The organism is Streptomyces sp. NPDC058864 (assembly GCF_042742985.1).
In the GTDB taxonomy this organism is placed as follows: domain Bacteria; phylum Actinomycetota; class Actinomycetes; order Streptomycetales; family Streptomycetaceae; genus Actinacidiphila.
In genome coordinates this window covers 1-43,110 of record NZ_JBHYMQ010000073.1, presented here as the reverse complement: position 1 = coordinate 43,110, position 43,110 = coordinate 1, and the positions used below count along the sequence as shown (strand labels likewise).

37 protein-coding genes and 1 pseudogene are annotated in these 43,110 nt (G+C 71.1%); 12 read left to right on the top strand and 26 right to left on the bottom strand.

The window, feature by feature from the left end; translation table 11 throughout:
* Nucleotides 1-39: 39 nt before the first annotated feature.
* The 3 genes from ACFW3D_RS35300 to mmsA all read right to left on the bottom strand — a co-directional run bounded on the left by ACFW3D_RS35300 (nt 40) and on the right by mmsA (nt 4,082).
* Nucleotides 40-1,158, bottom strand: a complete 1,119-nt coding sequence (locus ACFW3D_RS35300) for a substrate-binding domain-containing protein (protein ID WP_500511503.1) — start codon at nt 1,156-1,158, stop codon at nt 40-42.
* Between the two features lie 81 nt (nt 1,159-1,239).
* The gene (gene mmsB, locus ACFW3D_RS35295) at nt 1,240-2,538 is read right to left on the bottom strand and encodes a multiple monosaccharide ABC transporter permease (RefSeq protein WP_500511501.1); all 1,299 of its coding nucleotides are present in this window, start codon (nt 2,536-2,538) and stop codon (nt 1,240-1,242) included.
* Nucleotides 2,535-4,082 (bottom strand): multiple monosaccharide ABC transporter ATP-binding protein, encoded by a 1,548-nt coding sequence (gene mmsA, locus ACFW3D_RS35290; RefSeq protein ID WP_500511499.1) that lies wholly within the window; start codon nt 4,080-4,082, stop codon nt 2,535-2,537. Before mmsA ends, mmsB begins: the two co-directional genes overlap by 4 nt.
* Before the next feature lie 265 nt (nt 4,083-4,347).
* Here mmsA and ACFW3D_RS35285 point away from each other — a divergent pair, with 265 nt between their 5' ends.
* Nucleotides 4,348-5,538: an ROK family transcriptional regulator gene (locus ACFW3D_RS35285; protein ID WP_500511497.1), complete on the top strand. Its 1,191-nt coding sequence runs from the start codon at nt 4,348-4,350 to the stop codon at nt 5,536-5,538.
* 44 nt (nt 5,539-5,582) lie between these two features.
* Here the strand turns inward: ACFW3D_RS35285 and ACFW3D_RS35280 are convergent, their stop codons facing one another.
* The 5 genes from ACFW3D_RS35280 to ACFW3D_RS35260 form a co-directional block, all read right to left on the bottom strand.
* Nucleotides 5,583-6,275: a TetR/AcrR family transcriptional regulator gene (locus tag ACFW3D_RS35280; protein ID WP_500511495.1), complete on the bottom strand. Its 693-nt coding sequence runs from the start codon at nt 6,273-6,275 to the stop codon at nt 5,583-5,585.
* Nucleotides 6,275-7,159: a class I SAM-dependent methyltransferase gene (locus ACFW3D_RS35275; protein ID WP_500511493.1), complete on the bottom strand. Its 885-nt coding sequence runs from the start codon at nt 7,157-7,159 to the stop codon at nt 6,275-6,277. Before ACFW3D_RS35275 ends, ACFW3D_RS35280 begins: the two co-directional genes overlap by 1 nt.
* 69 nt (nt 7,160-7,228) lie before the next feature.
* On the bottom strand, nt 7,229-7,513 hold the full coding sequence (locus ACFW3D_RS35270) for a hypothetical protein (RefSeq protein ID WP_500511491.1): 285 nt from the start codon (nt 7,511-7,513) through the stop codon (nt 7,229-7,231).
* Nucleotides 7,514-7,617: 104 nt separating this feature from the next.
* Nucleotides 7,618-8,958: a sensor histidine kinase gene (locus ACFW3D_RS35265; protein ID WP_500511489.1), complete on the bottom strand. Its 1,341-nt coding sequence runs from the start codon at nt 8,956-8,958 to the stop codon at nt 7,618-7,620.
* Nucleotides 8,955-9,614: a response regulator transcription factor gene (locus ACFW3D_RS35260; RefSeq protein ID WP_500511487.1), complete on the bottom strand. Its 660-nt coding sequence runs from the start codon at nt 9,612-9,614 to the stop codon at nt 8,955-8,957. Before ACFW3D_RS35260 ends, ACFW3D_RS35265 begins: the two co-directional genes overlap by 4 nt.
* A gap of 110 nt (nt 9,615-9,724) precedes the next feature.
* Between ACFW3D_RS35260 and ACFW3D_RS35255 the strand changes: the two genes are divergently transcribed.
* On the top strand, nt 9,725-10,324 hold the full coding sequence (locus ACFW3D_RS35255) for a PepSY domain-containing protein (protein WP_500511485.1): 600 nt from the start codon (nt 9,725-9,727) through the stop codon (nt 10,322-10,324).
* A gap of 25 nt (nt 10,325-10,349) precedes the next feature.
* Here ACFW3D_RS35255 and ACFW3D_RS35250 read toward each other — a convergent pair whose 3' ends face one another.
* The 4 genes from ACFW3D_RS35250 to ACFW3D_RS35235 form a co-directional block, all read right to left on the bottom strand.
* Complete coding sequence (locus ACFW3D_RS35250) at nt 10,350-10,973, bottom strand: histidine phosphatase family protein (RefSeq protein WP_500511484.1); 624 nt, start codon at nt 10,971-10,973, stop codon at nt 10,350-10,352.
* 90 nt (nt 10,974-11,063) lie between these two features.
* Entirely contained in the window at nt 11,064-11,903 is an 840-nt protein-coding gene (locus ACFW3D_RS35245) for an MBL fold metallo-hydrolase (protein WP_500511482.1), read from the bottom strand.
* 5 nt (nt 11,904-11,908) lie between these two features.
* Entirely contained in the window at nt 11,909-12,424 is a 516-nt protein-coding gene (locus tag ACFW3D_RS35240; protein WP_500511480.1) for a DUF302 domain-containing protein, read from the bottom strand.
* Nucleotides 12,425-12,505: 81 nt separating this feature from the next.
* Nucleotides 12,506-13,507 carry a LuxR family transcriptional regulator gene (locus ACFW3D_RS35235; protein WP_500511478.1) on the bottom strand — a complete coding sequence of 334 codons (1,002 nt, stop codon included), beginning with the start codon at nt 13,505-13,507 and terminating at the stop codon, nt 12,506-12,508.
* Nucleotides 13,508-13,783: 276 nt separating this feature from the next.
* Here ACFW3D_RS35235 and ACFW3D_RS35230 point away from each other — a divergent pair, with 276 nt between their 5' ends.
* Complete coding sequence (locus tag ACFW3D_RS35230) at nt 13,784-17,515, top strand: S8 family serine peptidase (protein ID WP_500511476.1); 3,732 nt, start codon at nt 13,784-13,786, stop codon at nt 17,513-17,515.
* 149 nt (nt 17,516-17,664) lie between these two features.
* Here the strand turns inward: ACFW3D_RS35230 and ACFW3D_RS35225 are convergent, their stop codons facing one another.
* The 8 genes and pseudogenes from ACFW3D_RS35225 to ACFW3D_RS35190 form a co-directional block, all read right to left on the bottom strand.
* The gene (locus ACFW3D_RS35225) at nt 17,665-19,368 is read right to left on the bottom strand and encodes an ABC transporter family substrate-binding protein (RefSeq protein ID WP_500511474.1); all 1,704 of its coding nucleotides are present in this window, start codon (nt 19,366-19,368) and stop codon (nt 17,665-17,667) included.
* A 98-nt stretch (nt 19,369-19,466) separates the two neighbouring features.
* Complete coding sequence (locus ACFW3D_RS35220) at nt 19,467-21,581, bottom strand: ABC transporter ATP-binding protein (protein ID WP_500511472.1); 2,115 nt, start codon at nt 21,579-21,581, stop codon at nt 19,467-19,469.
* Nucleotides 21,578-22,597 carry an ABC transporter permease gene (locus ACFW3D_RS35215; RefSeq protein ID WP_500511470.1) on the bottom strand — a complete coding sequence of 340 codons (1,020 nt, stop codon included), beginning with the start codon at nt 22,595-22,597 and terminating at the stop codon, nt 21,578-21,580. Before ACFW3D_RS35215 ends, ACFW3D_RS35220 begins: the two co-directional genes overlap by 4 nt.
* Before the next feature lie 99 nt (nt 22,598-22,696).
* Nucleotides 22,697-23,665 (bottom strand): ABC transporter permease, encoded by a 969-nt coding sequence (locus ACFW3D_RS35210; protein WP_500511468.1) that lies wholly within the window; start codon nt 23,663-23,665, stop codon nt 22,697-22,699.
* Nucleotides 23,666-23,983: 318 nt separating this feature from the next.
* Nucleotides 23,984-27,262, bottom strand: a complete 3,279-nt coding sequence (locus ACFW3D_RS35205) for a GH92 family glycosyl hydrolase (protein WP_500511466.1) — start codon at nt 27,260-27,262, stop codon at nt 23,984-23,986.
* Between the two features lie 283 nt (nt 27,263-27,545).
* A complete protein-coding gene (locus ACFW3D_RS35200) occupies nt 27,546-28,019 on the bottom strand; it encodes a hypothetical protein (RefSeq protein ID WP_500511464.1) in 474 nt (157 codons plus the stop codon).
* A 136-nt stretch (nt 28,020-28,155) separates the two neighbouring features.
* A pseudogene (locus tag ACFW3D_RS35195) lies at nt 28,156-28,386 on the bottom strand (sterol carrier protein domain-containing protein); the annotation flags it as partial.
* Nucleotides 28,387-28,788: 402 nt separating this feature from the next.
* A complete protein-coding gene (locus ACFW3D_RS35190) occupies nt 28,789-29,520 on the bottom strand; it encodes a DUF7873 family protein (protein ID WP_500511462.1) in 732 nt (243 codons plus the stop codon).
* 97 nt (nt 29,521-29,617) lie between these two features.
* Between ACFW3D_RS35190 and ACFW3D_RS35185 the strand changes: the two genes are divergently transcribed.
* On the top strand, nt 29,618-30,142 hold the full coding sequence (locus tag ACFW3D_RS35185; protein ID WP_500511460.1) for a GNAT family N-acetyltransferase: 525 nt from the start codon (nt 29,618-29,620) through the stop codon (nt 30,140-30,142).
* Nucleotides 30,143-30,154: 12 nt separating this feature from the next.
* Here the strand turns inward: ACFW3D_RS35185 and ACFW3D_RS35180 are convergent, their stop codons facing one another.
* A complete protein-coding gene (locus tag ACFW3D_RS35180; protein WP_500511458.1) occupies nt 30,155-31,123 on the bottom strand; it encodes an alpha/beta hydrolase in 969 nt (322 codons plus the stop codon).
* Nucleotides 31,124-32,019: 896 nt separating this feature from the next.
* Here ACFW3D_RS35180 and ACFW3D_RS35175 point away from each other — a divergent pair.
* From ACFW3D_RS35175 to ACFW3D_RS35165, 3 genes are all read left to right on the top strand, one after another.
* Nucleotides 32,020-32,880 carry an SCO4651 family lipoprotein gene (locus ACFW3D_RS35175; protein WP_500511456.1) on the top strand — a complete coding sequence of 287 codons (861 nt, stop codon included), beginning with the start codon at nt 32,020-32,022 and terminating at the stop codon, nt 32,878-32,880.
* 233 nt (nt 32,881-33,113) lie between these two features.
* Entirely contained in the window at nt 33,114-34,265 is a 1,152-nt protein-coding gene (locus ACFW3D_RS35170; RefSeq protein WP_500511454.1) for a methyltransferase, read from the top strand.
* A gap of 64 nt (nt 34,266-34,329) precedes the next feature.
* Entirely contained in the window at nt 34,330-34,773 is a 444-nt protein-coding gene (locus ACFW3D_RS35165) for an archease (protein WP_500511452.1), read from the top strand.
* 109 nt (nt 34,774-34,882) lie between these two features.
* Here the strand turns inward: ACFW3D_RS35165 and ACFW3D_RS35160 are convergent, their stop codons facing one another.
* Genes ACFW3D_RS35160 through ACFW3D_RS35150 form a run of 3 tightly spaced genes read right to left on the bottom strand, consistent with a single transcriptional unit; the run spans nt 34,883 to nt 36,401 of the window.
* Nucleotides 34,883-35,146, bottom strand: coding sequence for a hypothetical protein (locus tag ACFW3D_RS35160; RefSeq protein ID WP_500511450.1), 264 nt, complete (start codon nt 35,144-35,146; stop codon nt 34,883-34,885).
* A gap of 15 nt (nt 35,147-35,161) precedes the next feature.
* Nucleotides 35,162-35,830 (bottom strand): Rossmann-fold NAD(P)-binding domain-containing protein, encoded by a 669-nt coding sequence (locus tag ACFW3D_RS35155; protein ID WP_500511448.1) that lies wholly within the window; start codon nt 35,828-35,830, stop codon nt 35,162-35,164.
* A 16-nt stretch (nt 35,831-35,846) separates the two neighbouring features.
* Nucleotides 35,847-36,401 carry a TetR/AcrR family transcriptional regulator gene (locus ACFW3D_RS35150; RefSeq protein WP_500511446.1) on the bottom strand — a complete coding sequence of 185 codons (555 nt, stop codon included), beginning with the start codon at nt 36,399-36,401 and terminating at the stop codon, nt 35,847-35,849.
* A 79-nt stretch (nt 36,402-36,480) separates the two neighbouring features.
* Here ACFW3D_RS35150 and ACFW3D_RS35145 point away from each other — a divergent pair, with 79 nt between their 5' ends.
* Nucleotides 36,481-36,636 (top strand): aldehyde dehydrogenase family protein, encoded by a 156-nt coding sequence (locus ACFW3D_RS35145; protein ID WP_500511505.1) that lies wholly within the window; start codon nt 36,481-36,483, stop codon nt 36,634-36,636.
* A gap of 727 nt (nt 36,637-37,363) precedes the next feature.
* Nucleotides 37,364-37,717, top strand: a complete 354-nt coding sequence (locus tag ACFW3D_RS35140; RefSeq protein WP_500511444.1) for a hypothetical protein — start codon at nt 37,364-37,366, stop codon at nt 37,715-37,717.
* Nucleotides 37,718-37,842: 125 nt separating this feature from the next.
* Here ACFW3D_RS35140 and ACFW3D_RS35135 read toward each other — a convergent pair whose 3' ends face one another.
* The gene (locus ACFW3D_RS35135) at nt 37,843-38,526 is read right to left on the bottom strand and encodes a hemerythrin domain-containing protein (protein ID WP_500511442.1); all 684 of its coding nucleotides are present in this window, start codon (nt 38,524-38,526) and stop codon (nt 37,843-37,845) included.
* A 420-nt stretch (nt 38,527-38,946) separates the two neighbouring features.
* Nucleotides 38,947-40,359, bottom strand: coding sequence for an RtcB family protein (locus ACFW3D_RS35130; RefSeq protein WP_500511440.1), 1,413 nt, complete (start codon nt 40,357-40,359; stop codon nt 38,947-38,949).
* 219 nt (nt 40,360-40,578) lie between these two features.
* Here ACFW3D_RS35130 and ACFW3D_RS35125 point away from each other — a divergent pair, with 219 nt between their 5' ends.
* The 3 genes from ACFW3D_RS35125 (at nt 40,579) to ACFW3D_RS35115 (ending at nt 43,103) form a co-directional block, all read left to right on the top strand.
* A complete protein-coding gene (locus ACFW3D_RS35125; RefSeq protein ID WP_500511438.1) occupies nt 40,579-40,935 on the top strand; it encodes a PRC-barrel domain-containing protein in 357 nt (118 codons plus the stop codon).
* A gap of 34 nt (nt 40,936-40,969) precedes the next feature.
* A complete protein-coding gene (locus ACFW3D_RS35120) occupies nt 40,970-41,137 on the top strand; it encodes a hypothetical protein (protein WP_500511436.1) in 168 nt (55 codons plus the stop codon).
* An 88-nt stretch (nt 41,138-41,225) separates the two neighbouring features.
* A complete protein-coding gene (locus ACFW3D_RS35115; RefSeq protein WP_500511434.1) occupies nt 41,226-43,103 on the top strand; it encodes a transketolase in 1,878 nt (625 codons plus the stop codon).
* Nucleotides 43,104-43,110: the final 7 nt, after the last annotated feature.

The following is a 43,110-nucleotide window of genomic DNA, read 5'->3' as shown; positions in this document are numbered from 1 at the left end:
GGCAGGGTCCGGGCGCCGGCGGCAGCGGTCTTGCGGGGACTACTTGGTGAGCGGGGAGAGCTTCGGGTCGTTGGCGTAGGCCTCGGCCGCGTTCTCCTTGGTCACGATGACCGGCGGGAGCAGGTACGACGGGACGACCTTGCTGCCGTTGTTGTACGACTTGGTGTCGTTGATCGTCGGCTTGCCGCCCTTCTGCAGGGACTGGACCATCTTGATGGTCTCGGCGACGAGCTTGCGGGTGTCCTTGTTGATGGTGGAGTACTGCTCACCCGCCATGATGGACTTGACCGACTCGACCTCGGAGTCCTGGCCGGTGACGACCGGGACCGGCTTGCCGGCGCCCTTCACCGAGGTGATGATCGCCCGGGCGAGGGTGTCGTTCGGCGAGAGCACGCCGTCGAGCGTCTTCTTGCCGTTGTAGGTGGAGTTCAGCAGCGAGTCCATGCGGCTCTGGGCGTTCTCCGCCTTCCAGCCCTGGGTCGCGGTCTGCTTGATGTCGGTCTGACCGGAACCGACAACGATGTCGCCCTTGTCGATGGCGGGCTTCAGCACCTCCATCGCGCCGTCGAAGAAGACCTTCGAGTTGTTGTCGTCCGGCGAACCGGAGAACAGCTCGATCGTGTAGGGGCCCTTGGCCTTCTTCGCCTTCATGCCGTCCAGCAGCGCCTGGCCCTGCAGCTGGCCGACCTTGAAGTTGTCGAACGCGATGTAGTAGTCGACGTCCTTCGTGTTGGTGATGAGCCGGTCGTAGGCGATGACGGTGGCGCCGGCCTGCTTGGCCTGCGCGACCTGGGTGGACAGCTGCGCGGCGTCGGTCGCGCCGATGACGATGACCTTCGCGCCCTTGGTGACCATGGAGGAGATCTGCGCCTGCTGGTCCGCGACGGTGGTCGAGGCGCCCGCGTACTGCACGTCGGCCTTGAAACCGGCGTCCTTCAGGCCGTTGGTGAACAGGTCACCGGCGAGCACCCAGTTCTCCGAGGTCTTCGCCGGGAGCGCGACACCGACCAGGGCGTCCTGCGCGAAGCCGCCCTTGGCGTCGCTGGTGTCCTTGCCGGTGGAGCCGGAGCCCTCGCGTTCGTTGGAGCACGCCGTGCCCAGGGCGAGCAGCGCGGCGGCGCCGATCACGGCGATGCCTCTGGTGATGGTTCTGCGCATGTGGGTTGTGCCCTTTCCTGGTGATGCGGGGAGAGACGAGCGCCGCCTGGTGCGGCACCCTGGGGGGGTACTGCCGGTCGGTCAGCCTGCGACCGGAGCCTTGTCTTGGTCGGAGGCCGGGTTCGGCGGGTCGACCGGTGTGGACGTCTCGTCCTGGCGGAACGGACGCATCAGGGTGCCGATGATCGAGAAGCGCCCCTGGCTCTTGCTGTAGACGTCGAACGCGACGGCGAGGAGGAGGACCAGGCCCTTGATGATCTGGACCATGTCCGAGCCCACGCCCTCCAGTTGGAGACCGTTGTTGAGCAGCGCCATGACGAGACCGCCGACGATGGAGCCGCTGATGGTGCCCAGACCACCGGAGACGGCGGCGCCGCCGATGAAGACGGCCGCGATGGCGTCGAGTTCCCAGCTCAGGCCGTCCTGCGGGCCGGAGGCCGCGGAGCGGGCCACGAAGATCATGCCGGCGAGCGCGGCCAGCACGGACATGTTCATCATGACCAGGAAGTTGACGCGCCGGAGCTTGACGCCGGACAGTTCGGCCGCGCGGGAGTTGCCTCCGACGGCGTAGATGTGCCGGCCCCCGATGGTGTTGCGGGTGTAGTACGAGTACGCCAGCACCAGGGCGATCAGGATGATGCCGGAGATCGGGAAGCTGGTGCCGATGCGTCCGCCGGCGAAGCGCAGCGTGGTGAAGACGATGATGCCCACCATCACCACGACGCGGATTCCGGTGACCCACAACGGCGCGGCGTCGGCGTGCATGACCCGCCGGGTCTGCCGGGCCCGCCACTCGCGCCAGACCACGCCCGCACAGGCGACCAGGCCGAGCAGCAGCGTCAGGTTGTTGTAGCCGGTGTCCGGTCCCACCTCGGGCAGGAAGCCGGCGCCGATGTCGCGGAACCCGGTGGGGACCGGCACGGTGTCGGCGTTGCCGATGTACTGGTTGCCGCCGCGGAACAGGAGCATGCCGGCCAGGGTGACGATGAACGCGGGCACCCCCACGTAGGCGACCCAGAAGCCCTGCCAGGCGCCGATCGCCGCGCCGACGAGCAGGCCGAGCAGGATGCCCAGCGGCCAGGGGAGCGAGTGCTCCTGCATCGTCTTGGCGACCACGATCCCGGTGAACGCGGCCACCGAGCCGACCGACAGGTCGATGTGTCCGGCGACGATCACCATCAGCATGCCGATGGCCAGGATCAGGATGTAGGAGTACTGGCTGACCACGGCGATGAGGTTGCCGGAGGTCAGGGTCAGGCCCCCCGTCCAGATCTGGAACAGGAGCACGATCGCGACGAGTGTGGCGATCATGCCGAACTGGCGGGCGTTGGAGGTCGTGCCCCCGAAGAGGTTCTTCTGCAGGTCTGAGATGCGGCTCATGGGCTCGGTGTCTTCTTCATAGAGGTCATCTGTTTCATGAGGAGTTCCGGGTTCGCGTCGCGGCGCGTCACCTCACCGGTGATGGCACCTTCGAACACCGTGTAGATGCGGTCGCACAGTCCGATGAGCTCGGGCAGCTCCGAGGAGATGACGATGACGCCCTTGCCCTGACCCACCAGCCGCTGGATGATCCCGTAGATCTCGTACTTGGCACCCACGTCGATGCCGCGGGTGGGCTCGTCGAGGATGAGCAGGTCGGGGTCGGTGAACATCCACTTGGCGAGGACGACCTTCTGCTGGTTGCCGCCGGAGAGCTTGACGACCTCCTCGTCCACACTGGGGGTCTTGATCCTCAGGTTCTGCCGGTACTCCTCGGCGATCGAGTGCTCGCGCACCGGGTCGATGACCTGGTGGCGGGAGATCTTCGACAGCTTGGCGGCGACCATCGAGGTCTTGATGTCGTCCAGCAGGTTGAGGCCGATCGACTTGCGGTCCTCGCTGACGTAGGCGAGGCCGTGCCGGATGGCCTCCGACACCGTCTTGAGGTGGATCTCCTCGCCGTCCTTGAAGACCCGTCCCGACAGGAAGGTGCCGTAGGAGCGGCCGAACAGGCTCATCGCGAGTTCGGTGCGCCCGGCGCCCATGAGGCCGGCGAAGCCGACGATCTCGCCGCGCCGCACCGTGAAGCTGGAGCCCTTGCACACCAGCCGTTCGTCGGAGGCGGGGTGCCGCACGGTCCAGTCGCGGACCTCGAAGAACACCTCGCCGATGTCGGGCGTGTGGTCGGGGAACCGGCTGTCGAGTTCCCGGCCGACCATGCCGCGCACGATGCGGTCCTCGTTCACGCCGTCGGCCTCGACGTCCAGGCTCTCGATCGTCCGGCCGTCGCGCAGGATGGTGATGGTGTCGGCGACCGCCTCGATCTCGTTCAGCTTGTGGGAGATCATGATCGACGTGATGCCGCGGTCCCGGAAGCCGCGCAGCAGGTCGAGCAGGTGCTGCGAGTCGGACTCGTTGAGGGCCGCGGTCGGCTCGTCGAGGATGAGCAGCTTCACGTCCTTGGCGAAGGCCTTGGCGATCTCGACGAGTTGCTGCTTGCCGACGCCGATGTCCTTGACGAGCGTGTCCGGGTCCTCCTTGAGGCCGACCTGCTCCATCAGCTCCAGCGCGCGGTGCTGTGCGGCCTTCCAGTCGATCCCGCCGCGTTTGCGCGGCTCGTTGCCGAGGAAGATGTTCTCCGTGATCGACATGCCGGGGACCAGCGCCAGTTCCTGGTGGATGATGACGATGCCGGCCTGCTCGCTGGCCCGGATGTCGTGGAACTTGACGGTGTCGCCCCGGTAGACGATCTCACCGGTGTAACTGCCGTGCGGGTGGACACCGCTCAGCACCTTCATGAGGGTCGACTTGCCTGCGCCGTTCTCGCCGCAGATCGCGTGGATCTCCCCCTCCTTCACCACCAGGTTGACGTCCGCGAGCGCCGTCACGCCCGGGAACGTCTTGGTGATGGACCGCATCTCCAGCAGCATCGGGGCGCGGCTCATGCGCGGAGCTCCACGCTGCGGACGCCGCGACGATCACGCGGGTCCGCCTCCCCTGGGATGCGACATTTCGTGGACATCAACTTGCCTCCGATGACACTGCGCCGTGCCTCCATGCCGGACCTGTTACGGCTTGGGCACCGGACTTTAAATCCATTTGTTTTACTAAGTCAACGCCCTTGAGCGGTATCGTCATTGCGGCAAGAGAGGAACGCGTGTGCGGCAAGCAGGAACAAACCTCCCCAAAGTCGGGCGGTACAACCGGGCGGTGGTCCTGGACCAGATCCAACTCGCGGACGGGATCAGCAGGGTCGAGATCGCCCAGAAGACGGGCCTGACCCCGCAGACCGTCTCGGGCATCGTGCGCCGTCTGCTGGACGAGGGGATCGTGCGCGAGGACGGCGCGAGCCGCGGCGCCGGCGGCGGCAAGCCCCGCACCACCCTGCGGGTGAACGCGGACGCGGGCAACGCCGTCGGCCTCGTCTTCGACCCGGTCGAACTCACCTGCTCCGTGGTCGACCTGCTGGGCCGGCCGCTGGTCGTCAAGCGGCGCCCCACTCCCCCCGGCACCGATCCGACGCACGTGGTGGCCGCCATGGCCGACCTGGTCGCCGAGGTGCTGACCGAGGCCGACGTACCGCGCGGCAACGTCCTGGGACTGGGCCTCGCCACCCCCGGCCCGATCGACCAGCGGAACGGCATGATCGTCGCCCCGCCCCAGCTCGCGCACTGGACCCGGGTGCCGCTGCAGCAGATGCTCAGCGATGCCACGGGGCTGCCGGTGACCCTCGACAACGACGCCACCGCCGCCGCGGTCGGCGAGCGCTGGTCCGGTGCGGGCCGGGGCGTGGCGAACTTCGCCTACCTGTTCTTCGGCACCGGCATCGGCGGCGGGCTGGTCCTCAACCACCAGGTCTACCGGGGCGGTTCGCTCAACGCCGGCGAGTTCGGCCACTCCACGGTGGTGTCGGACGGACCGGAGTGCTACTGCGGCAACCGGGGCTGCCTGGAAGGACTCGCCAACCCGTCCGCGATCGTGGCCGAGACGCACCGCCGTCTCGTCGACAAGCCCGGGGGCAGTACCCTGTCACCGGCGTTCGACCAGGACCCGGCCTCCGTCGACCACGCCGCGGTCCAGCGGGCGGCGGGAGCCGGCGACCCGATCGCGACCGCGGTCATCGACGAGGCAGCGCAGCACGTCGCCACCGTCGCCGTGTCGATCGCCAACTTCATCGACGTGGACCTCATCATCCTCGGCGGCCACGGCATCCAGCACGTGGAGTCCCGTTACGTCGACGCCGTCGCCACCGCGCTGGCCGGACGACCCCTGGCCCGGCACATCCGGGTGGTCCAGGTCGAGGCCTCCCCCCTCGGCTCCGACGCGGCCGTCGTGGGCAGCGCCGCGCTCGTGCTGCACGCCACCTACTCGCCGCAACTGTCGTCGCTCGTCCTGGACTGACGGACGGGCACGACGCGTGGCGGCGAGGATGGCGGACGACGAGGTCAGCGGGCAAGCGCCCCGATCAGGCGCTCGACCGCCGCCACGTACCCGGCGTTGTCCAGCCCGGGATCCCAGGCCGTCTGGAGCGCCAGCCCCTGGTAGATCGCGACGAACACCCTGGCCAGGCCGTCGGCCGGCCACGCGGCGTCCAGCTCGCCGCGCTCCTGCGCCGCCCGGACCAGCTCGGTGACGACGGCCCGGGGACGGTCCACGCCCTCGAGCGCGACGGCGTGCACCTGCGGCGCCCGCAGGGCCTCGGCCCAGATCTGGACGCCGAGTCGGACACGCACCCGCTCGTCGGGGGCGGCGAGCGAGCGCAGGAGTTCCAGGTAGCCTGCGGCGACGTCTCCGAAGGCGTCGGCGGTGTTCCCGTCGGAGTCACCGGCGGGGCTCTCCGCGGGGTTCCCGCTGGGGTTCCCGGCGGGGTTCCCAGCGGGGCTCTCCGCGGGGTTCCCGCTGGGTTCGTCCAGGCGCAGCCGGTGGGCCTGCTGATCGTGCCAGCGGTCCGCGATGGCCACGACCATGTCGTCCTTGTCGGCGAAGTAGCGGTAGACCAGGCCGGCGCTGAAGCCGGACTCGGCCGCGATGTCCTGGATGGTGGTGCGGTGGAAGCCCATGCGGGCGAAGCAGCGGGCGGCGGCGTCGAGGATCTGCGCGCGCCGTGCCCGCAGGTGCTCCTCACTGACCTTGGGCATCACTTCACCTCGGCCTGGGCGACGCGGTAGAAGGGAGCGGCCGGCTCGTGCCGCCCCAGGGGTTCCAGGTAACGCTCGGCGGCCTCCTTCGCCGACTCGTCCAGGGTGAGCTCCAGTCCGCGCTCGGCCAGGTACGCCGGGAGTTCGTCGGGGAGGAAGCCGAAGGTGAAGGGTTCCCCGGCCGCGCGCACGGTGTCCGCCCAGGCGGTGACGCCGTCGAAGCCGCCGCTGCCGTCCAGGGCCCGCCGGTCCATGTAGGTGAGGACGATCCGGCTCCCGGGCGCCAGCGTGGCGGCGAGCGCCGTGAGCGTGGTGTGCACCGAGTCCGCGTCGAGGTAGTTCGTCACGCCCTCCCAGACCACCACCACCCGGTCCGCGCCCAGTCCCGCGTCGCGCAGGGCGGCGCCGAGGTCCTGCCGCATCAGGTCCACCGGAACGAACCGCACGCCGTCCCCCCGCCGGCCCGCACGGGCGGACCACGCGCCGGCCAGTCCGCGCTTCACCGCCTGCGTCGCCGGGTGGTCGACCTCCAGGACGCCGGCCCCGCGCGCCGCTTCCAGCCGGAAGGCCCGGCTGTCGTACCCCGCGCCCAGCAGGACGAGTTGCCGGGCGCCGCGTTCCAGGGCGTCCACCACCAGGTCGTCGATCAGCCGGGTACGGACCACGGCCGAGGCGCGCGGACCGGCCGGCCAGCGCCGGTCGATCCAGCGCTCGAGGAACCCCGCCATCCCCGGGCAGCGGGCGATCGTCACGACCAGGCGGTAGCCGGGGCCGAGACAGGAGGCGGCGTAGGGGTCCGTGAACAGCCGTGGCCCGCGGCGCACCGACTCCAGTGCCCGGAAGAGCGCGACGTGCTGCGCGGTGCGGCTGGGTGTGCTCTGCATGACCCCATCATAATGAATGAGCGTCCATTTTTTTATCCGCGGTCGCGGAGGGCCTTCGTCGGCCAGGGGTCACTCCTCGCCGGACGAGGTCGTCCCGACCTCGATGACGCCGTCGTGCCGGAAGAGCTCCGAGACCAGTACGCCCGGGTCGGCGGCACCCTCGACCTCGAACAGGACCCGGGCGGCCGCGTCGGTCCGGCCCGGCAGCCGGTCCACCGTCACCGCCCTGAAACGGAATCCCAGCCGCGTGCAGGTCTCCATCAGCCGGGGCAGCAGGGCGGCCCCCGTGCGGTAGGTCAGGCGCAGCTCGGAGACCGTCGCCGTCGACCCGGGCAGCAGGCACGGCACCACCACGGGTAGCCCCGCACCACGGCGTCCGGGCGGGCGCCGCTCGCGGCGACTCCCGGCGACTCCCGTCGAGTGCGCCGGGTCGGGCCGGATCGGCACACGGCCTGCCCTCACCCCAAGGGGAGTCTGACCTCCAGCAGCGCTCCGCCCTGGGGGGCAACTCCGGCGTGGACGCGCCCGCCGTGCCGGTGGACGATGTCACGGACGATGGCCAGGCCGAGCCCGGCACCTCCCGCGTCGCGCGTACGGGACTCGTCCAGCCGGACGAAGCGGTCGAAGACGCGTTCCCGGTCGGCCGCCGGGATGCCCGGACCGTCGTCGGTCACCTCCAGCAGCGCCCACCGGCCGTCGCGGACGACACGCACCGCGACCGAAGCGGTCGTGTGACGCCGGGCGTTGTCCAGCAGGTTGTCCAGGACGCGCTCCAGTCCCCGCCGGTCGCCGAGGACCGTCACGGGCTCCGGAGTCCCGACGGTCACGGGTACCGCGCCCGAGCGCAACGCGGCCCTCTCGCGGGCCAGTTCGTCCAGGAGCACCGGCTCCACGGGGGTCTCCTCCCCCGCGTCGAAACGGGCGAGGAGGAGCAGGTCGGAGGCGAGCGTCTGGAGCCGCGCCACGTCGTCCACCGCGCTGTCGAGGTCCAGCAGGGCCGGGTGGGCTGCCGCCACCTCCAGTTCGGTGCGGAGCGCCGCGATCGGGCTGCGCAGTTCGTGGGACGCGTCGGCGACGAAGCGCCGTTGCCGTTCGACGGCGGCCTGCAGGGCCGTGAGCGTCTCGTTGGTGGCCCGGGCGAGCCGGGCCACCTCGTCGCGGGACGGCGGGACGGGCACCCTGCGGGACAGATCGGTGCTGGAGGTGATGGCCTCCAGCTCGGCGCGGATGGCGTCGACGGGGCGCAGCGCGCCGCGCGCGGCGAACCAGGTCACCGTCCACACCACGGCGAGCATGACGGGCAGGCCGGCCAGCAGGAAGACGACCGCCGTGCGGACGGCGTCCTGTTCGGCGGAGAGGGAGGCGCCCGCGGTGACGGTCCAGCGCTCGCCGTCCCGTTCCCCCGAGAGCACGGCGAACCGGTACGCGGCCTGCCGGCCGTCCACGGTCGCGGTGCCGGTGCCGTACTCCGCGTCCGTCTCGGTGCCGCCGTCGTCGTCGGTGTCCGGCACGGGCGCTCCGGTGATCCGCTGGACGTCCTCCCCCGCCGCGAGGAGGGCGCCACGGGCATCGGTGACCCGGACCGGGTACTCGTCGCCGTCCGGCAGGTCGAGCCGGTCGTACGGGGTCCCGGCGGCGATCTGGGCGGCCGCCTCTCGCGCCGCGACCTCGGCCCGCAGGCCGGCCTGCCCGGTGAGGTTGGCCCTCAGGGCGAGGACGAGGCCGAGGCCCGCCAGGACCAGGGCGATGCCCACCACCGCGGTCGCGGACAGGGCCGTGCGGGCGCGGACGGACCTCATCCGGCCTCCAGCACGTAGCCGGCGCCGCGGACGGTGCGGATCGTGGCGGCCCCGAGCTTGCGGCGCAGGGCGCTGACGTAGACCTCGACGATGTTGGGGTCGCCGCTGTAGGCGAAGTCCCACACGTGCTCGATGATGTCGGCCTTGGTGACCACCTCGCCGGCGTTCAGCACCAGGTGCTCCAGCACGGCGAACTCCCGCGCGGTGAGCGGGATCTCCGTCCCGTCGCGGGTGACCCTGCGACGGCCGGGCTCGACGGTCAGCCCGCCGATGACGACCACCGGTGAGCCGCCGCGGGAACGCCGCCGCAGCAGCGCGCGGACCCGCGCCAGCAGCACCACGTAGGCGAACGGCTTCGTCAGGTAGTCGTCGGCGCCGGTGTCCAGGCCCTCCGCCTCGTCGTACACCCCGTCCTTGGCGGTCAGCATCAGGATCGGCGTGTCGTCCCCGGCGGCCCGCAGGGCGGCACAGACGCGGTAGCCGTTCATGCCGGGCAGCATGATGTCCAGCAGGATCAGGTCGTAGGGCTGTTGCCCGGCCTGGTGCAGCGCTTCTCCGCCGTCGTGCACCACGTCGACGGCGAAGCCCTCGGCGGTCAGCCCCTTGGCCAGCGAGGCGGCGAGGCTGCGCTCGTCCTCCACGATCAGCAGGCGCATGGGTACAGGGTGCCAAAACGATCCTGAGGATTCCTTCAGGATGCTTCAGCGTGGCTTCAGGTGCGGCGGGCGACCGTGGTGGTCATCGGACCACGGAAGGACACACCATCATGAGGCGCAAGACCCTGATCGCCACCGCGGCCGCCGTTGCCGTCCTCGCCGGAGCGGGAGGTGTCGCGGCCGCCGCGATGGCCGACGACGACCGGCAGCGGCCGGCCGCCGTGGTCACCGACGACCGCCGCACGGACGACGGGCCCCATGACGACCACCGTGACGACGGCGACGCCGCCGGCCCGCACACCGGCTCGGGCACGGTGAGCCTCGCCGACGCCGTCGGCGCGGCACGCGCCGCGGCCCCCGGCACCGTGGTGTCGGCCGAACTGGACGACGACCGCGGACGCGTGGAATGGGAGGTCGAGACGCTCGCCGAGGACGGCACCTGGCACGAAGTGACCGTCGACGCCGCGAACGGCAGGGTCGTCACCACCCGCGAGGAGCAGGACCGGCAGGACGCCGACGAGGCCCGTGAGGCACTGCGCGGCTCCCGCACCGACCTCCTGGAGGCGGCGAAGGCGGCCTCCGGCGCCCGCCCCGGCACGGTCACCTCCGTCTCGCTCGACGACGACACCCGCGGCTGGGAGGTCGAACTCCACAAGGACGGCGCCGACCACGAGGTCCACGTCGACCCGGCCACCGGCGACACCACCTGACACCGGGCGCGCCCGGTGCGCGCGCTCAGATCCGCGGCCAGGACGGAAAGCCGGTCCAGCGCAGCTCCGCGGGCAGGTGACGCATGTCGTTCTGGACCAGGACCGAGACGGGCCGCCCCGGCATGTAGCGGATGACGGTGAGAGCCGCGTTGCCCTGGTTGACTCCGAGCCACCGCCACGCCGGGGCGTCCATGGCGTGCCTCACGAGCCAGCCGACCAGGAAGTTGTGGGTGACGACCAGTTCGTGCCGCTCCTGGTCGCCTTCGGCGGGGCCGGTGAACCGCTCCAGCGCGCGCAGCGCCAGCGCCGGACCGACCGCGCGCTCCTCCGCCGTGGCGCCCTCGAGGAAGCGCAGGAGGTGGTCGGCGCTGTCCGGGGGAAGTTCGTCCCGCCGCGGGAAGTACGGGACGTAGTCGCCGGCGGTCTCCGAGACGCACAGCACGGCACCGTCCAGGTGCTCCCCGATCAGGGCGGCGGTCTGCGCGGCCCTGGGCAGCGGGCCGTGGTGGACCACGGATATCGGGTGGTCCGCCAGCCGGCGGCCGAGCAGGGCCGCCTGGCGGCGCCCGTCGTCCGACAGCCCGCTCTCGTCCGGCAGGGCCTCCCCGTGCCGCACCAGATACAGGTAACGCGTTGCCTCTGCCGCCATGCCCGGGCTCCTTCGCGATGCTCCATGATCGTGTGGTCGTCCCTGGGCACGACGCCGCGTCCGCCGGCGCGGTTCCCCCGGCGGGCGGCGTCAGGACAGCAGGGCGAGGGCGCTGTACCAGACCGGGCCGGGGTTGAGGCGGTCCGGGTGGAGCTGCAGCATCCGGTCGTAGAACGCGCGGGGGCTCGGTTCCCCGGCCAGCAGGCCTTGCGCGTCGAGCAGGTAGTCGCGGGTCTGCTCCAGGATCACCGGGTCGTCGGGCAGTTCCCTGTTCTTGTGACCGGCCACGACCGCGCGCGGGTGCAACGCGAGGACGCTGCCGATGCCGGCGAGCCACTTGTCGATGCCACCGCGGGCGCTCTCCCGCAGGTACTGGTGGACCCCGTTGTAGGCCACGTCGCCGGCCACGACCAGGCCGATCGACGGGACGTGGAGCACGGTCGTGTCGTCGGTGTCGGTGTGGCCGGTCTCCACCACGCGCAGCGGGTGCCCTTCCAGCGCGAACCCGTCGTCGGGGACGACCCGGTAGACCACGGGGCTGTCGGGGATGAGCCCGGGGAAGTCCACGTCCCACCGGGTCCGGCGGCCCTCGCCGGCCTGCCGGTGCATCAGCCGGATGGTGCCCTCGGTCGCGTACGGCACCGCCCCGGGGAACCGGCGCAGCAGCAGGTCGGTGCCGAACCAGTGGTCACCGTGGCCGTGGGTGGCGTAGACGTGGGTGAGCCGCCGGCCGGAGCGCTCGATCCAGTCTCCGACGTCGCGCACCTGCTCGCGGGTGAACGGCGGGTCGACGAGGACCGCTTCGGCGGCGCCGAGGATCAGCGTCGACGTCAGCGGCGAGGAGTGGATGGCGCTGCCGTCGGGCAACCCGGGGCCCTGCGCGCGGCGCAACCCGTCGCACACGTGGGTGTCGTAGCGGAGCTCCGTCATGGCCGTCAGCCGAGCCCGTCGGGCACCGGCGCCTCCATGAGTGTCAGCAGGCGGGCGACCTTGTGGTCCAGTTCCAGGCCCACTTGAGCGATGTCCTCGCTTCCGTAGCTGCCGAAGTGGGAGCTCGGCCGGTCGATCACAAATCGCGGCGCGTCGTCTCCCTGGTAGATCTCGGTGCGCAGCGGCGCGTGCATCATGGCGGACGGGTCGTGGCGGAACATCCGCTCGGCGATGGCGTAGTTGCCCATGAGGTACATCACGAACGGCGTCGCGTCCCCGGCGAGGGTCATGAGCGCCGTTCCCACGTTCTTCCAGAAGATCATGAATCCGTGGGGCGCGTTGCCCGCGGCCAGCGCGAGTGCGGTCTCCCATGAGCCGCCGGAGCGGATGACGTCCTGGACCTCCGTCGCCCGGTAGTCCGGCACCAGGGACTCGTATCGCCGCACGGCCTCCTCGAACGTCCCCGGCAGGGGGACGTCGAACCTGGTGACGACGTAGTCGACCGTTCGTGCCTCGGGCATCCGGACCACCTCGGACGGCGCGGCACGCTGCCGCGCCCTCATCCCATCGTCCCTCCGCGGCACGTCCGCGCAACTCCGTGCTCACACCCAGTTGCGCCGGGCCGCCGCGACGCCGGCGCCGAACCGGTTGGTGGTGCCCAGTTCCGCGTAGAGGTCCTGGATCCGCCGGCGCAGGGTGCGGGTCGAGACGCCGAACTGGCGGGCGATGGCGTCGTCCTTGACCCCGGCGGCGAAGAGGGCGAGCAGGTTCCGCTCCTCGTCGGTGGGTTCGCGCACCCGGTCGCCCGGGGCGGACGGCTGCGGCGCCGGGGGCGGCTGCGAGCCCGGCCCGCTCAGCGAGGCGGCACCGGCCCAGTAGCGCTCGAAGAGCTCGGTCAGGGCTTCCAGCAAGGGGGGCGCCTCGGTGTAGAGGGTGTCGGTGCTGTCGGGGCCCAGGCTCAGCGACACCATGGCCGCCGAGCGGTCCGCCATGGTCAGCTTGATCGGCAGCGAGGACACGACCCTTGCCTCCTCGCCGCGCGACACGAGGCTGTCCAGCTCCTGTCCCCCGCCGTCCTCGTCGAAGCTGGCGGCCGCGTAGACGACCCGCACCCGTACGCCGCGCCGTACGGCGGCCTCGTCGAGCGGCCCGTTCGGAGCGAAGTGGAAGGGGGGCCGGGCCAGGCCGCAGATCTCGTACGTGGCGGTCTGGTTCAAACGGTAGTAGCAGTCCCCGACTTCCTCCGGGCCGCTGATCGTCCGTGTGGCGGGTTCGCCGGCGCTGGACCGCCTGGCCTCGTCGAACAGCGCACCGAGCGGCCCGGTGGCGTCGCGTATGGCGGCCAGCTGGCGTTCGCGGGACTCCACCAGTGCCCGCAGCGCGTGGCGCGGATCCAGGGTCAGGTACTCCCCCGAGGAGCGGCGGCTGAGCAGTCCGGAGTGGTGCAGGCGTTCCAGCAGGGCCACCGCCGCTCCGGTGCCCAGCCCGAACGCCGCGGTGACGTCGTCGGCCGTACCGCCACCGTGCGCGAGCAGTTCGCGGTAGACGGCCTCCGCCCCCGCGTCGAGTCCGACCAGCTCCAAGGGTGCGGCGCCTTCCGTCATCGTTCTCCACCTCTGGCCTTCGTGCACGCGTCCCAGCTGACGTCATGTCAGCAACGTGTGATAGGTGTGCCGCGGTGCGGCGGCCGCTCACACCGTGCAGTGTGTCTCGCTTGCCGATCATTGCGCCGCTTTGCGCCGTGTCCACTTGGTGACATGGCACAGAAGTGCCAAAGGGCCGCCTTTACAGGGATGCGAACGGATGGCTGACTGCGTTCAACCCCAGCCCATCGAGTCCATGAGGTTCCCTTGCGCATGCCTCCGTCCCGCAGACGCGGGTTGACATCCGCCGTCGCCGCCCTGGTGGTGCTGACGGCCACGGGTCCGGTCGCGTCGGCCGACCCCTCGGCGACGTCCCTCTCCCCCACCACGACCGGTGCCGCTCCCGCGGCCGTGCGCACCGTCACGCTGATCACCGGTGACAAGGTCACCGTGACCGGGAACGGCCGCGCCGAGTCCGTCACGTCGGTCACCGGCCCGAACGGCAGGACCGCCGGCGCCCACGTGATGTCGGTGGGCTCGGACACCTACGTGTATCCCGACGCCGCGGTGCCCTACATCGCGTCAGGAGCCCTGGACGAGGGGCTCTTCAACGTCACCGCGCTGCTGGCGGACGGCTACGACGACGCCCGCAGCGACCGGCTGCCGCTGATCGTCACGTACACCGACGCCGCCGCCCGCTCCCGCAGCGCGAAGACCCCTGAGGGCGCGCGCAGGACGCTGACCCTCAGCAGCATCCAGGGCGCGGCGATCTCCGCCGAGCACGACCGGGCGGCGGACTTCTGGTCCTCCCTGACCGATACCGGGGCGCAGGCCGCCGGGTCCGCCGCGAAGTCGGCGGACGGCGCGCGACTGGCCGGCGGCGTCGCCAAGGTGTGGCTGGACGGCAAGGTCAAGGCCACCCTGTCCGACACGACGGCGCAGATCGGCGCGCCGCAGGTCTGGGACGGCGGGGACACCGGGCAGGGCGTGGACGTCGCCGTGCTCGACACGGGCATCGACGCCGCGCACCCGGACTTCGCCGGCCGCATAGCGGCGACGCAGAGCTTCGTGCCCGACCAGGACGTCACCGACCGGCACGGCCACGGCACCCACGTGGCCTCCACCGTCGCCGGGACCGGCGCCGCCTCCGGCGGCACGGAGAAGGGTGTCGCCCCGGGCGCGTCCCTGCACATCGGAAAGGTCCTGGACAACTTCGGCAGCGGCCAGGACTCGTGGATCCTCGCCGGCATGGAATGGGCCGCCCGCGACCAGCACGCCAAGGTCATCAGCATGAGCCTGGGCGGCGGGGCCACCGACGGCACCGACCCGCTCAGCGAGGCCGTGAACCGGCTCAGCGAGGAGACCGGGGCGCTGTTCGTCATCGCGGCGGGCAACTCGGGCCCGGCGCCCTACACCGTGAGCACCCCGGGTGCCGCCGACGCCGCCCTGACGGTGGGCGCGGTCAACGGCCCCGGCAAGGGCGTGGACCAGCTTGCGGAGTTCTCCAGCCGCGGCCCTCGCGTGGGCGACAACGCCGTCAAGCCCGACCTGACCGGCCCCGGGGTGAACGTGCTGGCGGCGCGTTCGCAGTACGCGCCGGAGGGCGAGGGCGCGTACCAGACGATGAGCGGCACCTCGATGGCGACGCCGCACGTGGCGGGCGCCGCGGCCCTGCTGGCCGCGAAGCACCCGGACTGGACGGGGCAGCAGCTCAAGGACGCCCTGGTCAGCACCACCGCGAGCACCCAGCGGTTCAGCCCCTTCGAGGCCGGCAGCGGGCGCGTGGACGTCGCCGCCGCCGTGAAGGCCACGCTGGTCGCCTCCGGTGACGCGTACGCGCAGACCCACTACCCGTACGCGCCGGGTCAGACGGTCCGCAAGGACGTCACCTACACCAACTCCGGCGCCGAACCGCTCACCGTGGACCTGTCCCTGAGCCCGGGCCAGCTGCCCGAGGGCCTGTTCACCCTGACCGACTCGCGGCTGACCGTGCCCGCGCGCGGCACCGCCTCCGTCGGCGTGATCACCCACCTCGACGCCGCCGAGGACAACGGCGCCTACTCCACCCGCCTTGTCGCCACCGGTGCCGACGGCACCGCCCTGGCCCGCACCACGGTCGGGGTGAACAAGGAGGGCCGCCGGACCATGCTGACGGTCACGGCGAAGGACCGGCGCGGCAAGGCCCTGCCCGGCACCCTCATCCTCAAGGACGTGGAGCGCAACACGGCCCCCAAGGCGTTCGCCGTCGACGCCTCGGGCCGCCTCGACCTGCGCCTGTCCCCGAGCACCTATTCGGCGTGGATGAACGCTGACGTGCCCGGTGTCGACGGTACGCACACGCTGGGCTTCGCGATGTTCTCGGCGCCGCAGATCGACCTCGACGCCGACCGCACCGTGCGGTTCGACGCCGCGAACCTGCGCAAGGCGGCCGCCTTCACGCCGCAGACGACCGCCAACCAGTTCATGCGGGTGGACCAGTACCGCTCCAACGGCGAGCTGTTCCCCTTCATGGACAGCTACATGCCCCCGTACTGGCGCTACGACAGCCTCTGGGTGACGCCGACCCCGAAGGTGACGAAGGGCTCGTACCACTTCGCGACCCGCTGGCGGCAGATCCAGCCGCCGCTGACGTTCTCCTCCGGCTCGCAGGCCTACGGCGACGTCACCGTCCAGAGCCTGTCGCCCAAGCTGCCGGACGGCACGGGCACCTACCGGGCGGTCTGGGCCGGTGACGGCTCCGCCGCGGACTTCGGCAAGGTCAAGGTGCGCGGCCAGATCGCGGTCGTCCGTCGCAGCGACAGCGTCTCCGCCCCGGACCAGGCCGCCGCGGCGGCGAAGGCCGGCGCACGGCAGCTGCTGATCCTGAACGACGGCTACGGCAAGTACGACCCCTGGGCCGACCTCCCCGAAGGCGCCCCGCTGCCGGTGGCCTCGCTCGGCACCGACGACAGCGCGCGGCTGCTGAGCCGGCTCCGCAAGCCCGGCACCGCGATGCTGAAGGTGGTCTCGCACCCGTACCCGCGCTACGCCTACGACCTGATCCGCCACAACGACGGAGCGGTCCCGAAGGACCCGTCCTACCGGCCCGGCCCCGGCGAACTGGCGCGCATCGACGAGTCGTTCCGCAACACCGGGCAGGGCAGGGCCGTGGCGTACCGCGAGGACGTCTCGCTCATCTTCAACCGTCCCACGCTCATCGACGCGACGCAGGTCGCGGCCCAGGGCACCCTCACCTCGTGGGTCACGGCGGGCGACGGCGCCCGCTGGATCTCCTCGGCCGCCATGCCCGATCTCGGCCAGCGCGGCGTCGTCCGCACGTACAAGCCGCGCAGCACCGCCAGTGAGACCTGGTTCGCGCCGATCCAGCGCCCGCGGGCGCTCAACGACGGCATCAGCTGGACGGCCCCGTTCCGGGTCGGCGACATCATCAGCACGTCCAGCCTGCCGGCCTGGGGCGACTCCGGCGGTCACGCGGGCGTCACGTGGGCCGACGGCGACACGTCGAAGATCTCGCTGTACCAGGGCGACCAGTTGCTCGGTGAGGACTACAACGAGCGGATCGTCACCGTCGAGGAGCTGTCGCCCGACCCGCAGCCCTACCGGATCGTGCTGGAGGGCAAGCGCAGCCTGCCGGACCGCCCGTACTCGACCCGCACCCGCACCGAGTGGGGCTTCACCTCGGGCACGACGGACTACACGACCCTCACGCCCCTGCCGCTGCTGCAGCTCGACTACGCGGTGGCGTCCGACCTGTCCGGCAAGGCCACGCGGCGGACCGGGCTGACGGTCACCGCCTCGCACCTGAAGGGCGCGGCGGGCGCGGGAGCGATCCGCACGGTCACCCTCGAGGTGTCGTACGACGACGGCGCCACCTGGCGCAAGGCGACGCTGCGGCAGTCGGGCAGCGGTTGGAAGGCACAGCTCGACGCGCCGTCCCGGGCCCGCTTCGCGAGCCTGCGGACGACCGCCCGGGACTCGAAGGGGAACAGCGTCAACCAGACCCTGATCCGCGCGTTCGGTCTCAAGTAGGCCTGCGGCACGACGGACGAAGGGCCCTTGCCCCCCGGTGTGATGCCGGGGGCAGGGGCCCTTCTCGGGGTGTCGGCTCGGGTCGGGTGCCGACGCGACGCGGGAGGCGTTGAGGAGGGGGTCGTCCTCCCGCGCCGCGGATCAGGGGGTCACTTGGTGAATCCGATCCGGGTCCAGTCGGTGTCCTGGAACCCGAAGGCGCCGTAGTTGGCGACGTCGGACTTGGCCGCGACGATCTGCGGGCGCTGGTAGAGCGGCAGGTAGGTGGCGAGCTTCCACAGCGCGGTGTCGGCGGCGTCGAGGTCCGCGAGGTAGGCGGAGTGGTCGACCTCGGTGCCGGCCTTGTGCATGTCGGCGTCGATGGCGGCGGTGCCGATGCGCGCGTAGTTCTGGCCGACGTTCCCGTGCTTCGGGGAGACGAAGGAAGCGGCGCCGTTGGTCAACGGGAAGAACGGCACGGAGCCGATGCCGCTGAACAGCGTGAGGTCGAACTTCCCGGCGCTGACGTCGTCGAAGAAGTCGTCGCTCGGCCTGACCTTGGTGTCCAGCTTGATGCCCACGTTCTTGAGCATCGCCGTGAACAGCTGCGCCTCGTTCGCGGCGATGGGGGTACCCGAGGGGATGGTCAGTGTCAGCTCCAGCGGCCTGCCGTCCTTCTCGCGGACGCCGCCGTGCAGCTTCCAGCCCGCCGCGTCCAGTTGCCGTCCCGCCTCGGCGGGGTCGTAGTAGCCGAGGGAGCCGGCGTTGTCGCGGTAGGCGGCGTCGTTGTTGACCAGGAAGTGGTTGTCGAGGGGTTTGGCGGGGAAGGGCAGGCCGTTGAGGTCGGCCTTGCCGATGGCCTGGCGGTCCAGTGCCGTGAACAGGGCGCGGCGGACCCGGGCGTCCTTCAGCAGCGGGCTCTCGCCGTTGAGGACCATCTGGCGCAGGTTCGGGGCGCCCGCGACCCGGATGGAGGTGTGCGGCACCTTCCCAGCCTGTTTGTAGGCGGCCACGTCGGGCCCGATGTCCTCGACGTCGATCTCGCCCGAGGCGAAGGCTCCGGGGGTCGACGCGGCGTCCAGAGTACGGAAGTTGATCCCGTCGAGCACTGGCTTCTGGCCCCACCAGTGGGGGTCGCGGACCTCGGAGACGACCTTGGTCGTCGGGTCCATCCTGCTGACCTTGAAGGGGCCGGCGGTGACCGGGATGCGGTTCTTGTACCCGGTGTCGAACGTGTGGGGGGTGTCGATCTGCGACGCCGGGTACAGCGGCGAGAAGAGCGTCTGCCACTCGGAGAAGGGCGTGGCGTAGGTGACGACGACGTGCCGGGCGTCGCTGCCCTCGCCGACCGAGGAGATCTGCTCGTAGCCGGAGGTGCTGACGGGCGTGTACTTGGGGTTCCTCCCGTTCTGCGCCTGCCAGTCCGCGCGGAAGTCCTTCCAGGTGATGGGGGTGCCGTCGGACCACCGGGCCCTGGGGTTGATCGCGTAGGTCGTGACCTGCCTGCCGTGCACGACGGCAGTGCTCACCTTGCTGAGGTAGTCCGGGTTGGGAGTCCGCTTGTTGTCGGGGGTGCTGTGGAAGAGCGCCGGCAGCAGGGGGGCCATCGTCGTGGTGACGGCGACGGTGTTCTGCGAGGCCGCGTTGAGGCTGTTCCACTGGGTGGGGTACTCGTCGACGGGGAAGTTGAGGATGCCGCCCTGCCTGAGCTTCGCGGGGTCGACGGGGTTGACCTGGTTGAGCGTCGCCTTGGGCGGGGCCTTCGGCGCCGACGAGCTCGCGTCGCCCTTGCCGGTGCCGCACGCGGTGGCGCCGGCGAGGAGACCTGCGGACACCACGACTGCCGTGGCCAGCCTTGCGGACTTTCGGTTCAACTGGACTCTCCTTGTGGGTTCGCTGGGTCGGGTGTCCGCCGGGCGGGACGGCCGGGGGCGCGTCACGGGCCGGGGGCGCTTCACAGGCCGGGGGCGCTTCACAGGACCTCCAGGGCGGCCGCGAAGTGGCAGGCGGCGGTGTGGTCCGCTCCGACGGCCCCGGCGGCCGGGTCCTCGGTGTCGCACCGCCCGGCCTCGGCCGGCGCGAGGTGCCGGTACTTGGGGCAGCGGGTGCGGAACCGGCATCCCGAGGGGGTGTCCGCGGGGCTGGGGAGGTCGCCCTGGAGGATGATCCGCCGGCGCTGCCGCTCCCTGCCCGGGTCGGGCAGCGGTACGGCCGACAGCAGCGCCTGCGTGTAGGGGTGGGCCGGGCGGGCGAAGACCTCCTCGACGTCGCCGGCCTCGACGATGCGGCCGAGGTACATGACGGCCACCCGGTCGGCGATGTGCCGGATGACCGACAGGTCGTGCGCGATGAACAGGTAGCTCAGGCCGAGTTCGGCCTGCAGTTCGTCGAGCAGGTTGATCACTCCGGCCTGGATCGAGACGTCCAGCGCCGACACCGGCTCGTCCAGCACGACCAGTTTGGGGTCCAGGGCCAGCGCCCTGGCGATGCCGATCCGCTGCCGCTGTCCGCCGGAGAACTCGGCGGGGTAGCGCTCGGCGTGCTCGGGCAGCAGCCCGACGAGGCGGAGCAGTTCGGGTACGCGCTCGGCGATGCGTGCCCGGTTCCAGCCATGGGTCCGCAGCGGTTCCGCCAGGATGTCGCCGACCGGCATGCGGGAGTCCAGTGAGGCCATCGGGTCCTGGAACACCACCTGGAGGTCGCGGCGCAGCTCGCGCCGTCCCTTGCCGTCCAGTTGCCCGACGTCCCTGCCGAGGACGGCCACGCTGCCGGCTCCGCGGCCGGCGAGGTCGAGGATCTGCAGCATGGTGGTCGTCTTGCCGCAGCCGGACTCGCCGACCAGCGCGAGGGTCTCGCCGCGGCGGATGTCGAAGTCCACGCCGTCGACGGCGCGCACCGTGCCGACACGGTGCTTGAACACCGAGCCCTTCAGGAGCGGGAAGTGCTTGGTGAGGTTGGTGACCCGCAGGATCTCGGGCCGCTCGGCGCGCGGGAGTTCACCAGGTCGCCGCGGTGGCGCGGGGGTGGGGAACATGCCCGGGGACGGGATCCCGCCGGGCGTGTCGATCTCCCGCGCGCGGTGGCAGGCGGTGGCGTGCGCGGTCCCCGTCGTGACGGCGCGCAGACCGGGCTCCTCGGTACGGCAGCGGTCCACGGCCACCGGGCAGCGCTCCGCGAAGGGGCAGCCGGCCGGCAGGTCCACCATCGACGGCGGCGTGCCCTCGATGGGGGTCAGGGCCGTCCGGTCCCCGGCGTCCAGCCGTGGCACCGAGCCGAGCAGGCCGATGGTGTAGGGCATGCGGGGGGTGGTGAACAGTTCGTCGGCGGTGCCGGTCTCCACCGGCCTGCCGGCGTACATGACGACCACCCGGTCGGCCATCCCTGCGACCACCCCGAGATCGTGGGTGATCATGAGGATGGCCGCTCCGGTGACCTCCTGGGCCTTCTTCAGGACCTCCAGCACCTGCGCCTGGATGGTGACGTCCAGGGCGGTGGTGGGCTCGTCGGCGATGATCACCTCGGGGTCGTTGGCGATGGCCATGGCGATCACCGCCCGCTGGCGCATGCCCCCGGAGAACTCGTGCGGGAAGGCGTCGACGCGCCGCCTCGGGTCGGGGATGCCCACCAGGTCCAGCAGTTCCAGGGCCCGTTCGCGGGCCTGGGCGGCCGTCAGGTCCTGGTGGATCCGCAGGGCCTCCACCAGCTGGGTGCCGATGGAGAAGACGGGGGTGAGCGCGGAGAGCGGGTCCTGGAAGACCATGCCGATGTCACGACCGCGGATGCCGGACATCTGGCGGTCCGACAGCCCGAGCAGCTCGCGTTCCCCGAGCCGTACGGAGCCGGTGACCTCGGCGTCGTCCGGGAGCAGTCCGAGCACGGCGGTGGCGGTCACCGACTTGCCGGAGCCGGACTCACCGACGACGGCGAGGGTCTCGCCGGCCCGGAGCGTGAAGTCCACGCCGCGGACCGCGTGCACCCGTCCGGCCTCGCCGGGGAAGGACACCCGCAGGTCGCGCACGGTCAGGGCGGGGCTGCCGGCGGCCGGGCGCGGGAAGGGAAGGCCGGGGACGGCGGTGGGGTCGGTCACGACGTGACTCCTTCCTCGGAAGGTGCGGCCGCGATCACCGCGGCTGAGGGCTTGCGGCGCGGGACCCGGGTGGTCCGCGCGTGGCGGGAGCGGGGCGCGGCCGGCCGGGCGCGTCCCCGGGACTTCGCTCCGCGTGCCGTCGGGTCGAAGGCGTCCCGCAGCCCGTCGCCGATGAACGCGACGGCGAGGCCGATCAGGACGAGGAAGGCGGCGGGGAAGAAGAACAGCCACGGGGAGGTGTTGGCGTCCGGCGTCCCGGCGGCGATCAGGGTGCCGAGGGACACGTCGGGAGCCTGGATGCCGAATCCGAAGTAGGACAGCGAGGTCTCGCCGAGCACGATCGCGCCCACCTGGACGGTCGCGTCGATGATCAGGATCGAAGCCGCGTTGGGGAGGATGTGGCGGAAGATGACGACCAGCGGGTGCACGCCCATGTAGCGCGCCGCGAGGACGTACTCCCGTTCCCGCAGGGTCCGGGTCATGCTGCGCACCACCCGACCGGTGATCATCCAGCCGAACGCCGCGAGCAGGACGACGAAGAACAGCCAGGTCCCGTGCTGGAACGCCGGTGAGAGGACCGCCAGCAGCAGGAACGCCGGGATCACCAGCATCAGGTCGAGGAACCACATCAGGACCCGGTCGGTCCAGCCGCCGAAGTAGCCGGCCGAGGCACCGACCACCGCGGCGATCAGCGTCGTGAGCGGCCCTCCGACGAGTCCGACGACCAGTGACTTCTGCAGGCCCCTCAGGGTGAGCGCGAACAGGTCCTGACCGGAGTGGGTGGTGCCGAACCAGTGTGCGGCGCCGGGCCCGGTGTCCAGGCTGGTGAAGTCGTTGTCGTGGTAAGTCCAGTGCAGGAACGGAGGTACGGCGTACGCCAGGAGCACCAGCGCGACGACCAGGGCGACGCCCGCCAGGGCCAGCCGGTTGCGGGCGAAGCGCGCCAGGATGAGCGCGCCGCGGCTCCTGCTCCGGGGTGGCGCCGCCGTCCCGGCGGCGGTTGCGGGGGTGGTCATGGGGGAACTCCTCGAGTCGTGCGGTCCGGTCGTCCACCTGGGCTCTTCCGGGTCGGTGCGGGCCTTCTCAGGTGCGGGCCATCTCAGGTGCGGGCCTTCTCACGTGCGGACCCGTGGGTCGAGCGCCGCGTAGACGAGGTCAGAGAGCAGTCCCGCGATCAGGACGATGCCGGCGGTGAAGATCGCCACGGCGGCGACCGCGTTGACGTCGTTGCTGGTGATGGAGTCCACCAGCCACTCCCCCATGCCGTGCCAGCCGTAGATCTCCTCGGTGAAGGTGGCACCGGTGAACAGCAGCACGACGTTGTAGACCACCAGCGGCATCACCGGGATCACCGCGGTCCGCAGACCGTGGCGCAGCACCGCCTGGCGCCGCCGCAGCCCCTTGGCGCGGGCCGTCCGCAGGAAATCGCTGCCCAGCACGTCGAGCATGGTGCTGCGCTGGTAGCGGCTGAAGAACGGGATCTGGGCGAGGAGCAGGGTCAGGGTCGGCAGCACGAGGTGTTCGAGGTTGTTCAGGACGACCGGGAGGGTGCCGTGCACCTTCGGGTCGTACATCCCGATGTACTGGACCAGCGGCCCGTCGCCCGCGGTGTCCAGGGTCCGCAGTCCGACCGCGATCACCACGACCGGGGTGGCCAGCAGGACGTAGGAGACGATCGTCGACACCCGGTCGGACGGCCGGTACTGCCGCAGCGCGTTCCAGGCGCCGACCGCGACGCCGCCGACGGCACCCAGGACGGTGGCGACGAAGAGCAGCTCGGTGCTCACCAGCACGCGGCGACCCAGCTCGGTGTTGACGGACGCACCGTCGTAGGTCCTGCCGAAGTCTCCGTGCAGCACGATTCCGGTCAGCCAGCGCCAATAGCGGAGGTACACGGGTGTGTGCGGGTCAAGGTTGTAGCCGTGCAGGATCGTGTAGATCGAGTGCAGCGGCGGCCGGGGATTCTTCGACAGGTAGTCGATGTCGGGGTGGAGGGTGAAGGATGCGAGAAAGTACGTCGCGCTGGCCGCGATGAACACCAGGATTGCGTAGTTGCCGAGGCGGCGCAGTAGGTAACGGCCCAACGTGCTTTCTCCTTCGTCCGGACCGCCCTGTGAGCAGGGCCTTCAACCGAGTCGACGGGGGCTCGCGAACAATGGGTGGCCATCGCCCAACGGCTCGGTAAATATCCTCCTGCAGCCTGCATCCATACCAGGCAATCCACACACAAAGAATTGGCAATGCGCATTGCCGGACGGAATTCCAGAAAAAGGGTTCCAGGTCTCCTGGAATTCCCTCTATGACCTGCGCCACCTTATTCGGCGCTTATCCGGCGCCCCGCTGCGGACAGCACGAAGGGCGGGCGCGGAATCGCTCCGCGCCCGCCCCTGGGGTCTTCCGGGTCAGTCCACCGCGAGGGCGAAGACGTGGAGGTCGGTGTTGGCCGGGAGCTTCACGCTCGTGATGGTCTTGCCGTCCGGTGCTGCGAAGGGCTTGGTGGCGAAGACGTACGTGGCCACCGGGTCCTTGTCGGCGCCCGCCACGTTCCGGTACGCGGTCCTGGCCACGACCTCGTTGCCGAACCGGACGCTGCCGCCGCCGCCTCCCACCGTCCAGTCGGTGAAGGACAGGTCGACGGCGCCGGTGCTGCCGTCGGCGTAGGTGACCGTCGCCGTCGTCTGCTGGTCGCCGTTGACGGCACTGCCGACGAACGACAACCGCGAGGCGGGAGTGGTCAGTTCGATGGTCTGACCGGTCGCGGAGGCGTTGTCGGGGCGCCCCGCGGGCGAATCGGGCCAGGTGAAGCCGAGGCCTCCGCTGACCGTGCCCCGCGTACCGGCGGTCAGGCCCGCCGCGGCGAGGGCCTGACGGGAGTAGCTCCAGCCGCCGCCGTCGTAGTCCGCCTCGTCGTGGTCACCGGAGTCGTCGGAGATGCCCGTGCTGTTGTACGCCGCGATGAGGGAGCCGGGAGCGGCGACCGTCAGGGACACCGGCTGCTCGTACGACGTGTCCCCGTAGGTCACCGCGACCTTGGCGTCGTAGAAGCCCTGCTTGACGTCCCCGGCGGTGGACAGGGTGATCTCCTGGGAGCCGTCCGTGAACGTCCCCTCCGCGGGGGATGCCGTGACGCCGGCCGGAACCTCCACCCGGAAGCTCACCCGCGGTGCCTGACCGCCGCGCAGCGACAGGGCGCGGATGCCGACCTTGGTGCCGCCGCCCGGGGCGATCGTCGCCGTGGTGGGTCCGACGCCGACCTGGTACGGCTGCTCGCCCTCCCGGAAGGAGGGCGGCGCGTCCGCGGCATCGGCTCCCCAGCGGCGGTCCGGGGTCGCCGACAGCGTGTAGTCGAGCCTGCCGCCGTCCTCGACGAAGGAGGCGGGCAGCCACGGCCGGTCGCTGGTACGGCCGTTGACCTTCAGCGACCGGACGTACGGAGCGTCGGCCGCCGCACCCGCGGCGCGGATGGAGATGTCGTTCCCGGCGGGGCGGTCGATCTCGATCCGCGGGAACAGCGGTGATCCCAGGACGAGTTCGGCGCGGGAGGGCACCTGCGGGTACATACCGAGCGCCGAGAAGACGTACCAGGACGACATCGCGCCGAGGTCGTCGTTGCCGGGGATGCCGCCCGGCTGCGTGGACCACAGGGCGCCCATCGCGGCCCGGACGGTCTCCTGAGTCTTGTAGGGCTTTCCGGCGTAGGCGTAGAGGTACGGCACGTTGATCGACGGCTCGTTGTCCATTTCGGACTTCTCACCGCCGCTGCCGGTGAAGGCCCAGCTGCCGTCCGCCTTGTGGAAGAAGGCGTCCAGCCGGTCGAGGGCCTCGTCCCGTCCGCCCATGGCGGCGAACAGCCCGGCCGGGTCGTGCTGCACCATCCAGGTGTACTGGGCGGCAGTGCCCTCGACGAAGCCGTTGCCGGTGCCCGGGGTGAAGCCCGTGACCCAGCTGCCGTCGGCCGCGCGGTTGGCGATGTAGCCGCCGCTGGGGTCGGCCGCGAGGTTGAAGTTGTTCTGCCACCACTGGGAGCGCCGTGCGAAGTCGGCGGCGGTGCGCTTGTCACCGGCGGCCGTGGCGAGCTGGGAGAGGGCGAAGTCGGCGCCCGACATCTCCAGGGTCTCGGCGGCGCCGCCCCAGGCGTTGGAGACGGACGGCATGTAGTGCAGCTTCAGGTACTTGTCCAGGGAGGGACGCTGGCCCACGGAGAGGATGGGCTTGCCGGCCGGCGAGAGGTCCCGTTCCGTCGGTACGGTCGCGGCCTTCACCAGGGAGTCCAGCGCGCCGCGCAGGTCGAAGTCCTTGCCGCCGAAGGCCCGGATCCCGGCGAGGGCGGCGGGCGACGGGTCGCCGTTCATGACGTGCGTGCCGGAGGCGCCGTGCAGCCAGCGGTCCCAGACGCCGCCGTTCTGCCGGGCGAGCTCGTACAGCGACTGGGCGATGTCCGAGCCGGTGCGCGGGCTCAGCAGGGTGAGCAGCTGCACCTGCGAGCGGTAGACGTCCCAGCCGGAGAAGGTGCCGTACTGCGCCTGGTGGCCGCGGGCCACCGTGTGGACCTCGCCGTCGCTGCCCCGGTATCTGCGGTCGCTGTCGCTGATGACGTTGGGGTGCATCATCGCGTGGTACAGGGCGGTGTAGAAGGTGGTGCGTTCGGCGTCCGTGCCGCCGCCGACCTTGATCGCACCCAGTCGTTCGCGCCAGGCGCGGCGGGCCGCGTCCCGTACCGAGTCGAAGGAGCGGTGCCGGGGGTTCTCCGCGGCGAGGTTGGCGGCGGCGCCGGCCTGGCTGACGTACGAGATGCCGACCTTGACGTTCACCGGTCCGCTGCCGGGCGCGAACTCCACCCAGCCGCCGGCGCCCTTGCCGGCGACCGGGTTCCCGCCTGCTGCGAAGCCGCCGGTGCCGCCCGAGGCGGTCGTGGAGCCGGCGTTCAGCCTGTCGTCCTGCCAGGTGCCGGTCGCCTTGAAGTCGCGGTCGAAGCGGGCGGTGAAGTAGAGGGTGTAGTAGGCGCGTTGGCCCTCCGGGTCGAGGTAGCCGCAGAAGTTCCCGGAGGTGACCGAACCGGAGACGGTACGGGTCCGCGGGTCGATGGTCACGGTCGAGTCCGTCGACCCGACCTCGGAGTTGGCGGTGCGGATCAGCATGGAGGCGGGTTTGTCCGCGGGGTAGGTGAAGCGGCCGGAGCCCGTGCGCGTGGTGGCCGTCAGGTCCGCGGTCACCCCGGAGGACAGGCCGACCTTGTAGTGGCCGGGCTCGGCGGTCTCGTCGGCGTGCTTGAAGCCGGCCGCGTACACCGCGTCCTTGGTGTCCGCGGCGGGCGAGGTGGTGACCTCCCCGGCGTACGGGAGGAACGGGATGTCGCCGCTGCCGCCCGCGCAGCCGGTGCCCGACATGTGGGTGAGGCTGAAGCCCCGGATGCGGGGGGTGTCGTAGTGGTAACCGCCGGGCGCCGTGGTGCGGGTGGCGTCGCCGCCGGTCGTCTCGGGGCTCCACGACAGCATGCCCTGCGGCACGACGGCGCCGGGGAAGACATTGCCGCCGTTCTTGGTGCCGATCAGGGGGTCGACGTAGGAGGTGGGGTCCTGGACGAGATCGGGTGGCGGCGCGGCGGGCGCCGCGAGGGCGGGAGTGGCACCGCCGACCGCCAGGACGGCGGCCAGCAGCACGGACGTCGGACGCAAGCGCATGACGCGGCCCTTCTTCTCACGGACGGGTCGCGCGCCACGGGTCACACAAGCCGCGGGGACAGTAACGCGCCCCACCGGTGTCCCGGAAGACCGCCTCGGGTGCACATCAACTCCCTTGACAACGTTGCCTCCCGGGCCGGTATAGTCATGCCCAGTCCAATGACAACGTTGTCTCGCGCCACGGTTCCGCCACAAGCCCCCCACGCCCTCCTCGACACCCTTGGATCCCCCCCCAGCCCGCCGACCCGTACCCGGTGCGGCAACAAGCCGGGCCAGCCCGGTCCTAGTCACCCGAGAAGCCGAAGATCCCCAGGTGGGTGGGCCCGCCATCGGAGTGCAGAATGACGTAGCAGCCGGTCCACCTCATCCGGCACTCGCCGAGCAGGCTCCGCTCGAACTCCTCGTGGCTCGTGAGCTCACCGGCCGCGGCAACAAGCGCCGAGTACTGCTCCACCGTCGGGTGCTCGGTACCGAAGTGGTGCACCACGCGGCTGAGCGGCAGGGGCCTGAGCGTGCCGTAGTCCCCGGCACGCAACGGCACAGGCGGGGCGTCCGTGGCCACGACCGTGTGAATGTCGAGGATCGTGTGGGTGCCCTCCTCCCCCATCAACTCCTCGTCCTCGTACAGCTCCCACAGATCCTTGTAACGGGCACCGTCGCCGTACGCCTCCTGGAACACCTCCGCCTGCAAAGCCGCCAGAGCCGCCGCGACGTCCCCGTCGTACCCCGTCACATAGTCCCACCCGCTGGCACCCATACAGCCCCTCCTCGGAGATCGTGAACGGCCGGACGGTATCAGCGGAGGCTGACAATGCAACGGCTCGCGCCGGACCCGAAGGCTCCGGCGCGAGGGCGCGAGGTGACATCTGCGCGGTCGCCGCAGGCGCACGCGGTCAGAACCATTGCAGGCAGTGCGGGAAGCGCTCGGCGCGGTAGAGGGCGTCAGCGGGGGACGCCGCGTCCGGGCGGCGCGCCCGGACGGGTCCGGCCCGCACGAGCGTGCTCGGGGCGGTGCCGCCGAGGTGGACCGAAGCCAGGTCGCTCACGTCCAGTGACAGGTCGGGTTCCCGATCCGTCTGGACGCACTTGGCCTTGCTGTCCCAGACGGTCGGCAGCCGCGGCCCGGCAGAGTGAGACGTGACGGAGCCCGGGAGCGGTATCCAGCTGCCCGGGCTCCTGTGGTGCCACCCAATTGCGCACACCGGCGGCGTTTAAGAGTCGCGGATCATTCTGAGATCGACGTGTTCTACCTTTGAACTACCGCGCCACGAAGAGGCGCAGAGGGGAATTGAACCCCCATCCGTCGATGATCGTCCGCGCTCGGTCGATCCGGCGTTCGGCGGCGAATGCTGAGACTGGAGCGAGAGTCTGAGATTCACGGGGCTGCCTCTACCGGTTGGGCCACCCCGGCGTGTGGTGCCGGGGGAGGGACTCGAACCCCCACTGATACCCCTGGTCAGCTTCAACGTCAGTTTCAGCTTGCGCTCTCGGCGCACCCCCCGCTCTCACGAGGGGCGTTGATGGGGCTACCCGAAGAGGTAGCCGAAGACCGCCTCCCCCACGCGCTGGTCGGTGACGTCCGCGCCATTGGCCTCCTCGCGGGCGAACTTGACGGCCTGCTGCAGCTTCTCGACCCTGCCGAGGAGTTCGTTCACGCGGCGCGCCGGCAGCGCGCCGGAGAACTTCACGGTCGTCCAGTACCCCACGGGCACGTCCTCGTAGTACACCTCGACCTGCGCCGGGTGCTTCTCCGTGGCCTCGGCCTTCACGTGGTTGCGCGGCACCTTCTTCGTGCGGATCGTCCGCACCGGGTCGGTCTTCCAGCAGTCCGTCGACGGGTCCGGGTTCCACGACTCCGACGCGTCGAGGACCGGCAGCTTGCGCACGAACGTGTGCAGGTCGGTGAGCTGCTTCTCCAGGAACAGCAGGTACGGGACGGGGACCTGCGCGAGCAGCACCCGCCCGTCCACCACCACGTCCGCGGCCGCGGTCCGGTTGGCCCAGTCCTTGGTCGCCGTCACGTCGAAGAGCCGCGTCAGGGTGCCCCCGACCGCGTGCAGGACGTCCTCGGCCTTCACCTGGACCCGGGTGGACTCCGGCGGCAGTTGCTCGCCCTCCTCGTCCTTGGGCTGGTACGTCCGCGAGATCCCGGCGAGCAGCGCGGGCTTCTGGACGTCGTGATGGGCCTGGGTCAGTTCCTGAAGGGACTTGGACTTGACGCCCTTTTCCACGGCGATGATCTGATTGAGCTTCGGCACGTCATGGAAACTAGCAGTGCGCCGTGCGCACACACACCCGATTTTCCGACGATGGGCGGACATCTGTTCGAGGCACGTGCACGGATATCGTCGCCGCATGCCCGAACTGGTCGCGCCCACCGTCCTTCTGCATTCCGCCTGGCTCGAGGCCCACGACGAGTGGGGACCCGGCCGGCACGAGGACGGTTTCGGGTTGGGGCCGTCCGACGAGGTTCGCTCGCCGGACGGATTCGCGGCCTGGGCGACGATGCTGGCCGGGCAGTCCGGTCCGGAGGCCGTGGCAGCGGGCCACGCCTGTACGTACCGGTGGATCGTCGAGGGCGACCGGGTGCACGGCGGCATCGCCCTGCGGCTCGGGCCCGATGACTACGTGCTGCGGTTCGGCCACGTCGGTTACGGCATCCGGCCGTCCTCGCGCCGCCGTGGACTGGCCACGTGGGCCCTGGGGCGGATGCTCGACGAGGCGCGCGGGCTCGGGCTGGAGCACGTGCTCGCCGTCTGTGAGGCCGCCAACACCGCCTCCGCGCGGACGATCGAGCGCAACGGCGGCGTCCTCGAACCCGCAGATGCCCGGGGGGCCGGGTCGGGTGCGGTGCGGCGCTACCGGATCACGATCGCCTGAAGCGAGGCAGCCTCAGGGGTGCAGCGCGCGCTGCAGGGCCTCGACGGCCAGCGTGCGGGCGACGACGGTCGCCTTCGAGTCACGGAGGCTGTCGAGCATGAGGAAGTCGTGGACCATGCCGAGCACCCGGACCGCGGTGACGTCCACGCCCGCCTCACGCAGCCTGGCGGCGTAGGCCTCGCCCTCGTCGCGCAGCACGTCGGCCTCGTCGGTGATCACCAGGGTGGTGGGCAGGCCGCGCAGTTGCCCGACGTCGGCGCGCAGCGGCGACGCGTACACCTCGGCACGCTGCGCCGGGTCGCTGGTGTAGGCGTCCCAGAACCACTTCATCCCGTCGCGGGTGAGGTAGTAGCCCTCGGCGAACTGCTGGTACGAGGGGGTGTCGAAGTTCGCGTCGGTCACCGGGTAGAGCAGCACCTGGGCCGACACGTCGATGTCGCCGCGCTCCTTGGCCATCAGCGCGAAGACGGCCGACATGTTGCCGCCGACCGAGTCGCCGCAGACGGCCAGTCGCGACGCGTCGAGTTTCCGGTCCTCGCCGTTGTGCAGGATCCACTGCGCGACCGCGTAGTTCTGCTCGATCTGGGTGGGGTACTTCGCCTCGGGGGCCAGGTCGTAGACGGGGAAGACCACCGCAGCCTTGGTGCCGACCGCGAGTTCGCGCACGAGCCGGTCGTGGGTGTTCTCGTCGCCGAAGACCCAACCGGCGCCGTGGATGTAGAGCACCACCGGCAGGGTCTCCGTGGCACCTTCGGGGCGGATGATGCGGGCGCGGACGCTGCCGTACTCTCCGGCGTCGACGGTCACCCATTCCTCGTCCACCGCGGGCTTGGGCACGCCCTCCCCCGCCTGCAGGTCGTCAAGGATCCCGCGGCCGCTCTCCGGTGGGACCTCGTAGATGCGCGGGTGCTGTGCGGTGGCGTCCGCCAGTTCCTTGGCCGCGGGCTCAAGGACGGGCGCCGTGGACGGGGATTCGGGCATGATGGGTCTCCTGCCGGAGTTTCCGTTCATGAGGCGGCGTATGCGGTCGCAAGGGACCGTGCCGGCCGCCCTTCCATCGTCCCTCGGCGATTCGGCGCCGCAACTCCGGGAATCCACACGGTCGCAGAGCGCTGACGCGGGGACACAGACCGTCACTCCGCGGGGCGGCGGTGCCCGGCGGCGTGGTGCCTCGTGCCCGCCGGGGCCGCTCGCTGCGGTGCGCGGATGCGATTCGCGATGTCCATCCCGCAGTTCCACGCGGACGGCGAGTTCGATCCGGCCGCGTTTGGGATCGTGCGGGAGGCGCTGGCCGCGAGCGGCAGGCCGGCGCAGGGGCTTCGGTATCGCCAAGCGCGTACATCGCGGTGGACGACGACTCCCGGCGCGCCCGCGACCGGATCGACGCGGGACTGGCGGCGCTGTACATGAGGAAGTCCCCAGGCATCGAGGCCCCGGCGATCGCGGGGACGCCCGCGGAGTGCGTCCGGTCTCTACGCGAGGTCGTCGCCGCCGGCGCGGAACTCATCCTGTTCACGCCCTGTTCGAGGCCGCCGAGCGGACCGAACGCCTCGCCTCCGAGGTCCTGCCGCGGCTCGGCCGACTCGCCCGCCGTGCCGGGCCACGAGCCTGATCCGCCGGACCCCGGTCTGCGGCGCCCTGAGTACGGAGACGGCGATCCGCGCCGCTTCCCCCGCCGGGTAGTGGACGCCGGTGACGATCGCGGGGAACGCGATGCTCCTGGCCTCGAAGGCGGGCGTCCATGGCGCTCCGTTCGAGCCGGACCCTGATCGTTTACGCCTTCGCCGATTGTTGTATGGTCCGAGGCCATTGATCGTTGGACAGATCTTTGCCTGCCTGGGGGGGAACTTCTCATGCACATTCGTCGCCTTGTGGCGATGACGGCTGCGACCGGCACACTCGCACTCGGTCTCGCGGCCTGTGGTGACTCCGCCAAGGAGGCAACGAAGGCCGTGTCGGCGCGGGGCTCCGCCAATCCGGCGGAGAACAAGGTCTCCCTCGTCGAAGCCGTGCGCAGCGGCGCCAAGGCGGTGGCGCAGCAGGGGTCCGCGAAGGTCGCCGTCGACTCCGTCGACACAGAGGTGGGCACCACCAAGTCCGAGGGCACGCTGAGCTGGAAGAAGGGCTCCGAAGCGGCCGAGGTGAGCATGGACGCCGCCTCCCACCCCGACCTGCAGGACATGGCGGGCCCGGACCGCAAGGTGCACCTGACGATGGTGGAAGGCAACGTGTACCTCCCGGTCGAAGGGGTGTTGCTCGAGGCCACGGGCGGCAAGAAGTGGCTGAAGCTCGAGGGCTCCTCCGCGGAGGACAACCCGGCCAAGGACCTGCCGCACGGTCCCGCCGCGGTGCTTGCCGCCCTGTCCACCGCGGCGGACCTCGCCTCGGCCGGCGAGGAGCAGGTGGCGGGCGCCGCGGCGACCCGCTACACGGGCACCGTGGACATCAAGAAGCTCGCTGCGGACACCGCTGTCCTGGAGCTCATCAGCAAGGCCGAGCGCGACGCCTACGTCGACGAACTCCACGCCACGGGCTTCAGGAACACCGTCGACATCGAGACGTGGATCGGCGCCGGTGATCTCGCGGTCAAGATCGTGGAATCCGGCAGGACCGCCAAGGGCCCCGCCAGGCTGACCATCGCGTATTCCGGCTACGGCCGGACCTCCGCCATCAAGGCGCCTCCGGCCGAGGACGTCACCACGTTCGCCGAGATGATCCAGAACGCCGACCAGGGCTGACCTCATCGCGCCGACGGGTGCGTCGCTCCCACGCGCACCCGCCGACCGCACGGGGTGTCCGTGGCGCGTGACAGGAGCCGGGGCCGTGACGAGCCGGAGCCCGTCCGCTTCGCGCGGGATCTGCGGGACCTCCTCAACCTGCTACGACGGTCCCCGACCCGCTGCGCCGCGACCGGCGGCCCCGGAAGCCCGCAGCCTGGGGCGGCGTGCGCAGCCCGTACCCTGAGGGGGCGATGAACCTCTTCAGCACGCCGTGGGGCGCACTCGAACTGACCCGATTCCCCGCGGAGCCGCGGGAGACGCTGCGTGCGTGGGACGCCGCGGACGACTACCTGTTGCGGCACCTCGCCGAGACGGGCACGGACCTGACGGGCACGGCCGTCGTCCTGGGCGACCGCTGGGGGGCGCTGGCGACGGCACTGGCCGCGCACCGTCCCGCGCAGATCACGGACTCCCACCTCGGGCAGCAGGCCACGCGCGCGAACCTGCGGCGCAATGTGCCGGACGCCGAGGTGCGGTTGCTGACCACGCGCGACGAGCCGCCCGCGCGCATCGACCTGCTGCTGGTCCGCGTGCCGAAGAGCCTCGCGCTGCTGGAGGACCAGTTGCACCGGCTTGCGCCCGCGCTCCACCCGGGCACCGTCGTCCTGGGGACGGGGATGGTCACCGAGATCCACACGTCCACGCTGCGGCTGTTCGAGCGGATCGTGGGGCCGACCCGGACCTCGCCGGCAGTGCGCAAGGCGCGGCTGATCTTCAGCACCCCCGATCCGGCGGCGGACCGCGGGCCCAATCCGTGGCCGCTGCGGTACGCGCTGCCCGACGGCATCGGGCCGTTGTCCGGCCGCACCGTCACCAATCACGCGGGCGTGTTCTGCGCCGACCACCTCGACATCGGCACCCGCTTTCTCCTCGAGCACCTGCCGCAGCGCAAGGGCCCGGACCGTGTGGTCGACCTGGGCTGCGGCAACGGTGTGGTGGGCACGGCGGTGGCGCTGGCGAACCCCGGCAGCGAGGTGCTGTTCGTCGACGAGTCGCACCAGGCCGTCGCGTCCGCCGAGGAGACCTTCCGCGACAATGCCGGCCCCGGGGCCGGGGCCCGCTTCCTCGTCGGGGACGCCGCCGACGCCGTGGCCGCGGTCGGGCCCGAGGGGGTCGACCTCGTCCTCAACAACCCGCCGTTCCACTCCCACCAGGCGGTCACCGCCGCGACCGCCCAGCGCATGTTCGTCACCGCCCGGTCCGCGCTGCGGCCCGGCGGTGAGCTGCTGGTCATCGGCAACCGGCACCTCGGCTACCACGTGCGCCTGCGGCGGCTCTTCGGGAACTGCGAGGTCGTCGCGTCGAATCCGAAGTTCGTGATCCTGCGGGCCGTACGGCGCTGACACCGGTCCGCCGGACGCTACCGGACCCACCCTTGAGCCGACGTGAACCGGGCAGGCTTTCCCCATGGTGGACGAGGCGTACGGCGACGGACCGGAGGCGGGCGGACACCGTGCGGTGCCCCACACCGCCGATGTGCGGATCGAGGCGTGGGGGCCGACCCGGGAACAGTGCCTGGTCGAGGCGGTGCTGGGGCTGGTCGAGTGCTTCGCGGACGTTGCCGGGGTACGGCCGGCGTTCGTACGGCGGATACCGGTCGCGGAGGCCGCCGACGACGATCTGCTGGCGGACCTCCTCGACGAGGTGATCTTCCGGCTCGAAGTGCACGGGGAGGTGCCCGTCGACGTAGAGGCGGAGGTGGACGACGGCGGGCTGGACGTGCGGATGGCGGTGGCCGACGTCGGGTCGGTCGAGGTGGTCGGCGCGGTGCCGAAGGCGGTCTCGCTGGGCGAGCTCCACCTGGCGCCCGGCCCCTACGGCTGGACCTGCGCGGCGACGGTCGACGTCTGACGGCGCGCCCTCCGGGCCCAGGGCCTGTCGTCAAAATGACCGGCCGCCCGCAGGGCGGGCCCCGCGTCTCCCCCGGCTTCCGCTGGGAGGTGCCCTCAGACGACAGGGCCTAACGCCGGCCGACGGTCCGCCTCCGGCGTTCCCGCAGACTCACCGCCCATGCGGCCAGGATCAGGACGAGGCCGGAAGCCGCGACGATCCGGACTGCCGGAGTGCCGAACGTCACCTCCGGCGCGGAGACGACTCCTGCCACTCCGGCGGCCAGAAGCAGCATCGGCAGCCGGCGCCGCCAAACCGGCAGCGTGTCCATGCGCCAGACCGACCAGCTCATCCTGGCGGCGGCGAGCACGGTGCACCAAGCGAAGACATCCATCTGGCGATCAGAGGATCAGCGAGCGCCAAGGTGGTTGATGTCCTGGCTGTGGAGGATCCGCTGGGCGGACGTGCCGGGGCGGGTGACGGCGAGCATGGCCCGGCCGAGGTGATCGGTGGTCGTGGTGTGCTTCGGCGCGATGCGGTGCAGCAGCGGGTAGAGCCAGGAGGTCAGGGCGTAGGTGAGGCGGTACACGGGGGTCTTGGAGACGGCTCCGTGGCGGGGCCGGATGTAGCCGGGGCGGAACATGTAGGCGTCCATAGGCATGGCGAGCAGGGCGTTCTCGGTGCGTCCTTTGACACGGGCCCACATGGTGCGGCCGTGCTCGCTGCTGTCGGTGCCTTCGCCGGAGACGTAGGTGAAGGTCAGGCCAGGGTTGGCGGCGGACAACGTGTTGGCCGCGGCCACGGTGTAGTCGTAGGTGATGCGGGTGTAGTCGGCTTCGCCGCGGCCGCTGGAGGAGACTCCGAGGCAATAGAAGCAGGCGTCCACGTCCGTCAGTTGCCCGGCCAGTCCGGACAGGTCTGCGAAGTCTTGGTGGATGACCTCGTGCAGTTTGGGGTGGGTGACGCCGAGCGGGCTGCGGTTCACCACCAGGATTCGGGCGACCTCGGGATCCAGCAGGCACGCGCGCAGCACACCATGTCCGACCATGCCGGACGCGCCGAAGATGACGACGTTCACGAAGCGGTTCTCCTGTTCAGGCGCGGACGATGGCCGCGGCGGTGGCGACGATGGTGGCGCGGCGGCGGTCGCGGTCGGCCTCGGACGCGATGGTGGGCATCAGCGGGGTCTTGCTGACGGAGAGCAGGACCATGAGGTCGCGCAGTTCCTCGGCGGGAAGCGTGGCCGGGATGACACCGGCCTGCTGAGCCTGCGCGATGCGCTTCGCCTTTGCCTTCTGGGCGTCGTGGACGACCTGCGGCACGGCGTGCTCGGGTCGCTCGAGAAGCTGCCAGGCGGCCAGTCGCACCACTTGGGGGTGGTCCTGGTAGTAGTCGAACAGGCGCCCCGCATAGCCGGGCAGGTCGGCGGCGTCCAGCGGGACGGCGTCGACGATCTCGGTGACCAGGTCGCTGTAGACCTTGTCGAACAGGTCCACCTTGCTGCCGAAGTACCGGTACAGCAAGGCGTTGTTGACCCCGGCGTTCCTGGTGATGCGCTCCACACGGGCGCCGGCGATGCCGTACCGGGCGAACTCCTCGGTGGCGGCCTCCAGGATCTTCCGCCGGGTCTCGTCTGCGTTGCGTGCCATGGATGCAGTCTAAGTAAGTAGGCAGTCACTTGCAAAGGCGCGGGGCCGGACGCACCGTCGGATATAGGTAACCACTTACATCACCCCCGGCATCCGTACCGGAACCTTCCTCGTCAACGGCGCCCCGGCCGGCTTCGACGCCCCCTTCGGCGGCCACAAGGCCGGCGGCATCGGCCGCGAATTCGGAACCACCGACCTCACCCACTACATCGAGCACAAGTCGATCGCCCTCTGACCCGCCACCACGCACCGCGATCGCCTGGACACCGGCGTTCAACGATCTCCATCAACAGGTGGCGGAACTGTCCTCCGTCCGGGGACCCCTGACGACACGCCACGCGGTCTCCAGCGACGACCGAACGGTCCCCGACCCACCGGCCGCGGTCGCCGTCGGCTCGGACGACGTGCTGCCGTTCGCAGGACTCGCGCGGTCGACCGCTCACCTGCCGGCGGGCGCCATCGATGCGCCTGCCGGCAAACACCGGGAAATTTGCACAGCACCGCCCCGGATTCCAAGTTGCCCCCTTTTTTCAATTCTCCCCGCTCAGGAGTAATTTCCGCATCGGGATGCCGCGCCAAGGGAATCCGAAGTGGCACAATTTTTGCCAAATTCGGCTCGCTCGGATTAATTAATTTTATCTTGCCCCAGCAGCACTTTCTCGACGTCGAGCGTCCGTTCCGGATTCACTCCAAGGTGTATCAACACGGAACCCGGAAAATCTCGCACAGCAAGGCAAGAAGGGGCCTGAGCTGGGGGAACGCCAGGGTTTCGACCTCGCGGGAGCCGTCGACAATTTCTCGATCGTGCCCTGTTCGGCGGACCTCCACCGCGAAGCGTGAATGACTTCCGAGTGGCCATCGGCTAGCTTCGGATTCGCATCAGGAAATTCCCGTCTCCAAGGAGGAATGCAGTGAAGGGACTTGCTCGAGCCGCAGCTACGGTGGCTTTGGCGGTATCGGCCATGGGGGTTCCCCTGGCCGGTACGGCGCTGGCAACTTCCGCGCCCTGTTCGGGGGGTGGCTGGGACAACGGCCACGGTGGCCGCGGCTATGACCGCAAAGACCACGGCCATGGTGGCTACGGTTACGGAGGGCACGGCGGTGGCGGCTACGACCGCGGCGGGTACGGCCGCGGGGGCTACGACCGCGGCGGGTACGGCGGTTGGGGTGGGGACTTCGGCTACCTGAGGTTCACCAACAAGTCGCTCAAGTCCGCGCACGTGAAGGCCCACAACGAATCGCTGTCGGCCAACGTCGCCTCGCCCCTGGCAGTCGCGCAGTCCGAGGCGGTCCAGGCCATCAACATCCGTCAGTAGCTCCCGGAGCCGGCCGTCGTCCTGGGCATCACTGCCGCGTCAGGGCCCGGTCACAGGCGAAGGGGTCAATGGACGAAGGCCTGACCGCGACCGATCCTGGCTGGTCGGTCACGGTCAGGCCCGGCTCAGCGGGTGGCGCGCGGGGGCGTGGGGGTGCCGTGAACCCGTGCGGCATGCCTGGCGAACCGGCGTCGCGCGATCACGGGCACCAACAGCCTGGCCACCGGCGGCGCCTCGGCGAGGACCGCCTTGACGACCTCGGGGTCACCCTCGTACATCGCCATGCCGAAGGCCAGCGGGAGGGTCTTCTTCGCCGACTTCTCGAGGCTGTGTTCGCCGAGCCGCCGCCATTCCGCCGCGGTGACGTACTTCTCGGCCAGGGGGAGGATCCGCTCCTCCTCCATCGCCATGTGCTCGAGCAGGGTCGCCTCCAAGCCCTCGAATGCCTCGGCGAGTTCGCGGCCGCCGCGTGCTGTGGCACGCCACCCCGGCAGCAGGCGCAGGACTTCCGCGTTGGCGGCCTCGATCCGGTGGTGCTGCCGCTCCATGACGGGCACGACGTCCTCGGCCTCCTCGCCGCCGCGCTGGTGGAGCAGCGGCCACAGGACGAGGTCCTCGCCCTCGTGGTGGAGGTGCAGGAGGTCGCAGACGAACGCGGCGTGGGCGCCGACGACCTCGGAGCGTTCGGTGTCGTCCGGGGCGACGTCCCGGACGAGTTGCGGGAGGAGGCCGAACTCACGGCGCAACATGGTGTGGACCATGTACATGTCCCGCACATCGGCCATGGGTTCGTTGGTGCTCGGGTTCACTGGGGGTCCTTCAACGTCGTAGCGGTGTCCGCTGCTGCCGGCCGGGGCGCTGGTCTGCCGAACCTGACGCGTCCTGCGTCAGACCGCGGCCAGTCCCCGGGGGGTTGCGATCCAACGGCGATCGGAAGACGTGCAGCCGTGACTGCCACCTCGAAGAAATCTACGGGGCGGGAGGGCGCGAAAATAGAACATGCGTGTCAGATGCGGTCAACCCGCCACGCGCTTCCCGCTCCCGCGTGTGGAGCCGTGCGATCTGCGGCGGCATGGACGACCGCCCGCTCGCCGAGGGACACATGTCCGCGAACATCTGCGCCGGGAACACCGCACCACGATGCTCAGCCAGAAACGCGAACACACTCCCGGCAGGGATCAACTCCCGGCAGGTCTCCCACACGTCCGGCCCCGATCTTCATCACTCCTCTAGCCCTTCACCACGCCGAGGGGCACCAGCCGGACGACCCTGCGGCACAGTCCGGCGCCCTCGCTCGCCTCGACCACCGCCGAGACGTCCTTGTACGCCTCCGGCGTCTCCTCGGCGAGGCCGCGCCAGGACGAGGCGCGGACCGCGATCCCGCGGGCCTCCAGCCGGGCCCGCAGTTCCCTGCCGCTGACCCCGCGCGCGGCCTGGTGCCGGCTCTTCTCCCGGCCCGCGCCGTGGCAGGTCGAGTGGAAGGCGTCGCCATGTGGCACGCCGGTGAGGACGTACGAGCAGGTGCCCATGGTGCCGGGGATGAGTACGGGCTGGCCGACGCCGCGCAGGTCGGCCGGCAGATCCGGATGGCCGGGCGGGAGGGCCCGGGTGGCGCCCTTGCGGTGGACGCACAGGGTGCGCGGCGCCCCGTCCACCTCGTGCTCCTCGATCTTCGCGAGGTTGTGGGACACGTCGTAGACCAGCGTCAGGCGCACCCCCGCCTCGCGGCGGAAGATGCGGCGGGACAGCTCGCCGAGGAGCTGGCGGTTGGCCCGGGCGTAGTTGGCCGCGGCGGCCATCGCGCCGAGGTAGGCGCGGCCCTCGGGCGAGTCGACGGGGACACAGGCGAGCTGCCGGTCGGGGACCTCGATGCCGTACCGCCGCATCGTCCGGTCCATCGCCCGCACGTGGTCGGAGCAGATCTGGTGCCCCAGTCCCCGCGAACCGCAGTGGATCATCACGCAGACCTGGCCGAGCGCGAGGCCGAAGGCGGTGGCGACCTGCTCGTCGTAGACCTCGGCGACCTCCTGCACCTCGAGGAAGTGGTTGCCCGAGCCGAGGCTGCCCACCTGCCCGAGGCCGCGTTCGCGGGCGCGCGCGCCGACCTGGCCGGTATCCGCGTCGGCCACGGTGCCCTCGTCCTCGCAGCGCCGCAGGTCGCCGTCCTCGCCGTGGCCCTCCTGCACGGCGTAGCGGGAGCCGCCGGTCAGCACGCGTTCCAGCAGACGGTCGCTGCCCAGGTGCCAGACTGCCCCGGTGACCGCGCCGCGCGGGGTGTCCTGGCCCAGTCCGTCCATGATCGCGGGCAGGGCGGGTCCGACCGCGGCGCGGTCGCAGTCGGCGGCGAGCAGCCGTACGCCGCAGGAGATGTCGAAACCCACCCCGCCCGGGGAGACGACGCCGCCTTCGGCGACGTCGGTCGCGGCCACTCCTCCGATGGGGAAGCCGTAGCCCCAGTGGACGTCCGGCATGGCGTACGAGGCACCGACGATGCCCGGCAGCGTCGCCACGTTGACGACCTGTTCCAGGGCCTTCTCCGCGTGGTTCAGCAGCTCGCGCGAGGCGAACACGACACCGGGAACGCGCATTCCGGCGCGCCGGCCGATGCGGAAACGGTAGGGGTCCTCTTCCACGACGTCCATCACGGCCTCCAAGGGCCGGTCGGCAGGCGAACACACCCCCTACGTATCGCGTTGCCGGGGCCGGCCGCCGTAAACGGAGCTCCGGCCGGATCCGGGTTCCGGACGTAGCATGAGAAAGCGAGCAGGAACGCACTCACCTGCGGCGGCCCGGCCAGGGCGGTCCCGGCGCGCCCGCGCCGGGGATCGACGCCAGTCCGGCGCTCCACCGAGGAGCAGCGCATGATCCATTCAGCCGATATCCGCGAGTGGCGCGACCGCGACGTCATCGACCCCAAGGGGCACAAGATCGGTGCGCTGGAAGCGGTCTACGTCGACACCGCCACCGACGAGCCCGCCATGGCGACGGTGCGCACGGGGCTGCCGACGCGGCAGCGACTGGTGTTCGTCCCCCTCGACGAGGCGGTCGTGGGGCCCGGTTACGTCCAGGTCGCCCAGTCCAAGGGGCTGGTGAAGAAGGCTCCGTCCATCGGGACGGACGACGTCCTGCCCGCCGAGCAGGAAGGGGAGATCTTCCAGTACTACGACATGGCCTACCACCCGGGTGCCGGCGGCGAACGGAAGCTCGCCCGGCGCTGAGCGCACCACGTCGCGCCGGGGAGGTGTTCTGGCCATGGCGCTCTTTCTCCTGCTGTTGTTGGTGGCCGTCGTCCTCGGGCTCATCGGCGCGGTCGCCGACGGTCTGTTCTATCTGCTGGTCATCGGCATCGTGGTGCTCGTGCTCGACCTGGTCTACGTCGGAGCCCGGTGGCGGCGTTCGCGCCGCGGGCCCCTGCGCTGACGCCGGCCGGCCGGGATGAGTGCTGCCCAAACCGGTGGGTAGCAGGCATCAGGTACGAAGAGTCCTCCGTGCGAAGAGGGAATCCGTCATGACGGACCAGAAAGCCGCCGCCCGCCCGATCGGGCCCGACAGCGACCTGGAACAGGTCTTCGAACTCGCCCAGCAGCTCCGTGTGGACTCCGTGCGGGCCAGCACCGCGGCCGGCTCGGGCCACCCCACCTCCAGTCTGTCCGCCGCCGACCTGATGGCCGTGCTGATGGCACGTCATCTCAAGTACGACTGGCAGCAGCCCGAGAACCCGGCCAACGACCACCTCATCTTCTCCAAGGGACACGCGTCTCCCCTGCTGTACGCGATGTTCCACGCCGCGGACGCCGTCGACGAGCGCGAACTCATGACGACCTACCGCACCTTCGGAGCGCGCCTCCAGGGCCACCCGACCCCCGTCCTGCCGTGGGTGGACGTGGCGACCGGATCGCTGGGCCAGGGCATCGCCTACGGCGTGGGCATCGCCACGGCGGGCCGCGACCTGGAGCACGAGCCGTACCGGGTCTGGGTGTTGTGCGGCGACAGCGAGATGGCCGAGGGCTCGGTGTGGGAGGCCCTGGACAAGGCCGGTCAGCGGCGGCTGCCCAACTTCGTCGCGATCGTCGACGTCAACCGGCTCGGTCAGCGCGGCCCCACCGAACTGCAGTGGGACACCGAGGCGTACGCCCGCCGTGTCGAGGCCTTCGGCTGCCGTGCCCTCGTCGTCGACGGGCACGACCTCCAGGCCGTCGACCGGGCGCTGGCCACCGCGGCGGACGGGCAGGCGCCCACCGTCATCGTCGCCAGGACCGTCAAGGGGCAGGGTGTCCCGGAGGTCGCCGACCACGAGGGCTGGCACGGCAAGCCGCTGCCGCCGGACCTCGCCGAGCACGCCATCCAGGAACTGGGCGGCGTGCGCCACCTGACCGTCCGCGGCCCGCTGCCGCCCGAGGCCGCAGCGCGGCCGCCGATCACCGCGACGACCGTGGACCTGCCGCACTTCCGGCTCGGGGACACGGTCGCCACCCGGGTCGCCTTCGGCAAGGCGCTCGTCGCCGTCGGCGCCCGTCCCGACGTCGTGGTCCTGGACGCCGAGGTCGGCAACTCCACGCACGCCGAGGACTTCGGCAAGGCCTACCCCGAACGGTACTTCGAGACCTACATCGCCGAGCAGCAGATGATCGCCTCGGCCGTGGGCATGGCCGTTCGCGGCTACCGCCCGTACGCCGCGACGTTCGCGGCCTTCCTCACCCGGGCCCACGACTTCATCCGCATGGCGGCCATCTCGCAGATCTCGATGGCCCTTTCGGGAAGTCACTGCGGTGTGGAGATCGGTGCGGACGGGCCGTCGCAGATGGGCGTGGAGGACCTGTCGATGATGCGCGCGGTCCACGGGTCCACGGTGCTGTACCCCAGTGACGCCACGTCCGCCGCCGCGCTGACGGCCGCCCAGGCCGACCTCGACGGCATCTCGTACCTGCGCACCACGCGCGGGGCGTATCCGGTCCTGTACGGGCCCGACGAGTCGTTCCCGGTCGGCGGCTCCAAGACGCTGCGGCAGTCCGGCGACGACGAGGTCACCCTCGTCGGGGCCGGGGTCACCCTGCACGAGTGCCTGGCCGCGGCCGACGTGCTGGCCGGTGAGGGCATCACGGCCCGGGTGATCGACCTGTACTCGGTCAAGCCGGTGGACGCCGACGCCCTCGCGCGCGCCGCCCGCGACACCGGTGCCCTGGTCGTCGCCGAGGACCACCACCCCGAGGGCGGCCTGGGCGAGGCCGTGCTGTCCGCCCTCGCCGCACGGCGTCAGGGCCCGGCCTTCGCCCACCTGGCCGTCCGCGACCTGCCGGGCTCCGGCACGGCCGAGGAACTCATGGACGCCGCAGGGATCTCCCGCACGCACATCGCGGAGGCGGCGCGGCGGCTGGCCGCGGGCTGACCCCCGC

What these genes read in the sequence shown, in the direction of transcription:
- ACFW3D_RS35235 (WP_500511478.1), bottom strand. Translation starts at nt 13,507, where the DNA reads ATGACGGAAGGCGCCGCACCCTTGGAGCTGGTCGGACTCGACGCGGGG.
- ACFW3D_RS35170 (WP_500511454.1), top strand. Translation starts at nt 33,114, where the DNA reads ATGAACCTCTTCAGCACGCCGTGGGGCGCACTCGAACTGACCCGATTC.
- ACFW3D_RS35160 (WP_500511450.1), bottom strand. Translation starts at nt 35,146, where the DNA reads ATGGATGTCTTCGCTTGGTGCACCGTGCTCGCCGCCGCCAGGATGAGC.
- ACFW3D_RS35140 (WP_500511444.1), top strand. Translation starts at nt 37,364, where the DNA reads ATGGGGGTTCCCCTGGCCGGTACGGCGCTGGCAACTTCCGCGCCCTGT.
- ACFW3D_RS35185 (WP_500511460.1), top strand. Translation starts at nt 29,618, where the DNA reads ATGCCCGAACTGGTCGCGCCCACCGTCCTTCTGCATTCCGCCTGGCTC.
- mmsB (WP_500511501.1), bottom strand. Translation starts at nt 2,538, where the DNA reads ATGAGCCGCATCTCAGACCTGCAGAAGAACCTCTTCGGGGGCACGACC.
- ACFW3D_RS35280 (WP_500511495.1), bottom strand. Translation starts at nt 6,275, where the DNA reads ATGCCCAAGGTCAGTGAGGAGCACCTGCGGGCACGGCGCGCGCAGATC.
- ACFW3D_RS35205 (WP_500511466.1), bottom strand. Translation starts at nt 27,262, where the DNA reads ATGCGCTTGCGTCCGACGTCCGTGCTGCTGGCCGCCGTCCTGGCGGTC.
- ACFW3D_RS35300 (WP_500511503.1), bottom strand. Translation starts at nt 1,158, where the DNA reads ATGCGCAGAACCATCACCAGAGGCATCGCCGTGATCGGCGCCGCCGCG.
- ACFW3D_RS35265 (WP_500511489.1), bottom strand. Translation starts at nt 8,958, where the DNA reads ATGAGGTCCGTCCGCGCCCGCACGGCCCTGTCCGCGACCGCGGTGGTG.
- ACFW3D_RS35255 (WP_500511485.1), top strand. Translation starts at nt 9,725, where the DNA reads ATGAGGCGCAAGACCCTGATCGCCACCGCGGCCGCCGTTGCCGTCCTC.
- mmsA (WP_500511499.1), bottom strand. Translation starts at nt 4,082, where the DNA reads ATGAGCCGCGCCCCGATGCTGCTGGAGATGCGGTCCATCACCAAGACG.
- ACFW3D_RS35180 (WP_500511458.1), bottom strand. Translation starts at nt 31,123, where the DNA reads ATGCCCGAATCCCCGTCCACGGCGCCCGTCCTTGAGCCCGCGGCCAAG.
- ACFW3D_RS35215 (WP_500511470.1), bottom strand. Translation starts at nt 22,597, where the DNA reads ATGACCACCCCCGCAACCGCCGCCGGGACGGCGGCGCCACCCCGGAGC.
- ACFW3D_RS35115 (WP_500511434.1), top strand. Translation starts at nt 41,226, where the DNA reads ATGACGGACCAGAAAGCCGCCGCCCGCCCGATCGGGCCCGACAGCGAC.
- ACFW3D_RS35200 (WP_500511464.1), bottom strand. Translation starts at nt 28,019, where the DNA reads ATGGGTGCCAGCGGGTGGGACTATGTGACGGGGTACGACGGGGACGTC.
- ACFW3D_RS35120 (WP_500511436.1), top strand. Translation starts at nt 40,970, where the DNA reads ATGGCGCTCTTTCTCCTGCTGTTGTTGGTGGCCGTCGTCCTCGGGCTC.
- ACFW3D_RS35130 (WP_500511440.1), bottom strand. Translation starts at nt 40,359, where the DNA reads ATGGACGTCGTGGAAGAGGACCCCTACCGTTTCCGCATCGGCCGGCGC.
- ACFW3D_RS35165 (WP_500511452.1), top strand. Translation starts at nt 34,330, where the DNA reads ATGGTGGACGAGGCGTACGGCGACGGACCGGAGGCGGGCGGACACCGT.
- ACFW3D_RS35240 (WP_500511480.1), bottom strand. Translation starts at nt 12,424, where the DNA reads ATGCCCGAGGCACGAACGGTCGACTACGTCGTCACCAGGTTCGACGTC.
- ACFW3D_RS35125 (WP_500511438.1), top strand. Translation starts at nt 40,579, where the DNA reads ATGATCCATTCAGCCGATATCCGCGAGTGGCGCGACCGCGACGTCATC.
- ACFW3D_RS35150 (WP_500511446.1), bottom strand. Translation starts at nt 36,401, where the DNA reads ATGGCACGCAACGCAGACGAGACCCGGCGGAAGATCCTGGAGGCCGCC.
- ACFW3D_RS35250 (WP_500511484.1), bottom strand. Translation starts at nt 10,973, where the DNA reads ATGGCGGCAGAGGCAACGCGTTACCTGTATCTGGTGCGGCACGGGGAG.
- ACFW3D_RS35260 (WP_500511487.1), bottom strand. Translation starts at nt 9,614, where the DNA reads ATGCGCCTGCTGATCGTGGAGGACGAGCGCAGCCTCGCCGCCTCGCTG.
- ACFW3D_RS35275 (WP_500511493.1), bottom strand. Translation starts at nt 7,159, where the DNA reads ATGCAGAGCACACCCAGCCGCACCGCGCAGCACGTCGCGCTCTTCCGG.
- ACFW3D_RS35175 (WP_500511456.1), top strand. Translation starts at nt 32,020, where the DNA reads ATGACGGCTGCGACCGGCACACTCGCACTCGGTCTCGCGGCCTGTGGT.
- ACFW3D_RS35245 (WP_500511482.1), bottom strand. Translation starts at nt 11,903, where the DNA reads ATGACGGAGCTCCGCTACGACACCCACGTGTGCGACGGGTTGCGCCGC.